Source organism: Caulobacter sp. S45 (genome assembly GCF_009765965.1).
In the GTDB taxonomy this organism is placed as follows: domain Bacteria; phylum Pseudomonadota; class Alphaproteobacteria; order Caulobacterales; family Caulobacteraceae; genus CAHJWH01.
In genome coordinates this window covers 962,493-1,017,802 of sequence record NZ_LMUL01000014.1, presented here as the reverse complement: position 1 = coordinate 1,017,802, position 55,310 = coordinate 962,493, and the positions used below count along the sequence as shown (strand labels likewise).

The window sequence follows — 55,310 nt, the reverse complement described above, 5'->3', positions numbered from 1 at the left end:
ACCGGCGATGAAGGCCTGCACCGGCGAGCTGGCCGAGATCAGGGCATGCAGGTCCGGCGCGCCTACCAGCACGCCCAGGACCGGCGCCAGTTCGGTCACCACCGCGACGCCCAGCGCCAGGAACACCACCTTGGCGATCCGGCGAGGGGCCTCGTGCAGCTCCTCGCCCAGGAAGACCACCGAGCCGTAGCCGTTGAAGGCGTAGATGGCGCCGGCCGTGGCCGCGCCCGCCGTCGCCAGCGCGACGGGGACCAGCATCCCGTGGGTGTCGAGCGTGATGGGGCTCAGGACGGCGGCGGCGAGGCTGCGGTGGGGGTGGGCGAAGCCGAGCCCGGCCAGCATCACCAAGGTCAGCATCTCCACGGCGAAGAACAGCCCGGTGATCCAGGCCCCGACCCGGATGTTCAGGATCGCCGTCCCGGTGACCAGCAATACCAGCAGCGCAGCGGTCGCAGTCGCCGGCAGGCCGGGGAAGACCGCGCCCAGATAGGTCGCAACGCCGAGCCCCGAAAGCGATTGGGCGATGCTGAAGCCGAGCAGGTTGAGCCCGAGCGCCGCCAGGCCCCAGGCCGGGCCCAGCGCGCGGCCCAGGATGGTGTACTCGCCGCCGGTTTCGGGAAACGCCGCCGCCAGCTCGCCATAGACCGCCGCCATCGCCAGCCCCAGCAGCGCCGCCGCCGCGAAGCAGAGGAACACGCTGGTCCCCGCCTGTTTGATCACGTCGGAGCCGACGATGAAGACGCCGATGCTCGGGGACAGGCACGACAGGGTGATCAGCAGCGCGCCGAGCCCGTGCATGCTCGGCTTCAGGCTGGTCTCGGCGAGGCTGGCTCCGGGCGGCTGGCCGATCCTGTCCTGCGGCGTCATCGGAATATCCCCGTATGGACAGCGACTTCGAGCGATCGGCGGGACCTTGGGCGAGAGCGCCGCGCCCCACAAGCGGTTCGGGCTGGGATTGCGGATTACAGACGGCGAAGCCGGCGCACCGCCCGTTTTCGCGCCTCGACAACCCTCTTGCATCGGCCCCTGGGGCAACCCCTACAGAAGGCGGGGTTCAGGGGAGACGTCTCGGCATGAGCATGGAAACCGGCCGGTGGTTCGGACCTGGAGAGATGGCGAAACGGCTTGGGGTCACGCCCAAGGCGCTGCGCATCTACGAAAGGGAAGGACTGGTCGCGCCGTCTCGCACGGAGGGCGGATGGCGCGCCTATGGTCCGGCCCAGGTCGAACGCCTGCACCAGATTATCGCCCTGCGCGATCTGGGTCTCTCGCTGAAGAGGATCAAGGACCTCCTTAGCGCGGATGCGCCCAGCCTCCTGGCGATCCTGGCCCTACAACAGCAAGCCCTGGAAGATCAGCGTCGCAAGATCGATCGCGGGCTTTCATTGCTGGTGAAGGCCCGCGACACGCTCGCCGCCGGTCACGCCCTCACTCTGGACGATCTCACCCAATTGACCAGGGAGACCGTCATGCAGACGCAATTGATGTCCGAAGACACCAAGCAAAAGCTCAAGGATTTTATCAGACCTCATGTTTCGGCGGAGGAAATGGATTCCGTGGCCGGAAACATACGCGCCTATATGTCTGAAGCCGGGATAACGAAGGAACAGATGCTGGCCGATGTCGAGCGGTTCATGATCGAAATCCGGCGTGTGATGGAAACGAGCCGGGATGCGAACGATCCGGAGCTAATCGCCGCCTACCGGCGATGGTATGTGCTTGTTGGAAAAGCGCCTCGGGCCGACAAGTCTATCCGGGCGGCGATATATGCGGGAGTCGAAGAGGCCGCCGCCGATCCCGAGCTTGGTCCCAAGATGCCGTTCGACGTGGCGACCCTGGCCTTCATCAAGGAGGTCGTCGCCGGGATGAAGGCGCGCGGCGAGTTCGAGGCGGTGTAGTCTGACGGCGCGGTGTTGCTTGCCGCGACGCCGCGCCTTTTCACTCAGCTCCGCAAACCAGCCCGTCCTGAATCCACGAGGCCAGCAGACCGCCGATAAGCTGGGACGCCTGCGCCTCGTCCATGCCTTCGGACAGGGTCGTGCAGACGCCGCCGAATGGCTCGCCGGCCAGCACCAGACTCAGCGCGTGGTGTTCGGCCGCCTCGATGGTGCGGTACTGGGGCGACAGGGTCTGGCGCCAGACGCGGATGGCGGCGGCCTGGGGCAGTGGTTCCGCCGCGGGCGGCGTCTGGTCTTCCGCGATCGCACCCCAGATCGCCGCGCAATTGGTGGCGACCTCGCCGACCTTCAGGGTCGGGACCAGGGTCAGCACGGCGGTGTCCCAATCCACGGCGGCCAGCGCTTCGGGGGAGATGGCCTCGGCGTTGGGGCCGTCGAAGGCGCGGCGGAGCGTCCAGTCCAACCAGGCCAGCTCTGCGACTTCCGGGTCGTCCGGGTAGAGGGTGTTGAGCGTGGCGGGAAAGTCCTCGCCATAGTCGCCCAGCGTCCAGCTACTGGGCGGATGCGCCTCGACATGGCGGCGCGCGGCGGCGTCGAACCCTTCGTCGCCCAGCCAGGCCCAGGTCTTTTCGAAGGTGTCGCGCAGGCCGGCGAACAGTTGGGCGCGATAGGCGTGATGGTAGACGGCCAGACCGGCTGCGGGATCGCCGCCGAGCCGGGGCCCGATCTCCGGCGCGCCGGACAGGATGTAGTCGCGAAACCCGCGCTGGAGGTCGAGCAAGCTCATGCCGCCAGTCCTCGTCCCCGGACGCCGTTGGCCCGTGCGCGGGCGATCTCCAGTTCGCTCAGCAGCTCGCCCAATGGCGGGATGTCGTCGTCGCGCTCGATCATCACCGCGACCTGTCCAAGGCGCCGACTGGCCAGTTCGTACAGCGCCCAGACCGGATCGGGCACGGGGGTGTCGTGGGTGTCGATCAGCAGACCGCGCCCGGCGCTGTGACCGGCGAGATGGACCTGGCGGACGCGCTCGGCGGGGACGCCTGCGATGTAGGCTTCGGGCGAGAACCCGTGATTGGTCCCGCTGACGTAGATGTTGTTGATGTCCAGCAGCAGATAGCAGCCGGTGCGCGCGCACATCTCGCTCAGGAACCCCCACTCCGTCATCTCATCGTCGGCGAAGGTCAGGTAGCTGGATGGGTTTTCCAGCACCAGCGGGCGCTCCAGCACGTCCTGGACCCGATCGATATTGGCGCAGACCGTCTTCAGGGTGTCTTCGGTATAGGGCAGGGGCAACAGGTCGTGGGAGTTGAACCCCTCCACGCCGGTCCAGCACAGGTGATCCGACACCCACAGCGGGCGCACCCGGTCGGCGAGCTGCTTGAGGCGTTTGAGGTAGTCGAGCTTCACCCCGTCCGCCGAGCCGATCGACATCGAGACGCCGTGCATGGCCACGGGATAGCGCTCGCGCACCGCGTCCAGCACGTGCAGCGGTCGCCCGCCGCGCACCATGAAGTTCTCAGAGATGACCTCGACGAAATCCACCTGTGGCTCGCCGGCCAGGAAGTCCTGGTAGTGCGGCGGGCGCAGTCCCAGCCCGAAACCCTGGAAGGTCGGCAGTGTCGGCTCGCGCATCGTCTTGACGATCCTGAAGTCAGGAGGACCCGGCCGCTCCCGAGGCCGGGTCCTCCCAAAAGCTATGACCGGCGTTCGCCGGTCGGTCGCGCCGCTTACTGCGGGGCGGTTTCCGAGCCATGCTGGGCGGCGCAGGCCTTGGAGGACAGCGCCTTGAAGCCCTGGCCCTTGCAGTCGTTCTGGCCCTTGCAGTCGTGGGTGCCGGACTTGCAGTCCGAGGTGCCCTTGCAGGAGTTCACGCCGTAGCAATGGACCGTGGCGGTCGCGGCGGAGGCGACCGAGGGGGCGGCGGCGGTGGCGACGCTGGTGAGCGCGAACAGGGCCGCGGCGGACGCGATGGTGGCGGACTTCAGATTGACCATGAGAAGCATCTCCTAGGTGAGGGCTGGCCGGCCGCTTATCGGCTGGACATGACGAGGTTCGCCGGCGGGCGGCTCCCGGTTACAGAAACAATGCTGCGGAATTTTTGCTTCCGCGACTGTTTTCGACGGCCTTTGTAACCGCGGCTGAAACACGGCCGAACACCTCGCTGTGACCCGCTCTTCAGCGCCTCCCGGGTCATCAGATGGCGGTTCCGGCCCAAACCCCCGGGTCGGGACCGTTGTCTGCGAGGCGACAACCGGAGACCTGAAATCATGTCTATCAACAAGACCAGCGCCGTACTCGCGGCCACCCTCATGGCCTCGCTCGCCGCGGGCGCCGCCCATGCCCAGGGCGCCGCCAAGCCGATGGAGAAGTGCTACGGCGTGGCCAAGGCTGGCCAGAACGATTGCAAGGCCGGCGCCGGCACCACCTGCGCGGGCACCAGCAAGGTGAACTTCCAGGGCAACGCTTGGAAGTTGGTCCCGGCCGGCACCTGCACCAGCATCAAGACCTCCAAGGGCCTCGGCTCGCTCACGCCCAAGGCCTGAGGTCGAACGACCATGACCCTCACCGCAGGCCTGGGGTTCAAGCTCGAACACTTCGACGACGCGTCGATGTGCCGGGCTCAGGGCCTGTGGTTCGAGGTCCATGCCGAGAACTACATGGTGGATGGCGGTCCGCGTCTGGCCGCGCTCGGCGCCTTGCGCGACCGCCATCCGATCTCCCTGCATGGTGTGGGCCTGTCGATCGCCTCCGACACGGCCCCCGATGCGGAGCACCTGCGTAGGCTGGCGGCGCTGGTGCGGCGCGTCGAACCCATCGCGGTGTCGGACCATCTGGCCTGGCAAAAGTGGGACGGCGTCCACCATTCCGACTTCCTGCCTTTCCCGCGCACACGCCAGGCGCTCGACCGCGTGGTGGACAATGTCGGGCGCGTGCAGGACGGGCTGGGCCGGCCCATGCTGGTGGAGAACCCCTCGCTCTATGTCGATCTCCCTGGCCACGAGATGAGCGAGATCGAGTTCCTGTCGGAACTCGCGAAGCGATCCGGCTGTGGCCTGCTGGTCGACGTCAACAACGTCTTCGTCAGCGCGTCGAATATCGGGATCAACGCCGCGATGTGCATCGACGGCTTCCCGGCCGACGCCGTCGGCGAAATCCATCTGGCCGGTCATTCCCCCGACCCGGATATCGCCAGCAACCTGCTGATCGACAGTCATGACGCGCCGGTGGCCGACGAGGTCTGGCGGCTCTATCGCCGGCTGATCGCGCGGGTCGGACCGCGCCCGACCCTGATCGAGCGCGACGACCACATCCCGCCGTTCGACACGCTCATGCTCGAGCGGGACCGGGCGCACGCGATCCTGGTCGACGCCGACCGCGCGCGGGCCCCGGTCCATGTCTGACGCGACGCATCCCCAACCCGTGAATCAATCCGAACTCGCCCGGTTCCAGCAGGCGTTCGGCGCGGCGCTTGCCGGGCAGGGCGCAACTCCTGTCGCGGGTGGATCGGCCCTGGCGCGCGCGCTGGCCATCCATCGCAACACCTCGGCCAAGGCGGCCCAGGATGCGCTTGCGGCCAACTATCCGGTGGTGCGCGCCCTGTTCGGGGACGACGCCTTCAGCGCGTGCGCGGGGGCCTTTGTGTCGGCCGAGCCGCCGCGCGAACCCCGGCTAAATGCTTACGGTGCTGGCTTTCCCGCCTTTCTGCAGGACTACGCGCCGGCGGCCGAGCTGTCCTACGTCCCCGACGTGGCGGCGCTGGAGCGGCTGCATGTCGAGGCGTTGTTCGCGGCCGATGCGACGTCCCTCGACGGCTTGGCGTTGGGCGCGGCCCTCGATCCCGAGGCCGTCCTGCGCCTGCATCCCGCCACCCGTTTCACCGCCTTCCCCAGCCCCGCCGTCGGCATCTGGCTGGCCCATCGCGACGGGGACGAAGCGGCGCTGGGCGAGGTCGTCTGGCGGCCCGAAGCCGTGCTCGTGACCCGTCCCGGACTCGACGTGCGGGTTGAACGGATCAACGCGCCGGCCGTGGCCTTCCTGTCCGCCTGCGCCTCGGGCCAGACCCTGGGCGTGGCGGCGACCGCCGCCGCCGAGGCCGGCGGCGACCTGCCCACGATGTTCGCCATGCTCATCACCGCCGGGGCGTTCGCCTGACGGCTTCAACGGAGACCGCAATGATCGCCCTCTATTCCAGGATCGCCGCCAGGATCGACCGACTGATCCCTGGCGCCTTCCTGCTGCTGACAGCCCGCTTCGGAGCGGCGGCGATCTTCTTCCTGTCCGGCCGCACGAAGGTGGATGGCGTCCTGCACATCAAGGACGCCACCTACACCCTGTTCCAGACCGACTATAAGTTGCCTTTCGTGCCGCCGGTGATCGCCGCGCACGCAGCCACCTATTCGGAGCACTTCTTCCCCATCCTGCTGGTGCTGGGCCTGTTCAGCCGCGTGGGCGCGCTGGCCCTGTTGGGCATGACCTGTGTGATCGAGATCTTCGTCTATCCCGACGCCTGGCCGACGCATCTGAGCTGGGCCGGGCTGCTGCTGCCGATCATCGCGCGGGGCGGCGGGGCGTGGTCGCTGGACAATCTGCTCGGGCTGGACCCGGCCAAGGGCCAGGCCCCGCGCGACTACGCCCAGGCGACGCTCGCGCACTGAACGTCAGGCGCGGGTCGGGGGTTCGCGCCCCGATCCGCGTCCGTCTTGCCGTCTTCGGGCCTCACGCTTTCGGAGGCGCGGTGATCTGGCGGCGGACCCAGGCCAGCGGCGCCTTGTCGTCGAACACGACCTGGCCGTCCTGCATGCCGACGCCGAGCTGGGCGAACAGGGTGTCCAGGTCGACCCGGTCGGGGGCGTCCTTGACCTGGGCGTACAGCTCCGACAGTTCCGTCCCGCCGGTGGCGGCGTCGCCGGCCGCCATCACCTGGTCCACGCTCCAGTCCGCGACATTGCCGCCGCTCTTGCGGTTGATCGCCTGCATCGCCGTCTGGACGCTGAGGCGGCCATGGGTCCGCTGGCGGATGCGCACATCGGCCTGCAGCCAGAAGGCCGCGCCGCCCCAGTAGATCCGGCCCCAGGCGTGCGTGCCGTCCAGGCCCTGGTCATCCGACTTCGGCTGGCCCTTGGGCATGCCGACCAGGGTCCAACGCCAGACCTCCTTCGGATCGAGCTGGCCGGCCTGGGCGCGGGCGATCGGCTCGACATAGGTCGCCTCGCCCTCCTGCAGCCACAGGCTGCGGCGCGGCACGGTGGGCAGCGCCAGATGGGTCATTTCGTGGACCAGGATCCAGTCGCTGTGGAAGGTGTCCGCATCCGCCCGCCGCCCGACATGGATGCGGATCGCCTGGCCGGCGTAGCCGAAGGTCGTGCCGGTGCGGATGCGGTCGTCGTCCTCCGCCACCACCAACAGGCCCACGCGCTGCGCGGGGAACCGGCCGAAGTAGGTTGAGACCGCCGTGGCGCTGGTGCGGACCCAGGCGAGCACGCGGGCGCGATCCAGGCCCGGTGCGCCATCGGCGAACAGCACGTCGATCTCGCTGCCCCCGATGGTGAGCCTGGCGTCCGGCGGCGACTGGCGCAGGGCGGCGTAGATGGCGTCGCCCTCCGCGTATTTGTCCGGCGACTGGGCGAGCAACGGCGAGGAGGCAGCCAAGACGCCCACGGCGGCGGCCAATAGCGAGACCTTGGTCGACAGCGCCACAGCTTGTCCTCCGGGCGCCTGGCCTCGACCCGGATCGATCGGTGGACCCTCAGCCGGAGCGGCGCCTGTGACTTGGGTTCGCGCCATCGGTCGAGCCGGTTACAGTGTCAACTCAGTCCCGGCCCTCACCAGCGCGTGAGCAGCGGCAGCAGCGCGCGGGCATAGACGATGGTCACAGCGCACCCGACGCCATACCAGATCGAGACGTACAGCGGATCGTCATGGGGGCAGGCGAACACGAACACGAAGGCGCCCCAGGTCGCCGCCGCCACGCCCACCGCCAGCGCGGTCCCGCGCCGGTGGGTCGGAGCCCCCCGCCGCATCAGCACGGCCAGCAGCACCAGCATGGGCAGCGCCAGGACGCTCATCACCATCACGCACTGCAATCCGCTGCGCCAGTTCAGGCGCATGGCGAGATCCGGTTGATGGTGCATCGGCGCGTTGACGATCCCGCCGACGACCAGGGCAGCGGCGACGGCGGCGGCGATCCACCACAGGCCCCGCTTCGGCGAGATCGAGGGGTCGAACGACAGGATCGCCGTGCCCAGCCCCAACAGCGCCAGCACGCCGAAAGTGGCGAACTTCCACCAGAGCGCGGGCTCGGCGATGGCGAAGCGCATGTCCGGCCGCATCGAGCCCACGCCCAGGAACATGGAGAGCTCCAGGGCGCAGAGCAGCCCGATCGCCAGGGCGTCGCCCGTGGACGTGCGCCGGCGCACCGGCTCCAGGTCGGCGACCAGGCTGTCGAGCAGGTCATCCATCGGCATAGGCCTGGCTCTGCACCGTGAGCGTCAGCCGGGCGAGCCCGCGATGGATGTTCACCTTGACCAGGGAGGCGGACTGTCCCGTCCGGGCGGCGGCTTCCTCGACGCTGAAGCCCTGGATCTTCACAAGGCGGATGACCTCGGCCTGGGCGGGTTTCAACCCGGCCAGCAATTGTTCGAGCACCGTGGCGCTCACCACCGCGCTTTCATGGTCGGGCACCGAGATGTCCTCGCTGAGCGCCTCGGTCGGAAGCCGCTTCAAGGCGCGCAGACGGTCGATCCACTTGTAGCGGGCGATGGCGGCCAGCCAGGGGGCGAAGGGGCGGTTGGTGTCGTAGGTGTGGCGCTTCTCGTGCACCGCGATCAGCGTTTCCTGCACCGCGTCGTCGACGATCGAGGGCGGCAGGCGCCGGGTGTAGTAGCGGCGCAGCCAGGGACCGAGCTCTTCCAACAGCCGGCGATAGGCGGCGCTGTCGCCAGCCTGCGCGGCCGCCATCAGCCCTCCCCATTCGCTATCGGACATTGCGCTCCCGCCAAGCCTGACGGCCCCAGTCTGGAACACCGCACGACCGAACGCCAGACCTGGCCTCGATGCATCGGAACGTCCCGGCTGGAGGTATACCCCCGTCTCGGTCTCTTTCGAAGTGCGACCTTGCCTGTGTTTGGGGCGGTTTGGCGGCGATGGCGGGCGGTCGCTCGGATCACCAAGCCCTCCCGATGTTTCAGCCGCCGGCTCCAGCGATCCCACCATGACGCGCACTGTGTCTGGACAGCGCGAACGCGGATGGTTCTGGTGTTCGGGTCAGGCTCGTCCAAAGTCCGATCCAGAACCATTTCGGGAGAAACCGGTGATCCGCTTCTACTTTCACCCCACGCCAAACCCCGCAAAGGTGGCGCTCTTCCTGGAAGAGGTCGGTCTTCCCTATGAAGTCGTCCCTGTGGATACGAACAAGGGCGAGCAGCACGCGCCGGCCTTTCTGGCGATAAACCCCAACGGCAAGCTTCCCGCGATCGTCGACACCGAAGGTCCCGGCGGCGCGGAGGCGCGAGTGTTCGATTCCAGCGCAATCCTGCTTTATCTCGGTGACAAGACCGGACGCTTCATGGGCTCCCCCGCCGATCGTGGCGAGCTGCTGTCTTGGCTGTTCTTCATCGCCACCGGGATCGGCCCCTTCTCCGGGCAGGCGGTGCATTTCCAGCATTCCGCGCCGGAAAAGCTCCCTTACGCCATCAACCGCTATCGGCGCGAGATCGAGCGGCATTACCGCGTGCTGGACGACCATCTCGAGGGCCGCGACTACATCGTTGGCGACAGCTATTCGATCGCCGACATGTCCGCCTGGGGATGGCTGGACCGCGCGTTCAGAGTGCTGGACGAGAAGAACGACCCGCTCGCCCCGTTTGCGAACCTGAAGCGCTGGTTCCAGCAGATCGACGCTCGCCCGGCGGCTGTTCGCGCCCGCGCCGTCGGCAAGGACCACCCGTTCAAGAAGGAGCAGGACGAAGAGGCGCGGCGTGCGCTGTTCCCGTCCAACTATCCGCTGGCTGCGCAATAGGCCGTCGCCACGTCGAACGGGTGGAAGGCGCGTGCTATAGGGCGACGGGCGGCGGAACCGCGCCTGCGCCGTTCGGGACGTCCAGATGACACGCGACCCCTTGCTCGACACCATTTCGATCGCAGAGCTTCGCCCGACCCAGATCACCGTCGGGCTGCACGAGGTGTCCGAGAAGCGCCGCCGCTGGGCCGAGCTGACCGAGGAGAAGCGCAAGGTCTTCCTCGGACGACACATGGTTCCGGTGCTGCTTGGGCCGAAGGGGCGCCGCTACGTCGTCGATCACCACCACCTGCTGCGCGCGCTGCACGAGGAGGGCTGCAAGGAGGTGTTGACCACCACGGTCAAGGACCTCAGCTCTTTGGACAAGGACCCGTTCTGGACCTTCGCCGACAACAGCGGCTGGTGCCATCCCTACGATGCGGCGGGGGTTCGCCAGGGCTTCGGCGACATCCCTAAGAGCATCGACGCCATGAGCGACGATCCGTTCCGCAGCCTCGCCGGCGCCCTGCGGCGGGCAGGCGGCTGCGCCAAGTCGGCTGCGCCGTTCAGCGAGTTCCTGTGGGCCGACTTCTTGCGGCGGCGGGTCAAGCGCAAGGCGGTGGAGACCGACTTCGCCGCCAGCGTGGTCGAGGCCCTGACCCTGGCCAAGTCCGCCGACGCCAAATACCTGCCGGGGTGGTGCGGGCCCAGTTCGGACGACTAGGGCGCGTCCTATCGCGGCGAAGCGGCTCCCCGGTCGGTCAGGTTGCGCACGCCCCGGCTGGCCAGCAGCATCTCGATCACGAAGGCGGCCAGCGCGCCCATGGTCAGCAGGAGGGCGCCGCCGAACAGCAGGAACAGCATGTTCGCCGCCCCCGACTCGCGCACCGCGCCCAGAAACAGCACCAGGGCCGCGCCGCAGGTCAGGGCGCCCGCCAGGGCGGCCAGCACCACCGCCAGGTCCAGGAACTGCGAGCGCAGGCGCAGGATGTGCAGTCGCTGGTGGCGTTCGGCGGTGTGAGCATCCTCGCCCTCGAACACCAGCTTGTCGACCTGGTCCGCCACGCGGCCCAGGCGCGTGGAGAAGACGCTGAGCAGGGTCGCGACGCCGGACAGCAGGAAGATCGGCGTCAGCGCGAGCTGGACGATATGGGCTGCGGTCTCGAGCGTCGGCGTCGTCACCCCCGCCCACTGACAGTCTCCGCGCCATTGTCAAGCTAGCTAGTGGCGGGCGGCGAGCGCCTGTCCAGCGCTGCGAAGGCTTCGCGCCAGTTCCGTTGGGTTATAGAGCGATCTCGCCTGGTCGGCTTCCACCGGCCGGGCCCAGGTCGGTGTGCGCACCAGCCAGGCGATCAGGGCGGTGCGTGCGTCGGGCTTGCGCCGGGCGCGGACATCGGCGACCGCCGCGCTGAGGTCGAGCGCCGCGACACGCACGCCGGCCCGGTCGCGAGGGATCGCGCCGTAGCGCTCGTCGATCAAGGCGAGTTGCGAGCGGGCGGACTCCACCATCAGTATCGCGGTCTCGTCGTCGTTGCGATCCAGCGCGGCGATGGCGACCTGCACGGCCCGGCGCGCATCGGAGATCGGCTGTTCCACCCGCACCGGTTCGGTTTCGCGCGCCGCGCATGCGGAGGGGGCGAGGGCGCGGACATAGGCGGCGAGGCCCTTCAAGACGCCGGGCGTGGGTTCGGCTCCGTCGAACTCCTCGGTGATCAGTCCGTGGATGAAGAGGGGCAGGGCCGGGTCGCCGTTCGCTTGGCCGATCTTCAGCCGAGCCTTGTCGCCGCCGAGGTCGGGGATCGGCTTGGGGTTGTCGATCCCGTCGCCCCGGTGGCTGCTGAACAGCGAGGAGGTGACGTCGGCGGTCCCCGGTGCGCCGGACAGGCCGGGAAAGAAGAAGCTCGGATTGGTGCGTCCGTTGCGATGGCAGCTTTCGCAGTCCAATCCAGCCCGCGAGGCTTGGCCGCCGAGCAGGAGCGGAGTGCGGAAGGCGGCGCGCCCGACCTCCACCTCATAGGCGGCTTCGGCGCCCCGTGGTTTGCGCAGGCACTCCACCGGGCTACGGGTCAGGACGGCGACAGGGTCGGCGCTCGATGCGACCCAGCGCGCGGCTCGGATCGACGGGCCAGCGGCCAACGCCGCCGCGCCCGTCGCCAGCACCAAGCCGCTCAGACCCGCAATCGCCCAGGGATGGCGCATACAACGGCGCCGATCCGCCGCCCTACAATCCCGACGGCTCGCGACCGGCGTCGATCCAGCGGCGCAGGTCTTCGGCCTCCACGCAGCCGAAGGTGCAGGCTTGCTCCAGCTTGGCCAGCATCTGGCGGGCGCCGGGCAGGTCGCCCCGGATCACCTTCAGCTCTCCATAGTATTCGGTGGCCCCGACATGTTCCGGATAGATGTTCAACGCCTGCCGGTAGTAGGTCTCCGCCTCGTCGAGATGACCCATCTTGCGGTTGACGTAGCCGATATAGGTCAGGATGTCGGGGTGCGGGCCGAACGCCGATTGCGCGGCCTTGAGTTGGGTCAGGGCCTCGGCGTAACGGTGCTCGTTGATCAGGTGCACGGCGTCGACATAGTCGTGGTCGCCCGCTTCCGCCTTGGCGAACATCAGGTTGGGCCGCTCCAGCGCCGCCGCTGGTCCGGGCGTCCCGCTGGCGGCGGGCGTCGCGGGGGTCACGGCGGCCTGTACGGCGGCGACGGAGGCCTTGAGCTGGTCGGCTTCGGGACAGGTGTCGCCACAGGCGGTCGCGCGGGTCTGCAGGGTGACGAGCTCGGCCTTGGCCTTGTCGGCCTGACCGAGCTGGGCCTCGGTCACCGCGAGCTCCCGGCGTGCGCCGATGTGCTGTGGGTCGGCCTTGAGGGTGCGATCGTAGAAGCGGGCTGCGCCCTTGAGGTCCTTCTCGCCGGCCTTGGTCAGGCCCATGGCGAACAGGGTGTTGGCGTCCTTGGGCACGACTTCCAGCACGTGGCCGAAGGCGCGGTCGGCGTCGCGATACTCGCCGCCCTTCAGCGCCGCGACGCCCTTCTGGTATTCTTCGACGGCGTTATAGGCGGGCGCGGAGACGCTGGGTGCGCCGCCGCCGAAACCACCGCCGCCGCCGCCGCCTCCGGACGCCAGGGCCACGCCTGCCATGGCGCAAAGCAAAACCGAGGCCGACGCCCCGACCAACGCGTTCCTTGCCGACATCGCCATGATTCCGTGGGTTCGATCCAAGCCAAGCTGGCGAACATAAATCTTCGCGGAATTGAGGCGAAAAATGGTCAGATGGCCCGAGTCAAAATAAAATATTGTTTTGAACCAAAGGTGGCCATGACGGCACGCACCTCCCCTTTTGGAAGGGCTGATCCACAGCCTCCGATACTTGTTCGCTATACTTCGCAGCCGTCTCGAAGTGGTGATCTACCTTGGACGATCAAGGATGGCCATACGGCTAGCTGACGGTGCTCCGAAGGTCGGCCATCAGGTCCAGCAGCGCGGGGCCCGGCGCGGAAAGTCCGGTCCCGTCGAGGCTGCGGATCGCAACAGCCGGCTGGAGGCTGTTGGTCAGGAAGCCTCCATCGCAGGCCAGCAGGCTGGATATCGGTGCATGGACCTCGCGGACCGTGAACCCATGCCGGAGCGCGATATGCAGCGCCACATCACGCACAACGCCGTCTAGGACCCCGCAGTCGAGCGCGGGGGTGTGCAGCTCCCCATGCGCGATCCAGAAGATGTTGGCGGCGGCGGCGCAGGCGACCGAGCCGGCATGGTCGCAGAGCAAGGCCTCGTCAGCCCCGGCGGCGATGGCTTCCGCCCGGGCCAACACATTGTCGAGATAACTCAGGGTCTTCAGGCGCGAGAGAGGCGAAGATGCGTTGCGGCGGATAGCCGAGGTGTGCAGCACCATGCTGGCCAGGGGAGGCGCTGCGGGAGACGCCGTGGCGAGCAGGCGGGGCCGGGTTGGCGAAGGGGCGGCGAGGCCGCGCGCGCCATCGCCGCCGGTCCAGGTGAGGCGCACCGCCGCGCGTCCCGTCACCAGTCCCGCCGCTTCGAGCGCAGCCCGAGCCGCCTCGGCGCATGCGGTCCGGTCGGGCGGGGGCAGGGAGAGCGCGGCGCATCCCCGCGCCAGCCGGTCGAGATGAGCCTCCCAAAGCGCCAACCGTCCTTCGACGGCGAGGATGGTCTCGAACAGGCCGACGCCCAGCGTCAATCCACGGTCGCTGGCGGGGACGGTCTGCATCAACGGCGCTCCAGCACGGTGCGGATGGCGGCGATCTTGGCCAGCGCCTCGGCGTCCTCGGTGTCCGGATCGCTGTCGGCGGTGATCCCCGCACCAGCTCGGGTCTCGAAACGCCAGCCACCGGTCTCGTCCTGTGCGAAGGCCAGGGTGCGGATCAACACGTTGGAGTCGAACGCCCCGTCGATCCCGGCCCAGAACAGCGAACCGCAGTAGGGTCCCCTCGGCGGTTCGTGGCGGGCGATGACCTGCATGGCCTGCAGCTTGGGCGCGCCGGTGACCGAGCCGGGCGGGAAGGCCGAGGCGAACAGGTCGAGCGCGCCGCAGTCCGCCCGCAATCGACCGCTGACGATGGACACCAGGTGGTGGACGTTGGCGAAGCTCTCCAACGTGCAGAAGGCGTCCACCGTCACGCTGCCGGGACGGCAGTTCCGCGCCAGGTCGTTGCGCATCAGGTCCACGATCATCAGGTTCTCGGCCCGGTCCTTGACGCTGGCCGTCAACTCGGCGGCCAGCGCCGCGTCCCGCGCGGGGTCGGCGTGGCGCGGGCGCGTGCCCTTGATCGGTTGCGAATGCGCCCGCCCGTCGGCGGCGACGTGCAGGAAGCGCTCCGGCGAATTGCTGACCACCGCCAGGCCGGGCAGGCGCAGATAGCCGGCGAAGGGCGCGGGGCTGTCGGCCGTCAACGCCGCCAGGACGTCGAACGGAGCGACGCCGGGATCGAGCCGGCCTTCCCAGGCGCGTGCGATATTGGCCTGGAAGACCTCGCCGGCCCCGATCGCCGCCACCACGTCGGCGACGGCTTTGGGATAGGGCTGTGACGCGGGACAGGCGAGGAAGTCCGCCGTCGGCCGCACGGTTGGGCGAGGCGGCGCATCGCACATAGACCGCGCGGCGGCCGCGCGCGCTTGCGCCGAGGATTCGGTCACGCCCCGGCCTATGGCCCAGGCTCGGCGGCTATGGTGATCGAAGGCGACCAGGCTGTCGTAGACGCCGCCGATCAGGTCGGGCCAGCCCGCCTTTCGGGCTTGAGGCGCGGTCGGTTCCAGCGTCGCACTCCATTCGTAGCCGGCCAATCCCATAGCCCCGCCTTGGAAGGGCGGCAGGTCCGCGTCTGTCGTGGGGGTGATGGTCGAGAGTTCGGTAGACAGCGTCTCCAGGCGGTCGAATGTCCGGATCGGCTCCCTGGCGACATAGGACCAGCGACCCGCGCGCGAGCCGTCCGACAGCAGGGCCAGGGCGAAAGGCTCGTCGGCATAGGGGGCGACGACGTCGAGTGGGTCACGCCACGGGACGGGGATAAGGGAACGGGCCTGCATCGCGGGAGGGATGGGCCATGCCGCTGCAAACAGCAACGCTGCCGATGCTTCGCGTGCTTCGAGACGAGGGTTTGGGGAACCTATGAACGCTCGTCATGCTGAGGAGCCCCGAAGGGGCGTCTCGAAGGATGCAACTCCTCAGCGCGAAGCCGTCTCCGTCGCCGGCCGAAGCTCCTTCGACGCCTGAGGCAGGTAGGTCGCCAGGTCCTCGTACTGGTCGGAGGCGACGAAGTTGACGCCGGCGGCGATGGCGGCCTTCCAGCGCAGGATCACCTGGGCCTTGGAGCCGAAGTTATAATATTTGCCCCAGCCGTGGTCGTCCTCGGGGGCGAAGCCGTCCAGCGTGTAGAAGCGAATCCAGTAGCCCTTCTGGTGGGCGTAATCGACCAGGGCGCGCAGCCGGCGGTCGTCGGCCGGGGTCCAGTCGCCGGCCTTGCTCTGGCCGCCTTCCTCCACCGCGTACCAGGAGTTGTTCCACCAGCGGCGGTAGTTGGTCGGCGCCTCGGTGAGGATCTGCTCGGGGGGCATGGTCGCCGCCAGGTGCATCTGGGTCTCGATAGGCAGGTCCTTGGGCGGCTCGGCCGAGTGGGCGGAGCCGAACAGGCGGAGTTTCCCGCCCACAGGCACGTCGTCGAAGAACACCTTGGCCTGTTTGTCGGAGTCCTCGGTCACCACCAGGATCGGCCGGCGCTCGATCGGCGACAGGTGGGTCGGGTCGTCGGTTTTCACCGCCGTGGACAGCCAGGGCTCGTACTCGCCGAGCAGTTTCCACACCGCTTCGAGAATGGCCGGCTGGTTGTCCTTGAAGTCGAAGTGCAGGACGACGACGGGCCAGGTGTCGCGCTTATTTTCGGCCAGCGCCTTTTCGACCACCGGCCGCACCTGCTTGAAGAAGTAGTCGCGCAGGGTCGGCTCGGCGCCGGTGGCCCTGGGCGTGTGGGAGACCACCACCCGGCCTTCGCCGGTCGCGGGGTCCACGTACCAGGCCAGGTCCTGTTCGATGGAGACCGGGAAGCCCGAGCCGAGGGCGCGTTGGACCCGGTCGTTCCACTTGCCGTCGTAGGGGTAGCAGTTGTGGGCGTCCAGGACGGGACGGTTGTGGTTCAGGAAGTCGAGGTCGGCGGCGTGGGCGCTTCCCGCCGCTATCGTCGATGCGGCCAGCAGCATCGCGCAGGCGGGCTTGAAGTGTCTCATGGCGGCGGCCCCTGATCGGTTCCGCGCCTAGCTAGGGCAGGACGATGACAGTTTTCCCGCCGCGCCGCCGCTTGGACGAGGCGGAAAACGAGACCGGTGAATATCTTTCGGCCCTATCAGAAAAGCGTGAGCCGCGCATGGTTGCATCGCGGTTCTCTGAGCCCAGGTATACGACAACGCTACGCTTGGCCGGCCACGCCGGTCCGCAACCAAGGACAGTCCATGCCTTCGCTTTTCGATCCGCTCGTCGTCGGCGACCTGACCCTGCCCAATCGCGTCGTCATGGCGCCGCTGACCCGTGCGCGGGCGGGCGAGAGCCGTATCCCCAACGCGCTGATGGCCGACTACTACGCCCAACGCGCTTCCGCCGGCCTGATCCTGTCCGAAGCCACTCCTGTCACTCCCCAGGGGATCGGTTACGCCGACGTGCCCGGCGCCTGGTCCAAGGAACAGACCGAGGGCTGGAAGCAGGTGACGCGCGCGGTGCACGACAAGGGCGGCCGCATCTTCCTGCAGATCTGGCATGTGGGCCGCATCTCCGACCCGATCTTCCTGAACGGCCAGCCGCCGGTGGCGCCCAGCGCGATCGCGGCGAAGGGCGAGGTCAGCCTGCTGCGTCCCAAGCGTCCCTTTCCGGTCCCGCGTGCGCTGGAGATCGGGGAACTCGCCGGCGTGATCGAAGCCTACCGCCAGGGGGCCGAGAACGCGCAAGCCGCAGGCTTCGACGGGGTGGAACTGCACGGCGCCAATGGCTACCTGCTCGACCAATTCCTACAGGACGGCTCCAACCAGCGCACGGATGAATACGGCGGCTCGGTGGAGAACCGCGCCCGCCTGCTGCTGGAAGCGACCGATGCGGCGATATCGGTTTGGGGCGTGGATCGCGTCGGCGTGCACCTGGCCCCGCGTGCGGACGCTCACGGCATGGGCGACTCCAACCGCGCGGCGACCTTCGGCCATGTCGCGCGCGAGCTCGGCCGGCGCAAGATCGCCTTCATTTGCGCGCGCGAGGCGGCGGGGCCGGACAGCCTCGGCCCCCAGCTCAAGCGTGATTTCGGCGGCGTCTATATCGCCAACGAGGGCTTCACCGGTGAGAGCGCCCAGGCGGCGCTGGACGCGGGATGGGCGGATGCTGTGGCCTTCGGCAAGGCCTACATCGCCAACCCGGACCTGCCCGAGCGCCTGCGCAGCGGCGCCGAACTGAACGCCTGGAACGCCGCGACCTTCTATGCGCCGGGTCCCGAGGGTTATGTCGACTATCCCTCACTTGCGGACAGCGCGCGGGAAAATGCGTTTTTGGAAAACGTAGGATAGGTGAAGCAGGGCGTAGCGGGTCGCGCCCCGCTACGCTCGCGCCAAGGCTAGGCGATCCGATGCCTATGGGGTGTGAAATAGGCCTCGCGATGGCCTTCGTCGCGCGTGGACGCCGCCCGAACTTGGAGCAGGTCCTTGCGGGTGATCAGGCCGACGAGGACGCCGCTGATCGGATCGGTCACGGGAATGCGGCCCTGTCCGGTCGCCAGCATCAGGTCGGCGGCGTGAGCAACCACATGGTCCGGATGGGCGATGGTCAGGGCGGCGTCGGAAACGCGATCGGTCAGCCGTTCGCTCTCGTGACCGCCTTCCATGGCCCAGCGTAGGGCGTCGCTGCGAGACACCAGGCCCACCGGCCGTCCGGCCCGATCCACCACCGGGTAGATGCGGTGGCGTCCCGCCGCTAGGGCGGTCACGGCGTCGGGTATGGAAAGCTCCGCGTCCATTACGTCGACATCTCGCACCATGACCTCCGAGATGCGGGTCAGCTCGTAGGGGTCGACGGCGTATTCGCGGGTGATGTGCTGGCCGCGCCGCGCGATCTTCTCGGTGAGGATCGAGCGCTTCAACAGCAGGACGGTCACGGCGTAGGCGGCGGCCGTGGCGGCCAGCAGAGGCGGCAGCATCCGCACGTCGCCTGTTAGCTCCACCGCGAAAATGGCGCCGGTCAGCGGCGCCCTCATGGTTCCGCCCAGCATGGCCGCCATGCCGAGCAGCGCCCAGAAGCCCGGCTGCCCGGGAAAGCCCAGGCCGATCAGCCAGCCCAGCGCGCCGCCCAGGATCAGCAAGGGCGCCAGCACGCCGCCCGAAGTCCCCGACGAGAGCGAGATCAGCCAGATCGTGGCCTTGACCAACAGGATCGCCAGTACGCCCGCCACCAGCAGATGGCCGGTCAGCAGGTCGCCGATGACGTCGTAGCCGACGCCGAGCGCGCGGGGCTCGACCAGGCCGCCCAAGCCGACGGCGAGGCCGCCCAAGGCCGGCCACCACATCCAGTGGATCGGCAAGTGTTCGAACAGGTCCTCGATGGCGTAGAGCAGCTTGGTCAGCATGCCGGACAACAGGCCCACGGCGACGCCCAGCGCGGCGGCGGCGCTCAGCCCCCACCATGGCAGGGCCGGATCGGCGGAAAACGGGAACAGCGGCCCCGAGCCCAGCAGCAACGGCCGCCAGCAGACCGCCGCGATCGCGCCAGCGGCGACGGGAATGAAACTGCGGGGCCGCCACTCGAACAGCAACAGTTCCACCGCCAGCAGGACCGCGGCCACTGGGGTCCCGAAGATGGCGGTCATGCCGGCCGCGGCGCCGGCCACCAGCAGGGTCTTCCGCTCGGCTGCGCTCAGATGGAAGAACTGGGCGAACAGCGAACCGATCGCGCCGCCGGTCATGATAATGGGGCCTTCCGCGCCGAAGGGGCCGCCGGTGCCGATGGAGATGGCCGAAGAGATGGGTTTCAGCACCGCGACCTTGGGCGACATCCGGCTGCCGCCGATCAGGATCGCTTCGATCGCCTCGGGGATGCCGTGGCCACGAATCTTCTCCGAGCCGAACCGCGCTATCAGCCCGATCACCAGACCGCCCAGCACCGGGGCCGCGACCATCCATGGCGTACGTGCGGCATGGGCCAGGGAGACGGAGGCGTCGCTCCACCGACCGAACCAGACCAGGTTGCTTGTAAGGGCGATCAGCTTGAGCAGGAGCCAGGCGGCGAACGCGCCTCCCGTACCGATCAGCAGGGCCATGGCGATCAGCATCAGCAGACGCCGATCCGCCCGGAAATCTGCGAGCGGGCGTGCGGCGGCGACGCCCGCTGTCGTTCCCACCCCTGTTCGCCCGGCCATCCGCATCGTCTCCATCAAACGAGAGGGTGCATATATATCGTATTACGATATAATCTAGTGAGCGGATGGCCGATTTGGAGGCGAGGAGCATGACGCCCGAGGCGAATGCGAGGGAGGAAGGGACGCCAGTGCGCGAACTTTCCTCGGAAGAATATGCGGCGCTCGCTGCTTTCCGTTATCAGCTTCGCCGCTTCCTGGCCTTCAGCGAGGCTGCCGCGGGCAAGGCTGGGCTACCGCCCCAGCAACATCAGGCCCTGCTCGCTCTCGCGGGACACGTGGGGCCGGAACCGCCTTCGGTGGGGACGCTGGCCGCACAACTCCTGATCGCGGCCCATACGGCGGCCGAGCTGGCGTCGCGCATGGTCGAGGCCGATCTTCTGATCAAGACGGCTTCCGCCCAGGATCGGCGGCGCATGACGCTCGTCCTGACCCCGAAGGCGGAGAGCGTCCTACGCCGGTTGACGGTGGCGCATCTGGAGGAGCTGCGGGTGCTGGAGCCCGCCCTCGTCCTCGCCTTGGGCCAGCTTAACCCGTAAAGGCCTGCAGCCCGGTCTGGGCGCGGCCCAGGATCAGGGTGTGGATGTCGTAGGTGCCTTCGTAGGTGTTGACGGCTTCCAGGTTGCACATGTGGCGCATGACGTGGAACTCGTCGGACACCCCGTTGCCGCCGTGCATGTCGCGGGCCGCGCGGGCGATGTCGAGCGCCTTGCCACAGCTGTTGCGCTTGACGATCGAGATCATCTCCGGCGCGGCGTGACCTTCGTCGAGCAGGCGGCCGACGCGCAGGCAGCCTTGCAGGCCCAGCGCGATCTCGGTCTGCATGTCGACCAGCTTCTTCTGGAACAGCTGGTTGTTGGCGAGTGGGCGGCCGAATTGCTTGCGGTCCAGGCCGTAGCTGCGCGCCGCATGCCAACAGAATTCCGCCGCTCCGAGCGCGCCCCACGAGATGCCGTAGCGGGCCTTGTTCAGGCAGCCGAACGGGCCGGACAGGCCCTTGACGTTGGGCAGCAGGTTCTCTTCAGGCACCACCACGTCCTGCAGCACGATCTCGCCGGTGATCGAGGCGCGCAGCGACAGCTTGCCGTGGATCTTGGGCGTCTCGAACCCGGCCATGCCGCGCTCGACCACGAAGCCGCGGATCACGCCGTCGAGCTTGGCCCAGACTACGGCTAGGTCGGCGATGGGGCTGTTGGTGATCCAGGTCTTGGCGCCGTTGAGGCGATAGCCGCCCTCGACCTTTTCCGCGCGCGTCTCCATGCCGCCGGGGTCGGAGCCGTGGTTGGGCTCGGTCAGGCCGAAGCAGCCGACCAGTTCGCCGGCGGCCAAGCCGGGCAGGTACTTCCGGCGTTGCTCCTCGCTGCCGTAGGCGTAGATCGGATACATGACGAGGGAGGACTGCACGCTCATGGCCGAGCGGTAGCCACTGTCGACGCGCTCGACCTCGCGCGCGATCAGGCCGTAGGCGACGTGGCTAGCGTCCGCGCCGCCGTATTCGGAGGGCAGGGTGGCGCCGAGGAGGCCGAGCCTGCCCATCTCGCGCATGATCTCGCGGTCGAAGGTCTCGTTGCGCGCCGCCATCGTCACCCGGGGCTGCAACTCGCCCTGGCAGTAGGCGTGGGCGGCTTCGCGGATGTGCCGCTCGTCCTCGTTGAGCTGCGCGTCCAGCGCGAAAGGGTCCTGCCAGTCGAAGGCGCTCGCCGTGGCCATGTCTATCGTTCCGTCGTTCAGAAAGCTTTGGGGGAGACTAGGCGTCGCGGGCGGCGGGTTCCAGGCCGTGACGAGCCATGGCGATTCCGGGCGGCTTGTTGCGCGCCTTCCAGATGAAGTAGGCGATGGTCAGAAGGCCCAGCCAGGGCAGGCCGACGATCCACGACACGTTCCAGAACTCGGTGTCGAGCCCCATGGTCACCAGCAACGCCGCCAGAAGGCCGAGGCCCGCGAGCTGCATCCAGGGAAAGAACGGCATGCGCACCGGCAGCGTCTCGCCCCGGTGCTTGCGGCGGAAGGCCAGGTGGCTGGCCAGGATGATCATCCAGACGATGATCGCCCCGAACAGGGCCACGCCCAGCAGGTAGTTGTAGGCCAGCGGCGTGATCCGCGAGATGGCGGCCGCCACCAGGATGCAGGCGCCCGAGGTGACGATGGCCGCCACCGGCGAGCCGTCCTTGCTCAGCTTGCCGAAGAGCTTGGGCGCATAGCCGCCGCGCGACAGCGAGAACAGCATCCGCGCGCAGAGATAGACATTCGTGTTCATGCTGGAGAGCGCCGCGCTCAGCACCACGAAGTTCATCACCCCCGCTGCATGGCGGATGCCCATGTAGCTGAACACCCGGACGAAGGGGCTTTCGGTGACGATCTTGGCCGCGATCACGGTCCAGGGCACGAAGGTCACCACCACCGTCAGCGCCAGCACGTAGAACAGGAACAGCCGCAGCACCATGGTGCGCAGCGCCGCCGGGATCGCCCGCTTGGGGTCCTGGGTCTCCCCCGAAGTGACGGCGATCACCTCGATGCCGTTGTAGGACAGCACGCCGACGATCACCGCCATCCACATGCCCTTCAGCCCGTGCGGGAAGAAGCCGCCCTGGGCGTGGGTCAGGTTGTGCAGGCCGACCGGCTTCACCCCGATGCCGAAGATGCTGATGATCCCCAGCACGATGAAGACGACGATGGCGGCGACCTTGATGAAGGAGAACCAGTATTCCACCGTGCCGAAGTGCTTCACCGACTGTGAATTGACCACCAGCAGCAGCACCGCGAAGGCGATCGACCACAGCCAGATCGGCGTGCCGGGGAACCAGAAGGTCATATACATGCCCGCCGCGACCGCCTCGCCGCCGACCGCGATCACCTGGGCCGCCCAGTAGGTGTAGCGGACCACGAAGCCCGCCCATGGGTTCAGGTAGGCCTCGGCATAGGTGCCGAACGAGCCGGCCGAGGGGTGCATCACCGCCATCTCCGACAGGCTGAACACCATGACCAGGGCGATGAAGCCGGCGATGATGTAGCTGAGGATGACCGAGGGGCCGGCGTAGTTGATGGCGATGCCGCTGCCGGCGAACAGGGCCGTGCCGATGGCGCCGCCGAGCCCGATCATCACGACCTGGCCCTTGGTGAGCCCCTTGTGCAGGCCGCCTTCCTGTTTGGCGATGGCGGCGTCGGTCATCTGGGCTCCTGGGTCGACAACGGGACTTTCCGTCCCCCCGTCCGCGCCGTCAAGACGTTTTAAGTTTGAAGTGTTTTGGCGGCTCAGTAGTTGATGGACGGATTGTCGCCCGGATAGATGATCCCGACCACGTCCAGCCCGCCGTCCGACACGCTCTGCACCGAGTGGAGCTGTTTCCTGGGCAGGAACATCACATCGCCGGCCCGAACCTCGGCCTTGCGGGTCTCGGTCCACACCACGCCCTCGCCCCGCAGGAAGATCAGCGTCTCCTCGTAGAGGTGGCGATGGGGCTCGGCCTTGGACACCGGGATGTTGCCGATGAACTGGGTGACCATGGTCGAGCCGTGCTCGCGGTTGACCAGGATCTGGAACGAACGCTCGGCCATGGCCTGGCGCTGGGACGGATCGACGTCGGCGCGGCGGTCGGGGAACTCGGCCTCGAACGTCGGGGGCATCTCGTCCAGGAACACGAGGTCTTCGCTGCCCGGCCCGTTGGAGATGAACAGGCGCATGGGTTCGGGGCCAGGGTTGTGGATGCGGTAGGCTTCGGAGGGCCGCACATACAGGCCGCTCTTCTGGGTGACCGGGAAGCGGCGCTCGCCGATCTCGACCTCGCCTTCGCCGTCGACCACGAACAGCACCGTGTGCCGGTCGTCGGCCGAGATCACCGGCGCCGAGCCGACCTGGACCTCGGCGTAGAACTGCGACTGGTGCAGGGCGCCTTGGGCTGGGCTGATGGTCGGGCACCAGGCCAGCACGCCGCTCCGTTCCATCGTCGCGCGGGTCGGGGAGAAGACGTAGCAATCGTTGTCGAGCATGAGCGTCGGCCCCGCATCGGGCGTCAGCGTCGGGATGGCGCGGTTCTCGGGACTGTCGGGATCGTCGTTCTGATAGCCGCCGGGTAGGTTGCTGTGGGCGCCGTCGCAGAAGGGCGGCGTGCCGGTATGCTTGCAGCCGCAGAAGATGACGTCCTCGTCTTCCTTGGCCTTGAACAAAACCGGCAGGAATTCGGTGCCCGCATGGGCGCCGTCGCAGAAGGGTTGGGTCTTGGACAGACCGCAACTGCACCACAGGTAACGCTTTCCCGCTTTGACCTCGTGATAGTAACCCTTGCGGTAGGCGATGGTCGGCGTGGCCATGAGAGCTTCCTCCCGGACGTTTATCTTAGCGACCCTGGGGTCATTCTGGCGTCGTTTCCGTCGTCATGCCCAGACTTGATCCGGGCATCCATGGCGCGACGTTCCCGCCGTCAAATCGGATACATCCGTTCCATGGATCCCCTGATCAAGTCGGGGCATGATGAGGTGAGGGCGCCGCGAACCTGTGATCGCCGCGCCCTCCATTCTTCAACCTAGAAGGTCCGGCTCACCGACATCCCGAAGGTGCGGGGTCGGATCGTCAGCAGCGCCAGCGGGTCCTGCGCCGAGTTGATGGCCGAAATCTGCGCGCGGTCGTCGCCCAGGTTGCGCACGAACACCGTCGCCGTCCACGGCCCGGTATTGATGGAGGTGCGGGCGCCGAGCAGGGTGTAGGCGGACAGCGGCACGTTGAACGGGTTGTCGGTCAGATTGGTCTGACTGTTCATGCTGTCGCGATAGGTGATGTCGCCGGCGAGCGTCCAGCTCATCGTGTCGTTGATGGGCCGGGTGTAGTCGAGGCTGAGGTTGGCCTGGAACGGCGGCACGTTGGCGATCTTGTCGCCGGTGACGCCCAGCGTCCCGTTGGCCGCGACCTGAGCCGCGGTCGCGCCCTTGGTCAGCACGGCGTCCTGGTAGGAGCCGGTGAAGCTCACGGTCACGTACTGGATCGGCTTGGCGTCGAACTCGTACTCGAAGCCGGTGATGCGCGCATTGCCGGCGTTGCCGGTGAAGGTGAAGGCGCCGTCGGAGGTGGTCTCGGGCTGCTGGATGTTGTTCCAGAGGATGGCGTAGCCGTCGACGCTATACTGCAGCTTGCCGTCGAACAGCTTACCCTTCAGGCCGGCCTCGTAGTTCCACAGCGAGTCCGGGGCGTAGGAGGTGGGGATGGGCTCGAAGGGTTGGCTCTGGGCGTTCAGTCCGCCGCCTCGGAAGCCTTCCGAGGCGGTGACGTAGACCATCAGGTTCGGGTTGATCTTATAGCTGGCGTTGGCCTTGAACGTGATCTTGCTGAAGGTCTCGGTCTGATCGGGGATGACCACCAGATTCTGGCCGGCGGGGAAGCCGCCGAAGGGATGGGTCTGTTCCTGGTTGCCCTGCAGCGACTCGCTGAAGTAGCGCGCGCCGCCCACGATCTGGAACTTCGGCGTCACGTCCCAGGTGACTTCGGTGAAGGCGGCGTATTCGGTGGTCGTGCGGTTGTCGATGCGGCCGAAGAAGGTGGTGCCGTTGGGATTGGACAGGGCGTCTTCGTCGTTGGCCTCGCTGAAGGGGCCGACCGCCAGACCGGCGGCGTTGGTCTTCAGCACGTGCACGGCCAGATCGTTGGTCTCGTACTGACGGAACACGCCGGCGACGAAGTTGACGGGGAAGTCGAATTTGGACGCGTAGCGGATTTCGCTGGAGGTCACGTCGCGCTGTTGGGGTTCTTCGGTCTCGCCGGGGATATTGACGCCGTTGGCGATCAGCACCGGGGTGGAGTCGAAGTTGAACTGCAGGTGCCGGTTGTACTGGTTGCTGGTCGCCGTCACCGTCCCGTAGGGCATCTGGTAGTTGATAGTGACCCCGTACAGGTCGATCCGCTCGCCATAGGGGCTGCGGGTCACATCGGTGTTGCACAGGTCGCAACCCTGGACCGCCGGGATGCCCGGTGCGCCGAACGAGGTCACGCCGGCCGGGGTGTAGCGGGGCGAGCCGTCGGAGGTCTCGGTCTGGGTGGTGTAGTAGGCGTCGATGGTCAGGTCGTGGATCGGCGTGAAGCGCAGGTTGATGCGGCCGCCGGACACGTCGTCGTTGTTGACGTCCTTGAGTTCGCCGGTGGCGATGCGCGGCTGGTCGATGAAGCCGCTGTCGCTGACCCGCCAGCCGACTACGCGCAGGGCCAGCACGTCCTTGATGATCGGGAGGTTGACCGCGCCGTTGAAGTTGTAGTTGCCGGCGCCGTGTTCGGTGTCGGAGCCTTCGGCCGTGGCGTAGCCGCCGTAGTTCTCCATGTCGGGCTTCTTGGTGACGAAGCGGATGGTGCCGCTTTCCGAGCTGGCGCCATACAGGGTGCCCTGCGGGCCGCGCAGGAACTCGACGTGATCCATGTCGAACAGCCGGATGTCGGCTTCCATCCCGCCGCCGTCGTTGGCGTTGGAGCCGCTGATCACCGCTTCGTCGTAGTAGACGCCGGTGGTGGAATCGCCAGTCGAATTGACGCCGCGGACAACATACTTGCGGTCGCCGGGGCCAAGGTCCTGGATCTGCAGGCCAGGGATTTTGACGGCGACGTCAATGAATCCGATCGTGCCGGCCTTGGCCAGCGAATCGCCCGAGATGGCCTGGATCGCGCCGGGCACTGACAGCGCCGACTGCGACACCCGCTTGCTGGCGGTGACGATGACTTCAGAAACGCTGCCGCTGTCGACCGCCGCTGCGGGGGGCGACGTGGAAGCTGGCGCCGGGGCGGGTTGCGCGGAGGGCGCTACGCCTTGCGCATACACGGGCGCGGCGCACATCCCCAAGACCAACAGGCTGGCCGATCCCAGCCAGGCCGACGCGGCCGACCGGCCCATTTTGCGATGAACACGATATGACATGCGCCGATCCCCTTAACTCTGCGGCGTCAAGGAAGATGCGTTATCATATGATATGTCAATCTTGTGCCGAGGCGGCTTTGTGAAGGCGCCGCCGTTTGGCACAAAAATGTCGCAAAGACCGGAGGATGGCGCCCTTTACGTAGCGGCCGTCTCCGCCCCTGGGCCGCCCCAAAACAGAACGGGCGGATCGTGAAAACCACGACCCGCCCGGCGATCCTAGATCTACCTATAGAAGAAGCTCAGGCGAGCTTGCGGAGGAACTCGGCGAACCGCTCCACCTCGTCATAGGTGTTGTAATGGACCAGCGAGGTGCGCACCGCGCCGCGGTCCATCGACAGGCCGAGGCGCGCCATCAGACGGGGGGCGTACATGTGGCCGTCGCGGATGCCGATGTCGGCCGCCGCGGCCTTCTCGACCACGTCCTTGGGGTCCATGTCGCCGAGGTTGAAGCAGATGGTCGGCACCCGCTCGATCGAGCGGGCCGGATCGCCGACGCCGTAGATGGTCGCGCCGACCGCGTTCAGCGCCGTCAGGGTCTTTTCCGACAGGGTCTGCTCATAGGCGCGGATGCCGTTCAGGCCATGGACCAGCCGTGCGCGCAAGGTGGTCGCCTTGTCGCCGCCGGGCAGGCCCGCGCCTAGGTCCTCGAGATAGTCCACCACCGCGCTCATGCCGGCGACGTTCTCGTAGATGAAGGTGCCCGCCTCGATCTTGAACGGGGGCTCGTCGGGGATGAATTCCTCGCGGAAGGTCGGAAGGGCGACCAGCTTCTCGAACTTGCCCCACATGAAGCCCATGTGCGGCGAGAAGATCTTGTAGCCCGAGCAGACCAGATAGTCGCAATCCCAGGCCTGCACGTCGATCGGCGCGTGCGGGCCGAAGTGGACGCAATCCAGGAACACCTCCGCGCCGACCGCGTGGGCGGCCTTGCCGACCGCCGTCACGTCGACCAGCGAGCCCAGGGCGTGGGACACCACCGTGCAGGCGACCAGACGGGTCTGTTCCGACAGCAGCGGAATCAGGTCCTCGACGTGCAGCTTGCCGTCGTCGCGCATCTTCCACCACTTGAAGGTCGCGCCCATCGGCTTCAGCGCCAGCCAGGTGGCCACGTCGGCATCGTGGTCCAGGTCGGTGATGATGATTTCGCTGCGCTCGGGCTTCAGCGTCTGGCCGATGGCCAGGCTGACCAGGCGGATGAACGAGGTGGCGTTCATGCCGAAGCAGACCTCGTGGGGGTTGGAGGCGTTCAGCAGGGCGGCGACCTTGACCCGAGCCTCGGCCACCACCCGGTCGACTTCCACGCTCTTGGCGTAGCGGCCGCCGCGCTGCACGTTGTGGCCGACCAGGTGACGGTTCACCTCGTCCAGCACGTTCTGGGGCAGCTGGGCGCCGGCGGCGTTGTCGAAGAAGATGAAGGGCTCGGCGTTGACGATGGCCGGGAACTGGGCGCGGGCCTTCGCCATCAGGGAGGCGAGGGACGCCGGCTTGGCGAGGGTGTCGGACGCGAGACTCATAGGGCGGCTCTCATGAATGGATGGGCGACGTAGCGAAGACCCGATCGCATGTCGAACGCGCTCATAACTCAGTTGAATGCGTTTTCATATGATAATGTTGTGACGGCGCGCAGCCGCCGCTATCGCCGCCAGGTTCGGCTGAGGGCGGGACTAGGCTAATTTTAGGCTTGAAATATGTCGCCGGCCTGACAGGCTGGCCGCCACGCTTTGAAAGGGTGAACGAGATGGCCGCCGATATCCTCAACCATCTGGCCGCAGCCCTGGTGGACGGCCGGGTCAAGGTGATCGACCTCACCCAGCCGCTCGAGCCCACCACGCCGATCCTGTCGCTGCCGCCGCAGTTCGCCCAGAACCCGCCGTTCGAGATCGAGGTGCTGTCGGAATACGACGAGCGCGGGCCGGCCTGGTACTGGAACTGGTTCAAGTGCGGCGAGCACACCGGCACCCACTTCGACGCCCCGGTGCACTGGGTTTCCGGCAAGAACTATCCCAACAACACCACCGACACGATCGCGCCCGAGAAGTTCGTCGGCCCCGCCTGCGTGATCGACGCGGCGGGCGAGGTGTCGGCCGATCCCGACTTCCTGGTCAGCATCGCCTTCATCGAGAGCTGGGAGGCCAAGCACGGCCGCATCCCCAAGGACGCCTGGGTGCTGGTGCGCACCGACTGGTCCAAGCGCACCGATCCGTCGGCCTTCCTGAACATGAAGGAGGACGGCCCGCATACGCCCGGCTGGGCGCCGGACTGCGTGCCCTTCCTGGCCGAGCAGCGCGGCGTGCGCGGCGTGGGGGTCGAGACCGTGGGCACCGACGCCGGCCAGGCCTTCGGCTTCGACCCGCCGTTCCCCTGTCACAGCCTGATGCACGGGGCCAACAAGTTCGGCCTGGCCAGCCTGACCAATCTCGACAAGTTGCCGCCCACCGGCGCGATCATCGTCGCCGCGCCGCTGAAGATCGTGCGCGGGTCCGGCAGCCCGCTCCGTGTGCTGGCCCTGGTCGAGGGCTAAGCCCCGCCCAGGGTGGGGGCTGGACGGCCGGCGTCGCGGCCCATAGGTCTGGCCTCCTGATCAGGAGGGTAGGCCATGGAACGGGTGTTCGGGGACTTTCCCTGGGTCTTGCGCACGCCGCTGCCCGAACTGGCGCGCCACCGCGACCGGGTGAGGGACATCGTGCTGGCGCAGTTCCACGCCTGGGAGGCGCCTGACCAGCAGTACAGCTTCAAGATCGCCTCGCAGGACGACTTCTTCGGCCTACTGCACTATAAGTTCTTCTCGGAGTGCCTGTTCGCCTTCGAGCCCTTCACCCTGCATCCGACCTCACAGAAATCCTGCTTCGCCTATGTGCAGAACAATGCGCGCTGGTCGTCGGTCTGGCACGATCATCTGCAGACCTCGACCATCAACGGGGTCTACTACCTGACCGCGCCGGATACGGAGGGCCAGCTCTGGTTCATGTTCCGCGAGACCCTGCTCAAGGTTACGCCGGAGGAGGGGTGGCTGTACCTGTTTCCCCGCTGGCTGCTGCACAAGCCCGTGCCGCAGAAATCGGCGGACTACCGGATCAGCCTGAACGTCGAGCTGATCTCCAACGAGTGTCCCATCCTGCGCGATGGGCAGGCGCGGTGGTGAGGGCGTTGAAGCCCTCAGTGGACTAGGCGCCTCCGTATCCGCTCATCCCGGCGAATGCCGGGACCCAGATCGAAGGGGTCTGCGGGCTGATGTTTAGCCCCTAGGAGCTAGGCTTAATCTTCGACCTCGTGCCTTATGATCTGGGTCCCGGCATTCACCGGGATGAGCGGAATGAAGGGGGAATCAAAGAGTTCCTTCACCCAGCCAAACCCAGCTCCGCGGTCAGGGTCTTGCCCGCTTCGTCGGCCAGCGCCGCGGCGCGCAGCCTGGCGACGCGCTCGGGGGTGATCGTCTCGGCGTCGGCCTGGGCCATGATCGCCTCGAAACTGCGCATGCCCCGCGCGTGGGTGTCGCCGTAGCCCTTCACCAGGGACTGGCAGAGCGCCAGCTCCACGCCGAGCGCATAGTCGCGCGGCGCAGCCGCCTTCACCCGCTCCAGCCAGACCGACATGGCCGCCATCTCGCGCTTGAACCGCAGGGTCGAGGGCCGCATGGGCCGCAAGGCCGCGACCGCGTAGAGGGTCAGGAAGCCGCCGAGCTTGGCGGTGGCGATCTTACGGCCGCTGGCGAACATCGGCTCCAGCGTTTTGGAGATCCAGGGCGTGCGCAGGATCCAGGCGCCGAGCCCCGCCGGCAGGGTGTCGCAGACCTCTTCCAGCCGGGGGTGCATGAACTCGCTGGTGTAGACGAGCTGGTCCTGGGCCGCCTTGACCTCTGCGCGCACGCGGGTGAAGCGGCTGGCGCGGGTCTTCAGGTCGGCCACGCGGATGGTGTCCTCGTAGGACATCCACAGCGCCAGACCGCGTGCGGCCTCCTCGGTTAGCAGGTAGGCCTTTTGTGCGCCGCCCGCGGCGAGGTCGGCGGCGAGCACGCCCTCCAGCCGGTCGAGATAGTCCTCGGCGTAGGCGTGGCTCTGATAGTCGGCCAGCCGGCGCACACCTTCCAGCAGGATGGGGGCGAGGGTGGGCGGAAAGGCCTGGGCGATGCGCGACACCAGCCTGCCGCCCGCGGCGGTGGTGACCTCGGCAGGGCCGGCTTCGGCGATAGCCTCCAGGGCCGGCGCGCCTGCCTGCGCTCGCGCCAAGCCGGCTCGGAAGGCGACCAGGCTGGCCTTGACGCCGATGCCGCCGCGCTGGATGGCTGCCTCGTAGGCGGAGGGCGGGAAGGGCAGCACATCGGCTCCGGCCAAGGCGCCGAACATCACCGCGCTGATGACGCTGCCGTTCTGTTCGGCCAGTTCCGCCATGTCGAACAGCACCAGCCGCTTGGCGCGTTTGACCGCCGCCTCGATCACCTTCTCGGATTTGGCGATGCCGTCGCCCATGGCGGTCTTCTCGGTGACGCCGTAGATGCGGTGGGACGAGGCGATCAGGGTGGTGCGGTCGGACGTCACCAAGCCCCGCACCAGGGCGCGACCGGCCTCCATCAGCTCGGCGGCCATCACCACGTCGACATCACCGATCACCGGCATCAGGGCCATGACCGGCATCGCGCCTTCCGCCTCGGCCGCGGCGCGGGGGAACAGCTCGATGTAGTAGATGGTGGCCCCGGTGCGCTGGGCGACGCCGGCGACGGAGGTGTATTGGGCGATATAGCCCTCGGCGCCGGCCAGGCTGACGATCCAATCGGCCAGCACGCCGCCGCCCTGGCCGCCGATGGCGGTGATGGCGATGGTGATCGGGCGAATCTTGGGCTTGGAGCGAGGTGTGATCTGGAGTTCGGTCATGATCAGATCGCTCGCGCCAGGCGCGCGCTGTCCGCGCGGGTCTGCAGCCAGCCGATCACCGCCTTGCGGATCTTGGCCATCAGCCGGTCCTTCCAATCCGGGTTGTAGATCATCTCGGCGCGATAGAAGGAGGGACAGAGCACAGCCGCGTGGCTGACCTCGCCGCACAGGCCGCAGCCGACGCAGCTGTTGTCCACGTGCGCGATGGGGTCGCGCCGCAGGGGGTCGGGATTGGGCTTCACCGTCAGCGACGGGCAGCCCGACAGGCGCATGCAGCTGTGGTCGCCGGTGCAGGTGTCGGGGTCGATGCCGAAGCGCTCGCGCACCTTGCGCTCGCCGGACTTCACCGCCTTGTTGAACAGGGGCTTCTCGCGGCGCTGGCGGTTCAGCATGCATTCCGACTGGGCGATGACGATCTTGGGGCCGGGTTCCCGCGAGGTCATGGCGTCGCGCAGGGCCGAGGTCATGTCCTTAAGGTCGTAGGTGCGGTTGACCTGGCGCACCCATTTCACGCCCACCCCCTTCACCGCGTCGGAGATGGCGTGGCGGGTGCTGCGCCAGCTGTTGTCGGCGCGCGAGGACAGGATGTCCTGGCCGCCGGTGGCGGCGGAATAGTTGTTGTCGACGATCAGGGTGACGTTGTCGCTGCGGTTGAACACGGCGTTGCCGATGCCGGAGCTGAGCCCGTTGTGCCAGAAGCCGCCGTCGCCCATCACCGCCAGCGCCCGCTTGCCGGCCTCGACGTTGAAGGCGGCGCTGCCGGCCTGGCCCAGGCCGTAGCCCATGGTGGTGTTGCCCAGGTGGAAGGGCGGCAGGATCGAGAACAGGTGGCAGCCGATGTCGGCCGACACGTGCACCGGGCCGATCTCACGCTCCACCAGCTTCATGGCGGTGAAGATCGGGCGCTCGGGACAGCCGGTGCAGAAGCCCGGCGGGCGGGGCGGCAGGTCGGCGCCCATCGCGGTCAGCTCGGTCGGGTGCGGGGTGTCGGCCTCGGGGGAATCAACCAGCCGCTCGGGCGCGAAGCGGTCCAGGAAGGCGCGCACGCCCTTCTTCAGCACCTCGCCGGAGTATTCGCCAGCGCGCGGCAGGATTTCCTTGCCGACGATGCGGGTGTTCAGGTCGGCCTGGCGCAGCAGGGTGTTGAGCGCATGCTCGATGAATTCCGGCTGGCCTTCCTCGACCAGCAGCACGGCGCGTTTGCCGGCGCAGAAGGCCTTCACCTCGTCGTCGATCAGAGGGTAGACCACGTTCAGGCAATAGATCGGCAGCTCGGTGCGGCCGAACGGATCGGCCAGGCCCAGCAGCTCCAGCGCGCGCATCAGCCCGTTGTAGAGGCCGCCCTGGACGATCACCCCCACGTCGCCCTCGGTGGGGCCGAAGAACTCGTTCAGCCTGTGCTGCTTGATGAACTCCACCGCCTGGGGCCAGCGGCGTTCGATCTTCTCGCGCTCGTGCAGGAAGCTGGCGGGGGGCAGGACGATGCGGTCGACGTCGCGCACCGGGTTCTCCAGCGCGTCCTTCTGGGTGAAGCGCGGGCGGACATTGTCCTTGGCTGTGAAGCTTCCGTAGAGGTGGCAGGCGCGAATGCGCAGCTCCAGCATCACCGGGGTGTTGGAAGCTTCCGACAGCTCGAAGCTCTGTTCCACCATCTCCACGATCTTGGGCAGGTTGGGGCGCGGGTCGAGCAGCCAGACCTGGCTCTTCATGGCGAAGGCGTGGGTGCGCTCCTGCATGATCGAGGAGCCTTCGCCGTAGTCCTCGCCGACGATGATCACCGCGCCGCCCTTGACCCCGCCCGAGGCGATGTTGGCCAGCGCGTCGGAGGCGACGTTGGTGCCGACCACCGATTTCCAGGCCACAGCGCCGCGCAGGGGGTAGTTGACGCTGGCGGCGAGCATGGCGCAGGCCGAGGCCTCGCTGGCGCTGCTCTCGAAGCGGACGTCCAGCTCGTTGAGCAGGGGGGTGGCGTCGGCGAACACGTCCAGCAGGTGCGAGATCGGCGCGCCCTGGTAGCCGCCGATATAGGCCACGCCCGATTGCAGCAGCGCCTTGGTCACCGCGAGGATGGCCTCGCCCTCGAACACGTCCCCGGCGGAAAGCCTGAGTTTCTCGACTTCTTCGGCGAACGACCGTTCGGCCATGGCGCACCTACAGGCTCTGGCCGCCGCAACGGCCGCTATGGGGCGAGATTATGCGCGTTGAGTGACATTACAAATGATTTTGCATGTTTCTCGATTGGCCAATCAGGTGGCGAAAGGCTCCGCCACTTTTATGAGCAGGTCGGACAGGAGCTTGAACTCCGCCTCGTTCAGCACCTCGCAGGCGCGGCGGTAGACCCGGCTGGCGGCGCTCATCGAGCGCGCGTAGAGCTCACGTCCGGCGGGCGACAGCGAAACCTCCACCACCCGGTTGTCGCTGGCGCGCGGCGCGACGTCTAGATGGCCGGCCGCCTGCATGCGCCCGATGATGCGCGACAGGGTGGAGGCCTTGTAGACCGCCGCCTCGGCGATATCGCCGATCGACAGCGGCCCGTCCTCGGCCAGGATCACCAGCACCCGCCAGCGCGCCTGGTCCAGCCCCAGCGGCTTGAGCGCCCGCTCCATCGCCCGGTTGTAGCAGCCGGACGTGCGCGACAGCAGGTAGAACGGATAGGTGTGGTAGGTGAAGGCCGGCGAGACGGGATCGGTGTCGGCGCGGGCGGCGGTGGCCATGGAGCATCCGGTCGGAAAATATCAGCGTCTTGGCGCAGCCCTATTGGCTAAGGCGCCTATACCGCTCTGGCAACCGTGCGCGGTTCTACGTGGAATAGGCCGCCTGCTGATCGACCCAGGCGAAGAATTCCACCGTATAGCCTTCGGGGTCCTGGATCTTGTATTCGCGGGTGCGTCCGGCGCAGCCCTCGGCCAGGCAGGCGGATGCGGGGGCCAAGCCCTGGCGCTTCAGCCGTTCGAGGCAGGCCTCCACATCGTCGATCTGCAGCGACAGGATGGCGCCCTTGTTGCGGCCCAGGATCGGGCGCTGGCTGCCCGCCGTGGCGTTGACCAGCCCCAGCCGCGCGCCGGGGTTCAGGTCGAAGATCACACACCAGTCCGATTCCATGACGCTGCGCAGGCCGATCACGTCGCGATAGAAGGCCGCCGCGTCGCCCAGGTCCTGGTAGTAGAAAAAGGTGATGGTTCCTTTCGGAGCCTGCAGCAGGGCCAGGCCCTCGGATACGCCGACGGGCGGCGCTAGGATTTCGAACCCTGGCGCGCCCGCTTCAATCATAGAATTCTATATTGGCTTCGATCCGCGCCAGCATCGCGGTCAGGGCGGCGATCTCGGTCTTGTCGAACCCCTTGAAGGCGAGCTGCTGGTGACGCAGCGCGGTGGGGATGATGGCGTCGAAGGCTTCCACGCCCGCGGGGGTGATGGTCAGCTCGGCCACGCGGGAGTCGACCGTCGACCAGCGGCGCTCGATGCGACCGTCCTGTTCGAGTTGAGCCACCACGCGGCTGACCGTAGGCTGTTCCATGAGCGTAAGTTCGACCAACTTGCCTACGTTCAGCGTGCCATAAGCGCGAAGTACGCTCAACACACGCCACTGCGACGGGTTGATCTTGTTGGACTTCAACTTACCCATAAGCTTGGCGTTCAACTTGGTCGTGACGCGGTAAAGCCGGTAGGGCGTGAAATTGTCGATCCAGCTGTCGCCCTCGCTCAAGGACGTTGTTGGTTGAGCGCGCGATCTGGCCATCGCCGATACCGACCTCTGATCTTCAACGGTGCGGCGCGATGCGGAGATCAAGTCTGCTGCATGCGCCCCATATGCAGTTGCGTTCGACATCTACACGGAAGGGCAGGGGCGTCCACTGTCATGTCGCCGTGCGGACACGGTCCCGGACAATAGCGCGCAGGGGGCGTGCGGAAGCGGGGCGCCTAAGAATTGGTCAGGACGCCGCCGCCCTTGGGCTTGGCCCGGATGCGCAGGGCCAGCAATTCCTCGCGCGCCTTTCGGGCCGAGGACTTCTCCGCCTGGACGCCCGGCGCGTACTGGGGTGGGACGCCGGGCAGGTCGACGCCGTACCAGGCCGCCGCCCGGACGGTCATGAAGGGATCGGCGAGGTGCCCGCGGCCGACCGCCACTAGGTCCGCCCGGCCGGCGGCCAGGATGGTGTTGATCTGGTCGGCGCTGGAGATGGCGCCCACGCACATGGTGGCGACCTGGGCCTCGTTGCGTATACGGTCGGCGAACGGGGTCTGGAACATCCGCCCGAACATGGGGGCGGCGTCGTGCACGGTCTGGCCGGTGGAGACGTCGATCAGGTCGCAGCCCGCCTGGGAGAAGCTGCGCGCGATCTCGACGGAGTCCTCGCCGCTGATCCCGCCGTCCTTCCAGTCGGTGGCCGAGATGCGCACCGACATCGGCTTGTGCGCCGGCCAGGCGTCGCGCATGGCCTCGAACACCTCCAGCGGATAGCGCAGCCGGTTCTCCAGCGACCCGCCGTATTCGTCGGTGCGGTGGTTGGTCAGCGGCGAGACGAACGACGCCAGCAGGTAGCCGTGGGCGCAGTGCATCTCCAGCATGTCGAAGCCGGCCTTCTCCGCCCTGCGGGTGGCGGCGACGAAGTCGGCCTTCACCGCGTCCATGTCCGCCCGCGTCATCTCGCGCGGCGGCTGGCTGTGGGGATAGTAGGGCAGGGGCGATGCGGAGATCAGCGGCCAGGCGTTGCTTTCCAGCGGCTGGTCCATGCCTTCCCACATCAGGCGGGTGGCGCCCTTGCGCCCGGCGTGGCCGAGCTGCAGGCAGATCTTGGCGGCCGAGGCTTGGTGGACGAAATCCACCACCCGCTTCCAGGCGGTCTCCTGTTCGTCGGTGTAGAGGCCGGTGCAGCCGGGCGTGATGCGCGCCTCGGGCGAGACGTCGGTCATCTCGGTGAAGATCAGCCCGGCGCCGCCGAGCGCACGCGCGCCCAGGTGGACCAGGTGCCAGTCGTCCGGCGTGCCGTCCTCCGCCGAATAGGTGCACATGGGCGAGAGCACCACCCGGTTCGACAGCTCCAGCTCGCGCAGGCGGAAGGGCTGGAACATCGGCGGCGCGCTGGGGTCGCGCACGGGCAGGCCCTTGGCGGCCTGCTCTTCGGCGAAGTGGCGGGCCACCCGGTCGACGAACTCGGGCGCGCGGACGGCCAGGTTGTCGTAGGTGATCGCCTTGGAGCGGGTCATCAGTCCGAACGAGAACTTGACCGGGTCGTAGTCCCAAAACCGCTTCAGGTGCTCGAACCAGACCAGCGACACGTCGGCGGCGTGCTGGGTCTTTTCCACGTCTTCACGGCGGGCGTGCTCGAAGCGGTACAGCGCCTTGTCGACGGCGGGCTCGGCCTTGAACGCCTCGAACAGAGCGATGGCGTCCTCCATGGCGAGCTTGGTGCCCGAGCCGATGGAGAAGTGGGCGGTGGCCTTGGCGTCGCCCAGCAGCACCACGTTGCCGCGCACCCAATGGGCGTTGCGGATCATCGGGAAGCTGCGCCAGAGCGAGCGGTTGGTGATCAGCTGATGACCGTCCAGCTCCTCGGCGAACACCTCGGCGATGAAGGCGGCGGACGCCTCTTCGCTCATCTGCTCCAGGCCCGCCCGGTCGAAGGTGTCGGGATCGGTCTCGATCACCCAGGTCGAACGCCCGGCCTCGTACTGGTAGCAGTGGGCGATGAATACGCCGTAGGGGGTCTCGCGGAAATAGAAGGTGAAGGCGTCCAGCGGCTTGGTCGAGCCCATCCAGGCGAACTTGTTGGGGCGCAGGTCGACGCTGGTGCCGAAGTCCGGCTCATAGGTGGTGCGCACCCGGCTGTTGATGCCGTCCGCGGCCACGATCAGATCGCTGTCGGCGAAGCGCGACAGGTCTTCGATATCGGTCTGGTAGTCCATCCGCACGCCGAGCGCCTCGGCCCGCTGCTGCATCAGCTTCAGCAGCGACTGGCGCGAGCAGCCGCAAAAGCCGTTGCCGCCGACCCGGATGGTCTCGCCCTTGAAGTGGATCTCGATATCGTCCCAGTAGGAGAAGTTCTCGGTGATCGCGCGGTGGCTCGGCGCATCATACTTGGCGAAGGTGTCCAGCGTCTGGTCGGAGAACACCACGCCGAAACCGAAGGTGTCGTCCGGGCGGTTGCGCTCGTATATGCAGATGTCCAGCTCGGGCTTGGCCGCCTTCATCAGGATGGCGAAGTAGAGCCCGGCCGGTCCGCCGCCGATGATGGATATCTTCATGGGGCGCCCTGAGATCGCGCGGCGGTCCACGCCAATGGTTTAAGTTTGAAATAATCGCGTTCGGGTGTCAAGATTGCCCATCCTCTTGAGGGATGGCCGCGCGGGGCGCTGGTAAGGTATTCGGTTGAGTGCAAGCCACAAGGCAGCGAGTCGCACGACCTCGGCGCCGCTGCGGGAATATGATCGATGAACGCGACGGACATCCTGCCCCTGGACGCCGAGACCAAGGCCTTCGAAGCGCCCCACGGTCACAAGGACGAGCTGCGCCTCTGGCTGCGGCTACTGACCTGCACCAACCTGGTCGAGACGGAAATCCGCCGCCGGCTGCGCGACGGGTTCGACGTCACCCTGCCGCGGTTCGACCTCATGGCTCAGTTGGAGCGCGCGCCACAGGGCATGACGCTGGGCGAGATGTCCAAGCGGATGATGGTCTCCAACGGTAACGTCACCGGGCTGGTGGAGCGGTTGGTGGAGAGCGGCCACCTGGAGCGCGCGCCCCTGCCGTCGGATCGCCGCGTGCAAGTGATCAAGCTGACCACCGAGGGGCGAAGCGAGTTCTCCGCTATGGCCGAGGCGCACGAGGCCTGGATCGCCGAGATGTTCGAGGACCTGTCGGCGCGCGAGATCGAGGCCCTGCTGAAGGCGCTCGGAAAGCTCAAGGCGTCGGTGCTGCCCACCCTGAGGGACGCCGGCCGTCCGTCATGAGCGCCGCCGATACGATAGAAGGCCATGCCGGTCTGACCCGGCCGCGCCTGACCCCGGTCGCCTTCTCGGCCCTGCCGCTGGCGAGCTTCCACACGCCGCGCAAAATCCGTTTTTCCGACTGCGACCCGGCGGGTATCGCATACACGCCGAGATTGATCGATCTGATGAACGGCGCGGTGGAGGACTTCTTCCCGGAGCGGCTTGGCCTGTCCTATTACGACGCCATACGCGTTCATGGCGTCGGCCTGGGTTATGGCCGGGTGGACTGCGACTTCTTCCGGCCGGTGAGCATGGGAGACGCGGTCGTGCTGAGCGTGCTGATCGACCGGATCGGCGCGGGGTCGATCGCCTGGCGGGTGCACCTGCATCGCGCCGATGAGGAGACGGTGCGAGGCCAACTGGTCACCGTCACCACCGACCAGAAAACGCGCCGCGCCACCCCTGTCCCGACGTGGCTGCGTGAGCCACTGGAGGCGTATCGCCAAGCGGTGAGCGGTTAGGGACTGCGTGCTTCGAGACGCCCCTGCGGGGCCTCCTCAGCATGACGAATGATGATGACGGGCAAAAAACTTCGTCATGCTGAGGAGGCCCCGCAGGGGCGTCTCGAAGCACGCACGTCGTTCAGGCCGAACGGCTTGTCGATCCGATAATTTCATGTTTAAACTAATTGCTTGGCCTGTCGGGGAGAATGGTGTTGACGGTCGAGCAGGCTGCGATTGCGACGCCCCGGCATTTCGCCCTGTCGGTCATGGGCGAAACCGCGGTGGTCACCCTCAACCGCCCCGATCGCAAGAACCCCCTGACCTTCGAAAGCTACGCCGAGCTGCGCGATTTTTTCCGCGGGCTGGTCTATCGGCGCGACGTGAAGGTGGTCGTGGTCAACGGCGCCGGTGGGAACTTCTCCTCCGGCGGCGACGTACATGAGATCATCGGCCCGTTGACGCGCATGGACATGCGCGAGTTGCTCGATTTCACCCGCATGACTGGCGACCTGGTCAAGGCGATCCGCGCCTGTCCGCAGCCGGTGATCGCGGCGGTGGACGGGGTCTGTGTCGGGGCCGGGGCGATCCTGACCATGGCCTCGGACCTGCGCCTGGCGACGCCCGAGGCCAAGACCGCCTTCCTGTTCGTGCGAGTGGGGTTGGCGGGGTGCGACATGGGCGCCTGCGCGATCCTGCCCCGCATCATCGGCCAGGGCCGCGCCTCGGAACTGCTGTTCACTGGACGCAGCATGAGCGCGGACGAGGGCGCGGCCTGGGGCTTCTACAACCGGCTGGTCCCCGCCGCCGAACTGATGGCGGAAGCCGAAAAGCTGGCGGCCAGTCTCGCGGCCGGGCCGACCTTCGCACACATGATGACCAAGACCATGCTGAACCAGGAATGGAATATGAGCCTGGAGGCCGCCATCGAGAGCGAGGCCCAGGCCCAGGCCGTCTGCATGCAGACCGAGGACTTTAAGATCGCCTACCGCGCCTTCGTGGAGAAGGCCAAGCCGGCCTTCGTCGGGCGCTGAGCATGGGCGATCGCAGCTATCTCTTCTGGCCCTTCTTCGACGACGCTCATCGCGCGCTCGCCGACGACCTGCGCGCCTATGTCGAGGCCATCCGCCCGCTGGCCGAGCAGGAGCACGATGTCGACGCCACCTGTCGGGCGCTGGTTGCGCGGTTGGGCGCGGACGGCTGGCTCGGGTTCTGTGTGCCCGAAGCCTACGGCGGCCGGCTCCCGCAGCTCGACGTCCGCTCCCTGTGCCTGACGCGCGAGGCCCTGGCTCAGGCCGGCGGCCTAGCCGACTTCGCCCTCGCCATGCAGGGCCTGGGGTCGGGCGCGATCAGTCTGTTTGGCGACGAGGCGCTGAAGGCGGCCTGGTTGCCGCGCGTGGCCAGGGGCGAGGCTATCGCCGCCTTCGCCCTGTCCGAGCCTGAGGCCGGCTCCGACGTCGCCGCCATGACCACCGCCGCGCGCGCCGACGGCGACGACTACGTTCTGGACGGGACCAAGACCTGGATTTCCAACGGCGGTATCGCGGACTTCTACGTCGTGTTCGCCCGCACCGGCGCGGCCGGCTCCAAGGGCGTCACCGCCTTCCTGGTCGAGGCCGACCGGCCTGGCTTCAAGGTCGAAGAGCGGATCGAGCTGATCGCGCCTCACCCGCTGGCCACGATCAGCTTCACGAGTTGCCGCATCCCCAAGGCCAACCGTATCGGCGAGGAGGGCCAGGGGTTCAAGATCGCCATGGCCACGCTGGACGTGTTCCGCCCCACCGTCGGCGCCGCCGCGCTGGGCTTTGCGCGCCGGGCGCTGGACGAGGCGCTGAAGCGGGCGAAGAACCGCAAGCTGTTCGGCGCCCCGATGTCGGCGCTGCAACTCGTGCAAGGCCAGATCGCCGACATGGCCCTGACCGTCGACACCTCAGCCCTGCTGGTGTTCCGCGCCGCCTGGATCAAGGACGTGGTCGGCGGCCGCATCACCCGCGAGGCGGCCATGGCCAAGCTCGCCGCCACCGACGGCGCCCAGCAGGTGATCGACGCCGCCGTGCAGATCATGGGCGGCTTTGGCGTGGTCTCCGGCCATCCGGTGGAGCGGCTCTATCGCGAGATCCGGGCGCTGCGCATCTACGAGGGCGCGTCGGAAGTGCAGAAGGTGATCATCGCCGCCCAGACCCTGGCTGCGGCCGATGTCTGAGGTGCGGACGGGCGAAGGCCTGCACGCCCTGGTCACGGGCGGCGGGCGCGGCATCGGGGCGGCGATCTGCCGGACACTGACGACGGCCGGCTATCGGGTGACGGCGCTCGGACGCTCGGTAGGACCGCTCGACGAACTGGTCCGGGCGGGCGTCGCGCAGGGCTGGGTCACGGCCGATGTGGCCGACGAGGCGGCCTTGCAGACTGCGCTGGCCCAGGCTGCCGCCCGCTTCGGCCCCATCGCTATCCTGGTGAACAACGCCGGCGCCGCCCACAGCGCGCCCTTCGCCCGCACCACCGGCGACGATTTCCGCCGGATGCTGGAGATCAATCTGATGGGGCCGGTCACGGCGTCGCGCGCCGTGCTGCCGGCCATGATCGAGGGCGGGTTCGGGCGGATCGTCAACGTCGCCTCGACCGCCGCGCTGAAGGGCTACGCCTATGTCAGCGCCTACGCGGCGGCCAAGCATGCGCTATTGGGCCTGACCCGGTCGCTGGCGCTGGAGACCGCCAAGACCGGCGTCACCGTCAATGCGGTCTGTCCCGGCTTCACCGACACCGACCTGATCGGCGATAGCGTCGCGCGCATCGTCGCCAAGAGCGGGCGCACGGCGGAAGACGCACGCGCCGAGTTCACCCGGGTCAACCCGCAGGGCCGCCTGATCGCGCCCGAAGAGGTGGCCACGGCGGTGCTTTATCTATGCGGGGCCGGTGCGGCCTCGGTGACCGGGACGACCCTGGTGGTCGCCGGCGGCGAAGTCGGCTGAGGGGCGGGTTAGGATGACAACCGAAGTTATGAGCCGAGCCATGGATAGACCCACCTCGCTGCATCGCGCCTTGTTGCCGGAGGGCTGGAAACGCCCGAGCGGCTACAGCAACGGCATGGTGGCGTCGGGGCGGATGGTATTCGTCGCCGGCCAGATCGGCTGGGACACCGAGGGGCGCTTTCCCCCCACCTTCGCCGGTCAGGTGGAGCAGGCGCTGGCCAACATCGTCGCGGTGCTGGGCGCGGCCGGCGCCGGCCCCGAGCATCTGACCCGGATCACCTGGTATGTGACCGACATCGACGCCTACACCGACGCCTTGAAGGAGATCGGTCAAGCCTACCGGGCGACCCTGGGGCCGGTCTATCCGCCCATGACCCTGGTGCAGGTGGTGCGCTTGGTGGAGCCTCTGGCCATGGTCGAGATCGAAGCGACTGCGGTGGTTTCGGCGTCTCCCGCCGGGGACTGAAGGCCGACCGCTGACGCAACGAAATCCCTCTCTCCCGCAAGCGGGAGAGAGGGCGGCGTTCTTAGAACTTTGCGCGCAGGGTGGCGCCGAAGGTGCGCGGCGCGCCCAGGAAGGTGTCGATCAGACCCGTCGGGTTGGTCGGCGCGTTCTGGAAGCCGGAGTCGAAGGCCACCTGCTGGTAGTTGGTGTTGAACAGGTTCTCGGCCCACAGTTCCACATCGTACCGCGCGCTCTGCGGGCCGAAGATGATGCGGCCGTCGGTGACGAAGTAACCGGTCTGCTCCTTGCGGGGATCTTCGTCCGAGCCGGTGTTGTAGCGTGAGTTGAACTTGGTCCCCAGGTTGAACCGGACCATGTAGTCGCGCGGCAGACGGTAGGTGTAGGTTCCCTCGAGGGAGGCGGAATACTGCGGCGCCAGCGGCAGACGCGAACCCGGCGCGCCCAGGAAGCCGGAGGTGGCCAGAACGCCGGAGGTGCTGCTCCCGTCGGTGTGGGAGAAGCGGGTGTTGGCGATGGTCAGGCCGCCCTGGACGTTCAGGTCGCGGATCGGACGCCACAGGAAGTCGGTGTCCAAGCCCTTGCTATAGACGACGGGCAGGGAGTCGACCACGAACACCAGGCCGTTGAAGGTATTGTACTGGAAGTTGGTGAATTTCTCGTAGAACAGAGTGGCGTTCAACAGCAGCTTGCGATCAAACAGGGTCGTCTTGGCCCCCGCCTCGATCGAGTCGGAGTATTCCGGCTTGAAGAAGGTGTTGGTGTTGGCGGTCAGCGCGGTGATCAGGTTCGGGTTGAAGGGGGCGGGGCTGACCGGGCAGTTCCCGCCTGGCGTCCCGACCGGCTGGCCGTTGGGGCAGCCGGTACGGTCGAGGTTGAACCCGCCCGCCTTGAAGCCTTTGGCGTAGGACACATAGGTCAGAAGCTGCGGCGCCCAACGGTAGACCAGCTTCGCCGTGCCGGAGGTGTTCGAGGTGGACTCGCTCTGGTGGTTGTTGAAGTTGTTGAAGGCCGGGCTGAAGAACGGCAGGCAGACCGTATTCAGCAGGGCTTGTGGGATCAGGCCCAGCTTGGTCAGGGGGCTGGAGTCCACCGCCGAGCAACCCTGGCCGGCGCCGGCGCCGAAGTTCTGGTTGCTGCTGTTGAGCACCTTGTTGTCGATAGTGTATCGCAGCCCGACATTGACATCGAGCTTGCTGGTGACATGGACCGTATCGTTGGTAAAGAGTGAGTAGTTGTCGTCACGCTGGCGATAGCGGTCCATGCTGCCGGTGCCGCCGGGGAAGGTGGCGTTGGGCCCGAAGGTGGCGGTGAGGAAGTTCGGGTTCGGCACGCCTGAGGAAATGGTGCTGAACAGGTCGCTCAGATAGGTGCCGAACTGATTTCCGGTCTGGAATTCGAAATTGTCGCGCAGGTATTCGTTGGCGTAGAATCCGCCGACCAGGAAATCGAGCCGGTCGTAGCTGCCGGCGAAACGGATTTCCTGGCTGAAGTCCTGGAACTGAGTGCTGTTGGCGTCGCTGTCGGGCGTCGAGAACAGGTCGGCGTTGCTGAAGTCGAGGTCGTTGCCGTTGAGCAATTTCCAGTTGCGGAAGGCCGTGATCGAAGTGATCGAAGCGTTGATGCTGGGGATCTTATAGTCGATCTGGGCGGATAGCCCTTCGTCGATGATGTCCTGCACGCTCGGCTGGTTCTGGAATGCGGTGCGGCTGAAGGGGTCGGGGTTCTGGGCCTCGCCCCCGCCTGCGCCGGCCAGACCGGCGACGATGCCCTGTGCATTCAGGGGGCTGGCGGGGTTGAGCGGCAGGCTGTTGGACTTCACCACGGCGGCGCAGCAAATCTCGTCGCGATGGGTGTAGTCCGCGATGATGCGGGCGGTGAAATTCGAGTCCGGCTTGAAGAGAAGCTGGCCGCGGATGGTGTAGAAGTTTTCGTTGTCGCTGGAGGTGTCGGTCCGCGGGCCCTGGCCGGTGACGACCGAATAGAAGCCGTCGCGTTGGCGGTCGGCGAAGTACAGGCTGCCCGCCAGCCTGTCATCGATGATCGGCCCGTGGACTTCGGCCGAGCCGCCGACCTCGTTATAGTTGCCGGTAGTAAACTCAGCGTTGCCGCCGAAGGTGAAGGTGGGCTGGGCGGTTGTGATGTTGATCACCCCGGCCGAGGTGCTCTTGCCGAACAGGGTGCCTTGCGGTCCCTTAAGCACTTCGATCTGGTCTACGTCGCCGAGATCATTGAAGCCCACCCCGTTGCGGGGGCGGTAGACGCCGTCGATCACCACGCCGACGGAGGGCTCCAGGCCGGGATTGTCGCCGACGGTGCCCACGCCGCGAATGCGCGCGGTGGTGGTGGCCTCCGAGGCGGTTGAAGTCACCGTCAGACCGGAGGTCAGCTTGCTCAGGTCCTTGATGTCGCGCACGCCGCTGTCCTGCAGCAGTTGCTTGTTCACCACCGTGACCACGATGGGAACGTCCTGCAGGTTTTCTTTCCGCTTCTGGGCGGTGACCACGATTGTATCGACGGTGTAAGGCTGATTGGCGGCGGCCGGCGCCGGGGCTGTGGGCGCGGGAGGCGAAGTGGCCTGGGCGTTCGCGGACGGAGCGTAGCTCAGCAATGCCGCGGCAAGGACAACGGAGGACGCAGTCGCTCCCGCGACGCAACGTAGAGACATGACTCACCCCTATGTGCTGTGGGGCGCAGTCATGCTCCGCCCCATCGATTATCCTGCGACTAAACCTCAAATCGCAGAACTGCGCCAGGGCGTTGAGACGGATGTTGATGGCTTTCTCTTAATTATCGGGGAAGTGCGGCATACCGGAAACACGAAAATGGCTCGAGCCCCTTATTGCAAAGGCTTTGCTACCCTTCGGCGACGGTGACGACGAGCTTTCCCCGCGCCCGCCGCTCGGCCAGGTCGGCGATGGCGTCTCCGGCGCGCGCCAGCGGATATAGGCCCGACACCTCGGGTTTCAGACAGCCCTGGGCGTAGAACTCGAGCAGTTCGAGGATATTGCGGCGGCCCTTCTCTGGATCGTGAAGCAGGAAGCCGCCCCACGACACCCCCACCACCTGGCAGCTCTTCAGCAGCGGCAGGTTCAGCGGCAGCTTGGCGATGCCGGCGGGGAAGCCGACCACCAGCAGCCGGCCCTCCCAGGCGATGGCGCGCAAGGCGGCCTCGCTATAGTCGCCGCCGACCGGATCGTAGATCACATCGGCGCCATGCTCGCCGACCGCATCCTTGAACAGCTTGGCCAACGCCTTGCGGCCATCCAGATCGAACGGTCCGGTCGGATAGATCACCGCCGAATCGGCGCCGTGGGCCAGGGCGAGCTCGGCCTTCTCCTTGGACGAGACTGCGGCGACGACCCGTGCGCCCATCTGCTTGCCCAACTCCACCGCCGCCAGGCCGACCCCTCCGGCGGCGCCCAGCACCAGCAAGGTCTCGCCGGCCTTCAGCGCCGCCCGATCCTTCAGCGCGTGTTGGGAGGTGGCGTAGGTCATCACGAAGCCAGCGGCGATGTCGAAGGTCATGTTGGTCGGCATGGGCGTGCAGCGCCGTGCGTCGACCAGGATCTTCTCGGCCATGCCGCCGTAGCCGGTCCAGGCGATCACGCGCGCCCCGAGCGGCGGTTCGCTGACGCCTTCGCCCAGCGCATCAATCACGCCCGCGACCTCGGCGCCGGGGGAAAAGGGGCGGGGCGGCCGGAGCTGATACCTGTCCTCGATGATCAGGGCGTCGGGGAAGTTGACGCCGCAGGCGCGCACCGCGACCCGCACTTGGCCGGGGCCGGGCTGGGGTTCGGGAACCTCTTCCACGACGAGCGAGGCGGGGCCACCGGGGGTCTTGCTGAGCAGGGCCTTCATGGGATCAGTCTCCGAGTGCGCCGCTGGAAATGGTCACGCCGCCGTCGACCACCAGGGTCTGTCCGGTGGTGAAGCGGCCCGCGTCCGACGCCAGGAAGATGGCCGCGCCGGCGATCTCGTCCGGCTCGCCGATGCGCTTCAATGGGGTGGTCGAGGTGGCGGCCTTCAGGGTGGCGGGGTTCTCCCACAGGGCGCGGGCGAAGTCGGTGCGGATCAAGCCCGGCGCGATGCAGTTCACCCGCACGTTATGGCGGCCGTATTCCACCGCGTAGTTGCGGGCCAGCTGCATGTCGGCGGCCTTGGAGACGTTGTAGGCGCCGATCACCGGCGAGCCCTTCAGCCCGCCGATGGAGGAGACGATGATGATCGCCCCGTCCCTGCGCGCGATCATCTGGGGCGCGGTCAACTGCACCAGCCAGTGGTTGGACAGGATGTTGTTGTCCATGATCTTGCGGAACTGGTCGTCGGTGATCTCCGCCAGGGGGCCGTAGTAGGGATTGCTGGCGGCGTTGCAGACCAGGATGTCGATGGGGCCGAGCTGGTCGTTGGTCTGCTGGACCAGTCGGGCGAGTTCGTCCTTTGACGAGATGCTGGCGGTGATGGCCGTAGCGCGGCCGGCGCCGTGGGTGGCGACGATCTCGTCCACCACCGCCTGGCAGGCGTCCAGCTTGCGCGAGGAGACGACCACCCGCGCACCCTGTTCGGCCATGCGCAACGCGATGGCCCGGCCGATGCCGCGCGACGAGCCGGTGATCACCGCCACCTTTCCGGTCAGATCGAACAGGGACATTGGGGTTCCTTTTTGGTGTTAAGTCTCGGGTTGGGGCGGGCCGGGCTCGGCCCCGCCCGCCAACCGCTTATCCTCGCGAGGCCCGGCGCAGCTTGATCATGCCGCCGAGCCAGCGATCGTAGTTCTCCGCCTTGTTGCGCATGTACTGCGCCACCTGGGGATGCGGCAGGATCAGGAACCGTTCGGCCGCCAGTCCCTGCACCACCGCCTCGGCCACCGTCTGGGGGCTCAGCAGGCCGTCGAGCAGGGCGGGCGTGCGGGCGTCGGCGCCGCGCGCCATGGCGGTGTCCACCCCTTGCGGGCAGAGCGCAGAGACGCGGATGCCGTCGTCGCGATGGGCGATGGCCAGGTGCTCGCAGAAGCCTAGCGCCGCGTGCTTGGTGGTCGAATAGGTGGCGCTGCCGATCTGGCTCAGCAGGCCGGCGGCCGAGACGGTGGCCAGGAAATAGCCCTCCCGCCGCGCCCGCATCGACGGCAGCACGGCGCGCGCGGCGTGGACGTGGCCCATGACGTTGACCGCCCAGGACCGCGCCCAGCTTTCATCGGGGGCGGACGCCGCGTTGTCGAAGTCCGGGTCCTTGTCCAGGATGCCAGCGTTGGAGCAGTAGAGGTCGATGGGGCCAATGTCGGTCTGCACCCGGTCGACCATCTGGGCCACCTCGTCGGCCTGGGACACGTCGCAGGAGAAGGCCAATCCGCCGACGCTGGCGGCCACGTCGGCGGCGCCCTCGGCGTTCAGGTCGGCGGCTATGACCTTGGCGGCGCCTTCCGCGTGGAAGCGTTCGCACAGGGCGCGCCCGATCCCCTGCGCCGCGCCGGTGACCACCACGATCTTGCCTCGGACATCCATGCTCAGCTCTCCTCAGGCGCCGGCGCGTTGGGCGAAGTCCCAAGCCGCCTCGGCCAGGCGTGGGGTGCGGGCGGCCATCTCGGCGGCCTGGGCGCTGGCGGCGGTGCCGTCGCGCACGCGTCCGGCGATCCCCTGTAGAATGCCCACCAGGCGAAAGAGGTTGTAGGCGAAGTACCAATTGAGGTCTGGCACGCCCTTGCGACCGGTCAGGCGGCAGTAGAGCGTGGTCGCATCCTCCAGGCTCGGGATTCCCAACGCCGCGAGATCGAGTCCCGCCAGCCCGCTGCGCCCGTCGGCGGGCATCACCCATTGCATCAACAGGTAGCTGAAGTCGGCCAGGGGATCGCCCAGGGTGGACAGCTCCCAATCCAGCACCGCCGCCACCCGCTCGCCCTCGGGCGCGATGACGATGTTGTCGAGGCGGTAGTCGCCATGGACGATGGAGATCCGCGACTGGTCGGGCACGGTCTTGGGCAGCCAGGCGATGAGCTTCTCCGCCGCCTCGATCCGGTCGGTCTCAGAGGCGCGGTACTGTTTGGTCCAGCGCTCCACCTGGCGGGCGAAGTAGTTGCCCGGACGGCCGTAGTCGCCCAGCCCGATGGCTTGGTGATCCACGTTGTGCAGATGGGCCAGGGTCTCGACCATGGCCTCGTAGACGCGCCGCCGCGCCTGGGGCTCCAGGCCCGGCAGGGCGCCGTTCCAGTGGATCACGCCCTCGACCGCCTCCATGACGTAGAAGATCGCGCCGATGACCTCTGCGTCCTCGCACAGGCCGTAGGTCCTGGGTACGGGGAAGCCCGTGGTGTGCAGGGCGGTGATCAGCCGGTATTCCCGGTCCACTGCATGGGCCGAAGGCAGCAGCGGCCCGAACGGCTTTCGCCGCAGCACGTAGGCGGAGCCGGGCGTTTCCAGCCGATAGGTCGGGTTGGACTGGCCGCCCTTGAACTGCATCACCCTGAGCGGGCCGGCGTAGCCTTCGATATTGACCCGCATCCAGCGATCCAGCGCCACCTCGTCGAAGCGGTGGCGATCCTCGACCGGCTTGACCCCGGTGAAGACGGCGGGATCGGTGCTCATCCCGGATGCGCGGTGTTGGTGTGGCGGGCGAACTCCAGCTTGGCGATGGTGCGGTTGTGGACCTCGTCGGGACCGTCGGCCAGGCGCAGGGTGCGGATGGAGGCGTAGCTCTTGGCCAGGCCGAAGTCGTCGGAGACGCCGCCGCCGCCATGGGCCTGGATGGCGTCGTCGATCACCTTCAGCGCCGCGCGCGGGGCGGCGACCTTGATCATGGCGATCTCCAGCCGCGCGCCCTTGGCCCCGAGCCTGTCCATGGCGTCGGCGGCCTTCAGGCACAGCAGGCGGGTCATCTCGATGTCGATGCGGGCGTTGGCCACCCGCTGCTCCCACACCGAGTGGTCGGCCAGCCGCTTGCCGAAGGCGGTGCGCGACAGCAGCCGCTTGACCATCTTCTCCAGCGCCACCTCGGCGGCGCCCAGCGTGCGCATGCAGTGGTGGATGCGGCCGGGACCGAGCCGGCCCTGGGCGATCTCGAAACCGCGCCCTTCGCCCAGCAACAGGTTCCCCACCGGCACCCGCACGTCCTTCAGGATCACCTCGGCGTGGCCGTGGGGCGCGTCGTCGTAGCCGAACACCGGCAGCATCCGGACCACCTCGACGCCGGGCGTGTCGAGCGGGAGCAACACCTGCGATTGTTGCTTGTGGGACGGCGCATCGGGATCGGTCTTGCCCATGACGATGGCGATCTTGCAGCGCGGATCGCCCACGCCCGAGGACCACCACTTGCGCCCGCTGATCACATAGTGGTCGCCGTCGCGCCGGATCGAGGTGGTGATGTTGGTGGCGTCGGAGGAGGCGACTTCGGGCTCGGTCATCAGGAAGGCGGAGCGGATTTCACCATCCATCAACGGCTTCAGCCACTGCGCCTTCTGGGCCGCGTTCCCGTAGCGGTGCAGCACCTCCATGTTGCCGGTGTCGGGGGCGGAGCAGTTGAAGACTTCCGACGCGATCTGCAGTCGGCCCATCTCCTGGGCGCACAGGGCGTAGTCGAGATTGGTCAGGCCCGCGCCGTGGTAGTCGCCCTGGTCGTGCTCGGGGGAGGGGGGCAGGAACAGGTTCCACAGGCCCTGCGCCCTGGCCTTGGCCTTCAAGGGCTCCAGCCGGGGAGACGGCTTCCAGCGGTCGGCGCCTGGCGCGTCGGCCTCCTTGCGCATCAGGTCGGCGAGGGGAAGGATGTCCGCATCCATGAAGTCGCGGACGCGTTTCAGCCAATGCTGCTGGGATGCGGAAAGAGAGAAGTCCAAGCGTTCGCTCCCTGTGGCCGTCTGTTCGTCCGCGTTCTTCGTCGCGGCTCGGGCACCATACCATCAATCCTAAGGTGCGCGGCAAGCCCCCATCAACACGTATGAAGTACATGTTGATGGTGCGATTTTGGGCTGGTCAGGGGCTTTGGATCGGCATACCTGAAGATCGAAAACTTAATCTTCGCCAGTCTGGAGAGCGTGAATGAAGGCCGCCGTCCTGCGCCAAGTGGGCCAGCCGCTCAGCCTGGAGGAGGTGGCGATCGGGCTGCCCGGGCCGCGGGAGGTGCTGATCCGCACCGCGGCCACAGGGGTCTGCCACTCCGACCTGCATTTCATCGAAGGATCGTATCCGCATCCGCTGCCGGCCGTGCTGGGGCACGAGGCGGCGGGCGTGGTGGAGAAGGTCGGTTCCGAGGTGCGCACGGTGCAGCCCGGCGACCATGTGATCACCTGCCTGTCGGCCTTCTGCGGCCACTGCGAGTATTGCCTGACCGGCCACATGTCGCTGTGTCCGAGCCCCGACACCAAGCGTCGGGACGAGGAGCCGCCGCGCCTGTCCCAGGCGGAGGGGACGATGAACCAGTATTTGAACCTGTCGGCCTTCGCCGAGCAGATGCTGATCCACGAGCACGCCTGCACTCCGATCCGCAAGGACATGCCGCTCGACCGCGCCGCCCTCATCGGCTGTGCGGTGACCACGGGGATAGGCGCGGTGATCCACACCGCGAAGGTCCGGCCGGGCGAGACCGTGGCGGTGATCGGCTGTGGCGGGATCGGACTGGCGGCGATCAGCGGGGCGGTTATCGCGGGTGCGGGGCGGATCATCGCCATCGACCGCCAGCCCTCCAAGCTCGCCTTGGCGAAAACCTTCGGCGCGACGGATGTGATCGACGCTTCCGAGGGCGATGTGGCCAAGCGGGTCCGCGACCTGACCAATGGCGGAGTGCACCACGCCTTCGAGGCTATCGGGTTGAAGGCCACCGCCGAGGATGCGTTCAAGATGCTGCGCCGGGGCGGGACGGCCACGGTGATCGGCATGATCGCGCCCGGCGTGAAGATCGAGCTGAGCGGCGTCGACTTCCTTAGCGAGAAGAAGATCCAGGGCTCGATGATGGGCTCCAACCGCTTCCCGGTGGATATGCCCCGCTACGTGGACTTCTACATGCAAGGCCGGCTGAAGCTGGACGAGATGATCTCCGCCCGCCTGCCGCTGGAGCGGGTGAACGACGCCTTCGACGAGATGAAGCGCGGCGAGGTCGCCCGCTCCGTCGTCGTGTTCGACGCCTGAGACCTGGCATGGCCTTGGATGTAGAGACCCGCGATCAACTGCTGGAGGCCGTGCGCCGCTTTGCGACGGAGCGGTTGCGTCCGCTCGAGGCCCAAGTGGCCGAGGACGACGCCATCCCCGAAGCCGTCGTTCAGGAGATGCGGGACCTGGGTCTGTTCGGCCTCTCGATCCCGGAGGCCTACGGCGGCCTGGAACTGTCGATGGAGGACGAGTGCCGGGTGGTGATGGAGCTGGGGCGCGCCAGCCCGGCCTTCCGCTCGGTGATCGGGACCAATGTTGGGATCGGCAGCCAGGGGCTGGTCATGGCGGGGACCGAGGCCCAGAAGCAGACGTGGCTGCCCCGGATCGCCAGCGGTGAGATCGTCACCTCCTTCGCCCTGACCGAGCCCGAGGCCGGGTCCGACAGCGCGGCGGTGCGCACGCGGGCGATCCGTGACGGCGACCACTACGTGCTGAGCGGGGCTAAGCGCTACATCACCAACGCCGACCAAGCCTCGCTGTTCACGGTGATGGCCCGCACCGATCCGAACCAACCGGGCGCTCGGGGTGTGTCCGCCTTCCTGGTGCCGCTGGATAGTCCGGGCCTGTCGATCGGCAAGCCCGAGCGGAAGATGGGCCAGCAGGGCGCCCATGTCTGCGACGTGATCTTCGAGGACGTGCGCGTGCCGGTGGAGAACCGGCTGGGCGCCGAGGGCGAGGGGTTCAGGCTCGCCATGCAGGTGCTTGACCGGGGGCGGCTGCACATCTCGGGTTTCTGCGTCGGGGTGGCCCAGCGGCTGATCGAGGATGCGGTGGCCTACGCCAATGAGCGGCGCCAGTTCGGCCAGCCAATCGCCAGCTTCCAACTGGTCCAGGCGATGATCGCCGACTCCAAGACCGAGGCCCTGGCCGCCCGCGCCCTGGTGCTGGAGACCGCCCGCCAGCGGGATCGCGGGGAGGCCACGACCCTGGAGGCCGCCGCCGCCAAGCTGTTCGCCTCCGAGATGGTCGGCCGCGTCGCCGACCGAGCGGTGCAGATCTTCGGCGGCGCGGGCTATATCGCCGAGTATGGGATCGAGCGCCTGTATCGCGATGTCCGCCTGTTTCGCATCTACGAGGGCTCCTCGGAGATTCAGCGGCTGGTCATCGCCCGCGAAACCCTGAAGCGGGGCGGCTGAGATGGCCAAGCCTGTTCCCGAGCGCCTCGAACTCGCCAGCTATTTCCTGACTTTCGAGACAGCCCCGCGTTTCGGCGACCTGGACCCGCTGCGCCACCTGAACAACGCGGCGCTGGTTCGCATCTACGAGGATGCGCGGGTGCGGTTCCTCGATGGTTCCGGCGTCCGCGAGGCCTGGGAGCCGCATTGCCGCTTCGTGGTGGCCGAGATGGCGATCCAGTACCTGGCCGAGGGAGGCTATCCCGATCCGCTCTCGGTGGGGTCGGGCGTGCTGCGGATCGGGCGAAGCTCATTCACCCTCGCCCAGGGCCTGTTCCAGAACGGCCGCTGCATCGGGGTGGGCGACACGACTCTGGTCTATGTCGACACCGCCGCCGAAGCGCCGCGCGCCCTGCCCGCAACGGCCCGCGCGCGCCTGCACGCCACCACCATGCGCGTCGGCTTCATCCAGCCTGCCGCCCGATCCCCCGACGCCCGAACCTCTGAAACGGATTTCGAAAATGCGTGAAGCCGTCATCGTCTCCACCGCCCGCACGCCGATCGGCAAGGCGTATCGAGGAGCGTTCAACGACACCCAGGCCCAGACGCTTGCCGCCCGCGCCATCGAGGCGGCGGTGGCGCGTTCGGGCGTCGATCCGGGCGAGATCGACGACGTGGTGCTGGGCTGCGCGGTGCAGCAGGGGAGCCAGGGCGCCAACGTCGCGCGCCAGAGCCTGCTGCGCGCCGGCCTTCCGGTGACCGTGGCCGGCCAGAGCGTGGATCGCCAGTGCGCCTCGGGCCTGATGGCCGTCTCCATCGCGGCCAAGCAGATCGTCGTCGACGGCATGACGGTGGCGATTGGCGGCGGGGTGGAGTCGATCTCGCTGGCCCAGAACGAGCACGCCAACCGCTATCGCGTGCGCGATCCCTGGCTCGTGGAGCACCTGCCGCAGACCTACATGACCATGATCGAGACGGCCGAGATCGTCAGCGAGCGCTACGGCGTCAACCGCGAGGCCCAGGACGCCTACGCGCTCCAATCCCAGCAACGGACCGCCAAGGGCCAGGCCGAGGGTATCTACGCCGACGAGATCGTACCCGTGACCACCATCATGAAGGTGGCGGACAAGGCGACCGGGGAGGTCTCCGACCGCCAGATCATCATCGACAAGGACGAGGGCAATCGTCCCGACACCACCCTGGAAGGGCTCGCCAAGCTGGCGCCGGTGTTCAAGGACGGCCAGCGGATCGAGCGGGGCCGTTTCATCACCGCCGGCAACGCCTCCCAGCTTTCCGACGGCGCCGCGGCCCTGGTGTTGATGGAGGCGAAGGAAGCGGAGCGGCGTGGGCTGCAACCGCTGGGCGCCTATCGCGGGATCGCGGTGGCGGGTTGCGATCCGGACGAGATGGGGATCGGGCCGGTGTTCGCCGTGCCCAAGCTGTTGAAGACCCACGGCCTGGGCGTGGACGACATCGATGTGTGGCAGCTCAACGAGGCTTTCGCGGTCCAGGTGATCTACTGCCGCGACCGCCTGGGCATTCCCGACGCCAAGTTGAACGCGACCGGCGGCGCCATCTCCGTCGGCCATCCCTACGGTATGAGCGGCGCGCGCATGGTCGGCCACGCCCTGCTGCAGGGCCGGCGCGAGAAGGCGAAGTGGGCGGTGGTCACCATGTGCGTGGGCGGCGGCATGGGGGCGGCGGGATTGTTTGAGATCTTCTGATGCGGTGTCGCTCAGCTCGGCGAGAACACGCCGAGCATCAGCGGTTTCACGAACAGGTCGGCCGCGTTTTCGGTGTTGGCGGCCGGCGCCCAACGGGAAAGCTCGGCGCCCGCATTGATCATCCCGGTGACCAGTTGGGCGGCGATTTCGGGGTCGACCGGTCGGATCGAGCCGTCGGCGATCCCGTCGGCGATCAGGCCGCCGGTCTTTTCCGAAAGCCGGGCGAATTCCGCCAGCAGGTCCGGCCGCTGGGTCTCCACCGCCGCCGACAGGGCCGACAGCCGCAGCAGCGGGCCATGCTCGGAAAGCTGGTAGCGCACCAGGGCTGCCGACAGGGCGCAAAGCCGATCCCATCCGTCCGGCAGGGTGGCCACCGCCGCACGATGCGCTCGGCGCATCACCTCGAAGGTGTGTCCGAAGCAGGCGGAGACCAGATCGTCCTTGGTCTCGTTGTGGTGGTAGAACGAGCCCTTGGTGACGTTCAGCTTGGCCGAGATGCGGTCGACCGAGGCGCCGCGATAGCCATGTTCGTTCACCAGCTCGGTCGCCGCCCGCAGGAAGGCCTCGCGCGACACCTCCCCGGCGTCCTGGGTGTTGAGCGGTCCGAGCTCCAGCCGTGTCGGCGACCATGCGCGTCCGGAACCGGCCAGGCCGTGGATCAGGATGTCCGCCGCCCGCGCTGCCGCGCGCCCATAGTCCTCCGTCTCGTAGCGCTCCACCCAGCCCTTGCTGCGGATCGCCGCCGAGAAGATCACGTGCGCCCGGGCGTTCTGCTCGTCGCGGGAAAACGTCGGGCCGGCCGGATCGCGCAGCAGCTCGCGGAAGCGGCGGAACAGGGTGATGAAGGCGTCCATGGTGGGCTTGGCCTGTGGCCCGGTCAGCGCCCGCAGGTCCCAGAAGTTGATCATCGCCGGGATCCGCCCCTCGGCCACGTCCGCCAGCTT

Annotated in this window: 53 protein-coding genes (2 of these 53 cut by a window edge); 21 read left to right on the top strand and 32 right to left on the bottom strand. The window is 67.6% G+C overall.

Features of this window, described 5'->3' with window-relative positions:
• On the bottom strand, window positions 1–867 hold the 5' portion of the coding sequence (locus GSQ87_RS11720) for an APC family permease (protein WP_158915617.1). The gene continues 570 nt to the left of window position 1, outside the view; 867 of the gene's 1,437 nt are visible here — the first part of the coding sequence; it begins with the start codon at window positions 865–867; the stop codon falls past the left edge of the window.
• A gap of 14 nt (window positions 868–881) precedes the next feature.
• Here GSQ87_RS11720 and GSQ87_RS11715 point away from each other — a divergent pair, with 14 nt between their 5' ends.
• Entirely contained in the window at window positions 882–1,898 is a 1,017-nt protein-coding gene (locus GSQ87_RS11715) for a MerR family transcriptional regulator (RefSeq protein WP_158915616.1), read from the top strand.
• Between the two features lie 40 nt (window positions 1,899–1,938).
• Here GSQ87_RS11715 and GSQ87_RS11710 read toward each other — a convergent pair whose 3' ends face one another.
• From GSQ87_RS11710 to GSQ87_RS11700, 3 genes are all read right to left on the bottom strand, one after another.
• Entirely contained in the window at window positions 1,939–2,685 is a 747-nt protein-coding gene (locus GSQ87_RS11710; RefSeq protein ID WP_158915615.1) for a DNA-binding domain-containing protein, read from the bottom strand.
• Window positions 2,682–3,530 carry a DUF692 domain-containing protein gene (locus GSQ87_RS11705; protein WP_158915614.1) on the bottom strand — a complete coding sequence of 283 codons (849 nt, stop codon included), beginning with the start codon at window positions 3,528–3,530 and terminating at the stop codon, window positions 2,682–2,684. The genes GSQ87_RS11710 and GSQ87_RS11705 overlap by 4 nt, the downstream gene beginning before the upstream one ends.
• Before the next feature lie 95 nt (window positions 3,531–3,625).
• Window positions 3,626–3,892, bottom strand: a complete 267-nt coding sequence (locus GSQ87_RS11700; RefSeq protein WP_158915613.1) for a hypothetical protein — start codon at window positions 3,890–3,892, stop codon at window positions 3,626–3,628.
• Between the two features lie 273 nt (window positions 3,893–4,165).
• Here GSQ87_RS11700 and GSQ87_RS11695 point away from each other — a divergent pair, with 273 nt between their 5' ends.
• Genes GSQ87_RS11695 through GSQ87_RS11680 form a run of 4 tightly spaced genes read left to right on the top strand, consistent with a single transcriptional unit; the run spans window position 4,166 to window position 6,553 of the window.
• Window positions 4,166–4,441 (top strand): DUF2282 domain-containing protein, encoded by a 276-nt coding sequence (locus GSQ87_RS11695; RefSeq protein WP_158915612.1) that lies wholly within the window; start codon window positions 4,166–4,168, stop codon window positions 4,439–4,441.
• A 12-nt stretch (window positions 4,442–4,453) separates the two neighbouring features.
• Window positions 4,454–5,299 (top strand): DUF692 domain-containing protein, encoded by an 846-nt coding sequence (locus GSQ87_RS11690; protein ID WP_158915611.1) that lies wholly within the window; start codon window positions 4,454–4,456, stop codon window positions 5,297–5,299.
• Window positions 5,292–6,050, top strand: coding sequence for a DNA-binding domain-containing protein (locus GSQ87_RS11685; protein WP_158915610.1), 759 nt, complete (start codon window positions 5,292–5,294; stop codon window positions 6,048–6,050). The genes GSQ87_RS11690 and GSQ87_RS11685 overlap by 8 nt, the downstream gene beginning before the upstream one ends.
• Before the next feature lie 20 nt (window positions 6,051–6,070).
• Window positions 6,071–6,553 carry a DoxX family protein gene (locus GSQ87_RS11680; RefSeq protein ID WP_174241428.1) on the top strand — a complete coding sequence of 161 codons (483 nt, stop codon included), beginning with the start codon at window positions 6,071–6,073 and terminating at the stop codon, window positions 6,551–6,553.
• A 61-nt stretch (window positions 6,554–6,614) separates the two neighbouring features.
• Here GSQ87_RS11680 and GSQ87_RS11675 read toward each other — a convergent pair whose 3' ends face one another.
• The 3 genes from GSQ87_RS11675 to GSQ87_RS11665 form a co-directional block, all read right to left on the bottom strand.
• Entirely contained in the window at window positions 6,615–7,595 is a 981-nt protein-coding gene (locus tag GSQ87_RS11675) for a hypothetical protein (protein ID WP_158915609.1), read from the bottom strand.
• Window positions 7,596–7,720: 125 nt separating this feature from the next.
• On the bottom strand, window positions 7,721–8,362 hold the full coding sequence (locus tag GSQ87_RS11670) for an NrsF family protein (RefSeq protein ID WP_158915608.1): 642 nt from the start codon (window positions 8,360–8,362) through the stop codon (window positions 7,721–7,723).
• Window positions 8,349–8,855 carry a sigma-70 family RNA polymerase sigma factor gene (locus GSQ87_RS11665; RefSeq protein ID WP_216839248.1) on the bottom strand — a complete coding sequence of 169 codons (507 nt, stop codon included), beginning with the start codon at window positions 8,853–8,855 and terminating at the stop codon, window positions 8,349–8,351. Before GSQ87_RS11665 ends, GSQ87_RS11670 begins: the two co-directional genes overlap by 14 nt.
• Window positions 8,856–9,207: 352 nt before the next feature.
• On the opposite strand from GSQ87_RS11665, the gene GSQ87_RS11660 reads away from it, so the two are divergent.
• Together GSQ87_RS11660 and GSQ87_RS11655 are read left to right on the top strand one after the other, a co-directional pair.
• Window positions 9,208–9,915: a glutathione S-transferase family protein gene (locus GSQ87_RS11660; protein WP_158915606.1), complete on the top strand. Its 708-nt coding sequence runs from the start codon at window positions 9,208–9,210 to the stop codon at window positions 9,913–9,915.
• Between the two features lie 85 nt (window positions 9,916–10,000).
• The gene (locus tag GSQ87_RS11655; RefSeq protein ID WP_158915605.1) at window positions 10,001–10,618 is read left to right on the top strand and encodes a ParB-like protein; all 618 of its coding nucleotides are present in this window, start codon (window positions 10,001–10,003) and stop codon (window positions 10,616–10,618) included.
• A gap of 8 nt (window positions 10,619–10,626) precedes the next feature.
• Here the strand turns inward: GSQ87_RS11655 and GSQ87_RS11650 are convergent, their stop codons facing one another.
• From GSQ87_RS11650 to GSQ87_RS11625, 6 genes are all read right to left on the bottom strand, one after another.
• Window positions 10,627–11,076, bottom strand: a complete 450-nt coding sequence (locus GSQ87_RS11650) for a DUF2721 domain-containing protein (RefSeq protein WP_158915604.1) — start codon at window positions 11,074–11,076, stop codon at window positions 10,627–10,629.
• Window positions 11,077–11,115: 39 nt separating this feature from the next.
• A complete protein-coding gene (locus GSQ87_RS11645; protein WP_158915603.1) occupies window positions 11,116–12,093 on the bottom strand; it encodes a hypothetical protein in 978 nt (325 codons plus the stop codon).
• Window positions 12,094–12,115: 22 nt separating this feature from the next.
• Window positions 12,116–13,084, bottom strand: a complete 969-nt coding sequence (locus GSQ87_RS11640; protein WP_158915602.1) for a lipopolysaccharide assembly protein LapB — start codon at window positions 13,082–13,084, stop codon at window positions 12,116–12,118.
• 244 nt (window positions 13,085–13,328) lie between these two features.
• Window positions 13,329–14,117, bottom strand: coding sequence for an aminotransferase class IV (locus tag GSQ87_RS11635; RefSeq protein WP_158915601.1), 789 nt, complete (start codon window positions 14,115–14,117; stop codon window positions 13,329–13,331).
• On the bottom strand, window positions 14,117–15,433 hold the full coding sequence (locus GSQ87_RS11630; protein ID WP_158915600.1) for an anthranilate synthase component I family protein: 1,317 nt from the start codon (window positions 15,431–15,433) through the stop codon (window positions 14,117–14,119). The genes GSQ87_RS11635 and GSQ87_RS11630 overlap by 1 nt, the downstream gene beginning before the upstream one ends.
• Window positions 15,434–15,571: 138 nt before the next feature.
• Window positions 15,572–16,627 carry a hypothetical protein gene (locus GSQ87_RS11625; protein WP_216839246.1) on the bottom strand — a complete coding sequence of 352 codons (1,056 nt, stop codon included), beginning with the start codon at window positions 16,625–16,627 and terminating at the stop codon, window positions 15,572–15,574.
• 222 nt (window positions 16,628–16,849) lie between these two features.
• Here GSQ87_RS11625 and GSQ87_RS11620 point away from each other — a divergent pair, with 222 nt between their 5' ends.
• Window positions 16,850–17,941, top strand: coding sequence for an alkene reductase (locus tag GSQ87_RS11620; protein ID WP_158915599.1), 1,092 nt, complete (start codon window positions 16,850–16,852; stop codon window positions 17,939–17,941).
• A 47-nt stretch (window positions 17,942–17,988) separates the two neighbouring features.
• Here the strand turns inward: GSQ87_RS11620 and GSQ87_RS11615 are convergent, their stop codons facing one another.
• Complete coding sequence (locus tag GSQ87_RS11615; RefSeq protein ID WP_158915598.1) at window positions 17,989–19,782, bottom strand: chloride channel protein; 1,794 nt, start codon at window positions 19,780–19,782, stop codon at window positions 17,989–17,991.
• Between the two features lie 128 nt (window positions 19,783–19,910).
• Here GSQ87_RS11615 and GSQ87_RS11610 point away from each other — a divergent pair, with 128 nt between their 5' ends.
• Window positions 19,911–20,318, top strand: coding sequence for a MarR family winged helix-turn-helix transcriptional regulator (locus tag GSQ87_RS11610; RefSeq protein ID WP_216839243.1), 408 nt, complete (start codon window positions 19,911–19,913; stop codon window positions 20,316–20,318).
• On the opposite strand, the gene GSQ87_RS11605 is transcribed toward GSQ87_RS11610, so the two are convergent.
• The 5 genes from GSQ87_RS11605 to GSQ87_RS11585 all read right to left on the bottom strand — a co-directional run bounded on the left by GSQ87_RS11605 (window position 20,308) and on the right by GSQ87_RS11585 (window position 28,180).
• Window positions 20,308–21,489, bottom strand: coding sequence for an acyl-CoA dehydrogenase (locus GSQ87_RS11605; protein WP_158915596.1), 1,182 nt, complete (start codon window positions 21,487–21,489; stop codon window positions 20,308–20,310). The genes GSQ87_RS11610 and GSQ87_RS11605 overlap by 11 nt on opposite strands.
• A gap of 37 nt (window positions 21,490–21,526) precedes the next feature.
• Window positions 21,527–22,948, bottom strand: coding sequence for an amino acid permease (locus GSQ87_RS11600; RefSeq protein ID WP_158915595.1), 1,422 nt, complete (start codon window positions 22,946–22,948; stop codon window positions 21,527–21,529).
• An 83-nt stretch (window positions 22,949–23,031) separates the two neighbouring features.
• The gene (locus GSQ87_RS11595; protein WP_158915594.1) at window positions 23,032–24,087 is read right to left on the bottom strand and encodes a cupin domain-containing protein; all 1,056 of its coding nucleotides are present in this window, start codon (window positions 24,085–24,087) and stop codon (window positions 23,032–23,034) included.
• A 212-nt stretch (window positions 24,088–24,299) separates the two neighbouring features.
• A complete protein-coding gene (locus tag GSQ87_RS11590) occupies window positions 24,300–26,666 on the bottom strand; it encodes a TonB-dependent receptor (RefSeq protein ID WP_158915593.1) in 2,367 nt (788 codons plus the stop codon).
• A 239-nt stretch (window positions 26,667–26,905) separates the two neighbouring features.
• Window positions 26,906–28,180, bottom strand: coding sequence for a cysteine desulfurase-like protein (locus tag GSQ87_RS11585; protein ID WP_216839241.1), 1,275 nt, complete (start codon window positions 28,178–28,180; stop codon window positions 26,906–26,908).
• Between the two features lie 224 nt (window positions 28,181–28,404).
• Between GSQ87_RS11585 and GSQ87_RS11580 the strand changes: the two genes are divergently transcribed.
• Window positions 28,405–29,187: a cyclase family protein gene (locus GSQ87_RS11580; protein WP_158915592.1), complete on the top strand. Its 783-nt coding sequence runs from the start codon at window positions 28,405–28,407 to the stop codon at window positions 29,185–29,187.
• A gap of 75 nt (window positions 29,188–29,262) precedes the next feature.
• On the top strand, window positions 29,263–29,808 hold the full coding sequence (locus GSQ87_RS11575) for a putative 2OG-Fe(II) oxygenase (protein ID WP_158915591.1): 546 nt from the start codon (window positions 29,263–29,265) through the stop codon (window positions 29,806–29,808).
• A gap of 196 nt (window positions 29,809–30,004) precedes the next feature.
• Here GSQ87_RS11575 and GSQ87_RS11570 read toward each other — a convergent pair whose 3' ends face one another.
• The 6 genes from GSQ87_RS11570 to GSQ87_RS11545 form a co-directional block, all read right to left on the bottom strand.
• Window positions 30,005–31,534 carry an indolepyruvate oxidoreductase subunit beta family protein gene (locus GSQ87_RS11570; RefSeq protein WP_158915590.1) on the bottom strand — a complete coding sequence of 510 codons (1,530 nt, stop codon included), beginning with the start codon at window positions 31,532–31,534 and terminating at the stop codon, window positions 30,005–30,007.
• 2 nt (window positions 31,535–31,536) lie between these two features.
• A complete protein-coding gene (locus GSQ87_RS11565; protein WP_158915589.1) occupies window positions 31,537–33,678 on the bottom strand; it encodes an indolepyruvate ferredoxin oxidoreductase subunit alpha in 2,142 nt (713 codons plus the stop codon).
• A gap of 102 nt (window positions 33,679–33,780) precedes the next feature.
• The gene (locus GSQ87_RS11560) at window positions 33,781–34,248 is read right to left on the bottom strand and encodes a MarR family winged helix-turn-helix transcriptional regulator (RefSeq protein WP_158915588.1); all 468 of its coding nucleotides are present in this window, start codon (window positions 34,246–34,248) and stop codon (window positions 33,781–33,783) included.
• 85 nt (window positions 34,249–34,333) lie between these two features.
• Window positions 34,334–34,804, bottom strand: coding sequence for a VOC family protein (locus tag GSQ87_RS11555; RefSeq protein WP_158915587.1), 471 nt, complete (start codon window positions 34,802–34,804; stop codon window positions 34,334–34,336).
• Complete coding sequence (locus tag GSQ87_RS11550; RefSeq protein WP_216839239.1) at window positions 34,797–35,240, bottom strand: MarR family winged helix-turn-helix transcriptional regulator; 444 nt, start codon at window positions 35,238–35,240, stop codon at window positions 34,797–34,799. The genes GSQ87_RS11555 and GSQ87_RS11550 overlap by 8 nt, the downstream gene beginning before the upstream one ends.
• A gap of 215 nt (window positions 35,241–35,455) precedes the next feature.
• Entirely contained in the window at window positions 35,456–37,780 is a 2,325-nt protein-coding gene (locus tag GSQ87_RS11545) for a bifunctional salicylyl-CoA 5-hydroxylase/oxidoreductase (RefSeq protein ID WP_158915585.1), read from the bottom strand.
• A 186-nt stretch (window positions 37,781–37,966) separates the two neighbouring features.
• On the opposite strand from GSQ87_RS11545, the gene GSQ87_RS11540 reads away from it, so the two are divergent.
• The 6 genes from GSQ87_RS11540 (at window position 37,967) to GSQ87_RS11515 (ending at window position 42,399) form a co-directional block, all read left to right on the top strand.
• Window positions 37,967–38,485 (top strand): MarR family winged helix-turn-helix transcriptional regulator, encoded by a 519-nt coding sequence (locus GSQ87_RS11540; RefSeq protein WP_158915584.1) that lies wholly within the window; start codon window positions 37,967–37,969, stop codon window positions 38,483–38,485.
• Window positions 38,482–38,985: a thioesterase family protein gene (locus tag GSQ87_RS11535; RefSeq protein WP_158915583.1), complete on the top strand. Its 504-nt coding sequence runs from the start codon at window positions 38,482–38,484 to the stop codon at window positions 38,983–38,985. Before GSQ87_RS11540 ends, GSQ87_RS11535 begins: the two co-directional genes overlap by 4 nt.
• A 194-nt stretch (window positions 38,986–39,179) precedes the next feature.
• Window positions 39,180–39,998 (top strand): enoyl-CoA hydratase family protein, encoded by an 819-nt coding sequence (locus GSQ87_RS11530; protein ID WP_254062896.1) that lies wholly within the window; start codon window positions 39,180–39,182, stop codon window positions 39,996–39,998.
• A gap of 2 nt (window positions 39,999–40,000) precedes the next feature.
• Window positions 40,001–41,167 carry an acyl-CoA dehydrogenase family protein gene (locus GSQ87_RS11525; RefSeq protein WP_158915581.1) on the top strand — a complete coding sequence of 389 codons (1,167 nt, stop codon included), beginning with the start codon at window positions 40,001–40,003 and terminating at the stop codon, window positions 41,165–41,167.
• Entirely contained in the window at window positions 41,160–41,933 is a 774-nt protein-coding gene (locus GSQ87_RS11520; RefSeq protein ID WP_158915580.1) for an SDR family NAD(P)-dependent oxidoreductase, read from the top strand. Before GSQ87_RS11525 ends, GSQ87_RS11520 begins: the two co-directional genes overlap by 8 nt.
• A 40-nt stretch (window positions 41,934–41,973) precedes the next feature.
• Window positions 41,974–42,399 (top strand): RidA family protein, encoded by a 426-nt coding sequence (locus GSQ87_RS11515; protein WP_158915579.1) that lies wholly within the window; start codon window positions 41,974–41,976, stop codon window positions 42,397–42,399.
• 61 nt (window positions 42,400–42,460) lie between these two features.
• On the opposite strand, the gene GSQ87_RS11510 is transcribed toward GSQ87_RS11515, so the two are convergent.
• The 6 genes from GSQ87_RS11510 to GSQ87_RS11485 form a co-directional block, all read right to left on the bottom strand.
• Window positions 42,461–44,902, bottom strand: a complete 2,442-nt coding sequence (locus GSQ87_RS11510; RefSeq protein WP_216839237.1) for a TonB-dependent receptor — start codon at window positions 44,900–44,902, stop codon at window positions 42,461–42,463.
• A gap of 350 nt (window positions 44,903–45,252) precedes the next feature.
• Window positions 45,253–46,257 (bottom strand): NADPH:quinone oxidoreductase family protein, encoded by a 1,005-nt coding sequence (locus GSQ87_RS11505; protein WP_158915577.1) that lies wholly within the window; start codon window positions 46,255–46,257, stop codon window positions 45,253–45,255.
• Window positions 46,258–46,261: 4 nt separating this feature from the next.
• Window positions 46,262–47,047: an SDR family NAD(P)-dependent oxidoreductase gene (locus GSQ87_RS11500; RefSeq protein WP_158915576.1), complete on the bottom strand. Its 786-nt coding sequence runs from the start codon at window positions 47,045–47,047 to the stop codon at window positions 46,262–46,264.
• Window positions 47,048–47,114: 67 nt separating this feature from the next.
• The gene (locus GSQ87_RS11495; protein WP_158915575.1) at window positions 47,115–47,897 is read right to left on the bottom strand and encodes an SDR family oxidoreductase; all 783 of its coding nucleotides are present in this window, start codon (window positions 47,895–47,897) and stop codon (window positions 47,115–47,117) included.
• Between the two features lie 12 nt (window positions 47,898–47,909).
• Window positions 47,910–48,974 (bottom strand): phosphotransferase family protein, encoded by a 1,065-nt coding sequence (locus GSQ87_RS11490; protein ID WP_158915574.1) that lies wholly within the window; start codon window positions 48,972–48,974, stop codon window positions 47,910–47,912.
• Window positions 48,971–50,218: an acyl-CoA dehydrogenase family protein gene (locus GSQ87_RS11485; protein WP_158915573.1), complete on the bottom strand. Its 1,248-nt coding sequence runs from the start codon at window positions 50,216–50,218 to the stop codon at window positions 48,971–48,973. Before GSQ87_RS11485 ends, GSQ87_RS11490 begins: the two co-directional genes overlap by 4 nt.
• Before the next feature lie 202 nt (window positions 50,219–50,420).
• Here GSQ87_RS11485 and GSQ87_RS11480 point away from each other — a divergent pair, with 202 nt between their 5' ends.
• The 4 genes from GSQ87_RS11480 to GSQ87_RS11465 are packed head-to-tail and all read left to right on the top strand — an operon-like array spanning window position 50,421 to window position 54,366.
• Window positions 50,421–51,506 carry a Zn-dependent alcohol dehydrogenase gene (locus GSQ87_RS11480; protein WP_158915572.1) on the top strand — a complete coding sequence of 362 codons (1,086 nt, stop codon included), beginning with the start codon at window positions 50,421–50,423 and terminating at the stop codon, window positions 51,504–51,506.
• 8 nt (window positions 51,507–51,514) lie between these two features.
• Entirely contained in the window at window positions 51,515–52,663 is a 1,149-nt protein-coding gene (locus GSQ87_RS11475; RefSeq protein ID WP_158915571.1) for an acyl-CoA dehydrogenase family protein, read from the top strand.
• Window position 52,664: 1 nt separating this feature from the next.
• Entirely contained in the window at window positions 52,665–53,171 is a 507-nt protein-coding gene (locus GSQ87_RS11470) for a thioesterase family protein (RefSeq protein ID WP_158915570.1), read from the top strand.
• Window positions 53,164–54,366: an acetyl-CoA C-acyltransferase gene (locus GSQ87_RS11465; RefSeq protein ID WP_158915569.1), complete on the top strand. Its 1,203-nt coding sequence runs from the start codon at window positions 53,164–53,166 to the stop codon at window positions 54,364–54,366. The genes GSQ87_RS11470 and GSQ87_RS11465 overlap by 8 nt, the downstream gene beginning before the upstream one ends.
• A gap of 11 nt (window positions 54,367–54,377) precedes the next feature.
• Here GSQ87_RS11465 and GSQ87_RS11460 read toward each other — a convergent pair whose 3' ends face one another.
• Window positions 54,378–55,310: the 3' portion of a TetR/AcrR family transcriptional regulator gene (locus tag GSQ87_RS11460; protein ID WP_158915568.1), read on the bottom strand. Its footprint extends 297 nt past the window's final position; only the last 933 of its 1,230 coding nucleotides appear in the window; its start codon lies beyond the right edge, outside the window; its stop codon occupies window positions 54,378–54,380.

Bases quoted from the DNA above. Each gene is read 5' to 3' on its own strand.
- GSQ87_RS11545 (WP_158915585.1), bottom strand. From the start codon at position 37,780: ATGAAGATATCCATCATCGGCGGCGGACCGGCCGGGCTCTACTTCGCC.
- GSQ87_RS11580 (WP_158915592.1), top strand. From the start codon at position 28,405: ATGGCCGCCGATATCCTCAACCATCTGGCCGCAGCCCTGGTGGACGGC.
- GSQ87_RS11515 (WP_158915579.1), top strand. From the start codon at position 41,974: ATGGATAGACCCACCTCGCTGCATCGCGCCTTGTTGCCGGAGGGCTGG.
- GSQ87_RS11570 (WP_158915590.1), bottom strand. From the start codon at position 31,534: ATGACCGAACTCCAGATCACACCTCGCTCCAAGCCCAAGATTCGCCCG.
- GSQ87_RS11690 (WP_158915611.1), top strand. From the start codon at position 4,454: ATGACCCTCACCGCAGGCCTGGGGTTCAAGCTCGAACACTTCGACGAC.
- GSQ87_RS11630 (WP_158915600.1), bottom strand. From the start codon at position 15,433: ATGCAGGCCCGTTCCCTTATCCCCGTCCCGTGGCGTGACCCACTCGAC.
- GSQ87_RS11620 (WP_158915599.1), top strand. From the start codon at position 16,850: ATGCCTTCGCTTTTCGATCCGCTCGTCGTCGGCGACCTGACCCTGCCC.
- GSQ87_RS11480 (WP_158915572.1), top strand. From the start codon at position 50,421: ATGAAGGCCGCCGTCCTGCGCCAAGTGGGCCAGCCGCTCAGCCTGGAG.
- GSQ87_RS11645 (WP_158915603.1), bottom strand. From the start codon at position 12,093: ATGCGCCATCCCTGGGCGATTGCGGGTCTGAGCGGCTTGGTGCTGGCG.
- GSQ87_RS11635 (WP_158915601.1), bottom strand. From the start codon at position 14,117: ATGCAGACCGTCCCCGCCAGCGACCGTGGATTGACGCTGGGCGTCGGC.
- GSQ87_RS11615 (WP_158915598.1), bottom strand. From the start codon at position 19,782: ATGGCCGGGCGAACAGGGGTGGGAACGACAGCGGGCGTCGCCGCCGCA.
- GSQ87_RS11685 (WP_158915610.1), top strand. From the start codon at position 5,292: ATGTCTGACGCGACGCATCCCCAACCCGTGAATCAATCCGAACTCGCC.
- GSQ87_RS11525 (WP_158915581.1), top strand. From the start codon at position 40,001: ATGGGCGATCGCAGCTATCTCTTCTGGCCCTTCTTCGACGACGCTCAT.
- GSQ87_RS11670 (WP_158915608.1), bottom strand. From the start codon at position 8,362: ATGCCGATGGATGACCTGCTCGACAGCCTGGTCGCCGACCTGGAGCCG.
- GSQ87_RS11605 (WP_158915596.1), bottom strand. From the start codon at position 21,489: ATGGCCACGGCGAGCGCCTTCGACTGGCAGGACCCTTTCGCGCTGGAC.
- GSQ87_RS11560 (WP_158915588.1), bottom strand. From the start codon at position 34,248: ATGGCCACCGCCGCCCGCGCCGACACCGATCCCGTCTCGCCGGCCTTC.
- GSQ87_RS11595 (WP_158915594.1), bottom strand. From the start codon at position 24,087: ATGGCCACGCCGACCATCGCCTACCGCAAGGGTTACTATCACGAGGTC.
- GSQ87_RS11470 (WP_158915570.1), top strand. From the start codon at position 52,665: ATGGCCAAGCCTGTTCCCGAGCGCCTCGAACTCGCCAGCTATTTCCTG.
- GSQ87_RS11590 (WP_158915593.1), bottom strand. From the start codon at position 26,666: ATGTCATATCGTGTTCATCGCAAAATGGGCCGGTCGGCCGCGTCGGCC.
- GSQ87_RS11565 (WP_158915589.1), bottom strand. From the start codon at position 33,678: ATGGCCGAACGGTCGTTCGCCGAAGAAGTCGAGAAACTCAGGCTTTCC.
- GSQ87_RS11710 (WP_158915615.1), bottom strand. From the start codon at position 2,685: ATGAGCTTGCTCGACCTCCAGCGCGGGTTTCGCGACTACATCCTGTCC.
- GSQ87_RS11585 (WP_216839241.1), bottom strand. From the start codon at position 28,180: ATGAGTCTCGCGTCCGACACCCTCGCCAAGCCGGCGTCCCTCGCCTCC.
- GSQ87_RS11715 (WP_158915616.1), top strand. From the start codon at position 882: ATGGACAGCGACTTCGAGCGATCGGCGGGACCTTGGGCGAGAGCGCCG.
- GSQ87_RS11465 (WP_158915569.1), top strand. From the start codon at position 53,164: ATGCGTGAAGCCGTCATCGTCTCCACCGCCCGCACGCCGATCGGCAAG.
- GSQ87_RS11695 (WP_158915612.1), top strand. From the start codon at position 4,166: ATGTCTATCAACAAGACCAGCGCCGTACTCGCGGCCACCCTCATGGCC.
- GSQ87_RS11680 (WP_174241428.1), top strand. From the start codon at position 6,071: ATGATCGCCCTCTATTCCAGGATCGCCGCCAGGATCGACCGACTGATC.
- GSQ87_RS11490 (WP_158915574.1), bottom strand. From the start codon at position 48,974: ATGAGCACCGATCCCGCCGTCTTCACCGGGGTCAAGCCGGTCGAGGAT.
- GSQ87_RS11625 (WP_216839246.1), bottom strand. From the start codon at position 16,627: ATGAGACACTTCAAGCCCGCCTGCGCGATGCTGCTGGCCGCATCGACG.
- GSQ87_RS11475 (WP_158915571.1), top strand. From the start codon at position 51,515: ATGGCCTTGGATGTAGAGACCCGCGATCAACTGCTGGAGGCCGTGCGC.
- GSQ87_RS11665 (WP_216839248.1), bottom strand. From the start codon at position 8,855: ATGGCGGCCGCGCAGGCTGGCGACAGCGCCGCCTATCGCCGGCTGTTG.
- GSQ87_RS11500 (WP_158915576.1), bottom strand. From the start codon at position 47,047: ATGTCCCTGTTCGATCTGACCGGAAAGGTGGCGGTGATCACCGGCTCG.
- GSQ87_RS11535 (WP_158915583.1), top strand. From the start codon at position 38,482: ATGAGCGCCGCCGATACGATAGAAGGCCATGCCGGTCTGACCCGGCCG.
- GSQ87_RS11540 (WP_158915584.1), top strand. From the start codon at position 37,967: ATGAACGCGACGGACATCCTGCCCCTGGACGCCGAGACCAAGGCCTTC.
- GSQ87_RS11700 (WP_158915613.1), bottom strand. From the start codon at position 3,892: ATGGTCAATCTGAAGTCCGCCACCATCGCGTCCGCCGCGGCCCTGTTC.
- GSQ87_RS11575 (WP_158915591.1), top strand. From the start codon at position 29,263: ATGGAACGGGTGTTCGGGGACTTTCCCTGGGTCTTGCGCACGCCGCTG.
- GSQ87_RS11555 (WP_158915587.1), bottom strand. From the start codon at position 34,804: ATGATTGAAGCGGGCGCGCCAGGGTTCGAAATCCTAGCGCCGCCCGTC.
- GSQ87_RS11705 (WP_158915614.1), bottom strand. From the start codon at position 3,530: ATGCGCGAGCCGACACTGCCGACCTTCCAGGGTTTCGGGCTGGGACTG.
- GSQ87_RS11640 (WP_158915602.1), bottom strand. From the start codon at position 13,084: ATGTCGGCAAGGAACGCGTTGGTCGGGGCGTCGGCCTCGGTTTTGCTT.
- GSQ87_RS11600 (WP_158915595.1), bottom strand. From the start codon at position 22,948: ATGACCGACGCCGCCATCGCCAAACAGGAAGGCGGCCTGCACAAGGGG.
- GSQ87_RS11655 (WP_158915605.1), top strand. From the start codon at position 10,001: ATGACACGCGACCCCTTGCTCGACACCATTTCGATCGCAGAGCTTCGC.
- GSQ87_RS11495 (WP_158915575.1), bottom strand. From the start codon at position 47,897: ATGGATGTCCGAGGCAAGATCGTGGTGGTCACCGGCGCGGCGCAGGGG.
- GSQ87_RS11505 (WP_158915577.1), bottom strand. From the start codon at position 46,257: ATGAAGGCCCTGCTCAGCAAGACCCCCGGTGGCCCCGCCTCGCTCGTC.
- GSQ87_RS11520 (WP_158915580.1), top strand. From the start codon at position 41,160: ATGTCTGAGGTGCGGACGGGCGAAGGCCTGCACGCCCTGGTCACGGGC.